The organism is Mesorhizobium sp. M0037 (assembly GCF_040323635.1).
Classification (GTDB): Bacteria; Pseudomonadota; Alphaproteobacteria; order Rhizobiales; family Rhizobiaceae; genus Mesorhizobium.
Window position 1 is genome coordinate 56,146 of the sequence record NZ_JAMYVB010000012.1, and the last position, 53,723, is coordinate 109,868.

A 53,723-nucleotide genomic window follows, 5' to 3' on the forward strand; every position below is an offset into this window, starting at 1 on the left:
CAGTTGGTGTTGGTCGCGTCAGGCTCCGTGGGGTCCGGCTGTTCGGCGGCCGGAGCAGCGGCGGGCTTTGGCTTGGACGTGTCGACCTTGGGCGTCTCGGCATTGGCCGCGTCGGGCGGCGGCACATCCGACTTCTGCTTGCAGCCCTTTAGCCAGACGTCATAGACGGCGTGCTCGACGGCGTTTAGGCCGGGGCTCTCGGCGAACATCCAGCCGGTGAAGATGCGGCGGATCTTGCGGTCGAGCGTGATTTCGTCGACTTCGACGAAGGAATCGGTCTTCGGCTCTTCATTCTCCGGCCGCGAATAGCAGATGCGCGGCGTCACCTGCAAAGCGCCGAACTGCACGGTTTCGTCGATGTAGACATCGAAGGTGATGATACGGCCGGTGATCTTGTCGATGCCGGCAAATTCGGCGACCGGATTGGTGATGCGATCGGAGATTGCGGGTGCTGCCGCAGGCGCCTGCGCCGCGGCAAACGCTGTCGGGAACATGGCGATAGCGCCAATTGCCGCCAGTCCGGCCATCGATGTCAGGCTGAAAATGTTCATGCGGAGATACCGGTGGTTTGGGCCCGGGTGATTCTGTCACGCCCAAGGCTATTCGCCGTTGTCATATCAGCAAGCAGCTAAACGCCAATTGTGGCGACAAAGGACCGGCCGGCGGTCAAGAACCAGGCGTCCACGCATCGTAGTCGCCCGTCACCTGCGGACGGTGCTGATTGGTGAGCACGGAACCCTTTGGGCGATAAGCCGCCGGTGTTCCCGTGAGGTTCGGCTCATGCGCCTTTTCCCATTCGCGCGGCTGATAGTCGTCGCTTGGCGGCGCCACATCGACGCGGTGATGCATCCAGCCGTGCCAGCCCGGAGGGATCGCCGACGCCTCCGAATAATTGGCGTAGATGACCCAGCGGCGGGTGCGGCCTTCCGAATCGACGCCGCCTTCGTAGTAGACATTGCCGGCCCCATCCTGGCCGACCTTGTTGCCGTGGCGCCAGGTGTGAAAACGGGTTCCCAGCGTCTGGCGGTTCCACCAGGTGAAAAACTGCAGAAGGAAAGTTTTCATTCAGATCCTCGCGGGCGCGCGGCGGTGGCTGTCCCTGCTTATGGCGTCAGGCCTTGGCGAAGGCAAGGGTTTTGCGGCGCCTGCGGCACTGACGGCATGCCGAAACGCTCGGTCATTGGCCGATCCATTTCGCACCTGCGAACCGACGCTTGCCAAGCCGGCTGCGTCTTCCTAAAGCTCTCATCGCCCGGCGCTGCCGCATGACCCCGAAAATCGAAATCGATTTTCGGAAAGGATCATGCCCAAACCCAAGTGCTACAGCGTCCTTTGCGCGTCCACGGGACGCGCGGCGCTGTAGTCAACGCCGGCTGCGGGAGGTGAGGAATGGCCTTAGCTGCCGCCAGGATCAGTGCGGAGACAATACGCGCCAGCAAGGGCGGCGTGCCGGTCGTATGCCTTGCCGCTTACACCTATCCCGTCGCCCGCCTGCTCGACGATCATGTCGACCTTCTGCTGGTCGGCGACAGCGTTGCCATGGTGCTGCATGGCCACAAGACCACGCTCGGCGCCTCGCTGGAGATGATGATCGCCCATGGCCAGGCCGTGATGCGCGGTTCGGCAAAGGCCTGCGTGGTGGTCGACATGCCGGCCGGCAGCTACGAGACTTCGGCCGCGCAAGCCCTTGCCTCGGCCCGCCGCATCTCTGAGGAAACCGGCTGCCAGGCGGTGAAGCTGGAAGGCGGCGTCGAAGTCGCCCTCCAGATCGCGGCAATCGTCGCGGCCGGCATTCCAGTGATGGGCCATATCGGCTTGCAGCCGCAATCGGTGGAAAAGGACGGTGGCTACAAGATCAAGGGCCGCACGCCGGAGAATGTGGCCGCGCTCATGCGCGACGCCGACGCGGTCGAGAAAGCCGGCGCGTTTTCGCTGGTCATCGAGGGCACGGTCGAGACCGTTGCCGCCGACCTCACCCGGCGGATTGCCATTCCCACCATCGGCATCGGCGCCAGCCGCGATTGCGACGGCCAGATCCTGGTCATCGACGACATGGTCGGCCTAACGGTCGACCGGGTGCCGAAATTCGTCAAGGAATACGCCGATTTGCGCAGCGTGGTCGCCAATGCCGCCGCGCGCTACGCGGCGGAGGTGCGCAGCCGCACCTTCCCCGGGCCGGGCCACGTCTTTTCAGCCGCGAGCGACAAGGACAAGGCATGAACCGGCCCCCCATCAGCCAGCCGCTCGTCGTCGACACCGTGCCCGGCCTTCGCGCGCAGATCCGCGAATGGCGGCGCGAAGGCCTGAGCGTCGCCATGGTGCCGACCATGGGCGCTTTGCATGACGGCCATATCTCGCTGGTCAGGGCCGCGCTCGCAACCGCCAATCGCTGCGTCGTCTCGATCTTCGTCAACCCGGCCCAGTTCGCCCCCACTGAAGATCTCGACAAGTATCCGCGGCAGCTGGCCCGCGACCTCGACCGGCTGACCGAGGCCGGCGCACAGCTTGCCTTCACGCCTACGGTTTCCGAAATGTATCCGGCAGGCTTTGCGACGAAGATTTCGGTCGGCGGCCCGTCTTCTGGCCTGGAATCGGATTTCAGGCCGACCTTCTTCGAGGGCGTCGCCACGGTGGTGGCCAAGCTCTTTCTGCAAGCCCTGCCCGACTACGCCGTCTTCGGAGAGAAGGACTACCAGCAGCTTTGCGTCGTCCGAAAGCTCTGCCGCGATCTCGACTTGCCGGTGGACATCGTCGGCGCGCCAACCGTGCGCGATGCGCATGGCCTGGCAATGTCGTCGCGCAACGCCTATCTCAACGCCGCCGAGCTCGACGTCGCGCGACAGCTCAATGTCATCTTGCGCCAGACGGCGGCAGCGCTCGCGGCCGGTGCCGATGAAAACGGCGTGACCGGTAAAGCCACTGCCGCGCTTCTCGAGGCAGGCTTCGACAGCGTCGACTATGTCGCCGCGCGCGAGAGCCTGACGCTCACCTCGTGGCGGCGTGACGGCAATGGCCGCCTGCTTGCCGCGGCGTGGCTTGGCAGAACCAGGTTGATCGACAATGTGGAAGTTTCCTCATTTATTCCCTGAAAAATTCCAATTCCGTTCACTTTGATTTGTATCGCAGAGCGGCCCGAGTGCTCTTAGACGACGGCTCATCAGGTACGTTCTGGCCAGCCCGTAAGCGCTCACGATACACCGAACGCCGCTGTGAGACGTTTCACAGACGTAACCAAGCCGGCTATGTTGTGTGCGACCCCAGGCAGAGACAGTGTGTGACCTGCCACTACGCTGCAATCCTTACGAGGCTCTACGTGTCTGTCCAGGCCAACATATTCGGTCGCGCCCTGCCGCAGATCGTCGAGGCAATCTACGATTCGATTGTCGATGTCGGCCGTTGGCCATCGACGCTTGAATCAATCTGCAAATTGGCGCTCGGCCGGCTTGCCATGCTGGCGGTCGTCGATACGGCGAGAAACTCGGCCCGGTTTTCGACTTCCTGCGGCGATCCGGTTCTGCTTGAGCCGCTGCAGCGCGACTACGCCTGCGAGGTGCCCTTCTTCAAGGCGGTGCCGAAGATGGAAATCGACATGCCGTTCACCGTCGATAGCGTCTACGCCCTGCAAGGCCCTGACGCTCGCCAGAACTGGCTCGAAAGCCGCATCGTGCGCGAGTGGGTGGAACCCAACCGTCTCGACGATTTCTTCTGGGTGGCGCTGATGAAGCAGCCGGCGCGCACCGGCACGCTGATGGTGGTTACCGACAAGGACAGGCCCCAGATTTCAGCCAGGGATATCGACCTGATGTCCAGGCTCGCCCCCCATGTCCGGCGTGCGGTGACCATCGGCGACCTGTTCGAGGCCGAGCGGCGCAAGGCCGACGTCTTTCGCTCGATCCTTGAGAGCCTCGACCATCCAGTGCTGATCGTCGCCGACGATATGCAGATCATTTTCGCCAATCCGGCAGCCGAAGCCCTGCTCACCGAAACCGCCTCAGTGTCCTCGGTGCGCGGCCAGCTGTCCTTCGCTTATGCCAACGCCAACACCGCCATCGGTCGCGCCGTCCAGCTCGGCACGCGCGACGAATTCGCGCTCGGACCGTCCGGCATCAACATTCCGCTGGTGAAGGCCATGTCTCCGGCGGTGGCGCATGTCATGCCTCTGGCGCGACGCGACATTTCGGCCCGCATATCGCCGCGCGCCGCCGCGGCCATCTTCATTGCCGCCGCCGGCGCCGCATCAGTGCCGGCGCTGGAAGCGATCGCTGCGCTGTTCGGACTGACCGCAGCGGAAAAGCGTGTCGCCGGCCATGTCGCCGCCGGGCTGACACGGCGTGAAATCGCGGCTGCCAGCGGCGTCTCGGACGGCACCGTCAAATCACAGCTGGCAACCATCTTCGACAAGACCGCCACCGGCGACCAGCGAGAGCTGGAACTCCTGATGCGCGAATTGACGCCGCCGCTGCGCTCGGCCTGAAGCCATACTCTGAGCCAATCGTCAAATTTTTCAACTATTTGCCGGTACGCAGGCGTAATCCACAATACCAAGCCGGCATCGTTGCAATTCGGCCAAAATCATGGTGCGGTTCTGCTCCGGTCCGGAGACGGTGCATCGTGCACGACCGGACGTGGAAACCATTTCCTGGGCGGTCCCCGAACTTGATACCGACACGAATTGAACGGCTGCTGCCTTACCTCTTCCTGCTGGCCCTGCTTTGCATCGCGCTCGCTTTTCGTCCGCTACTGCCGGTCGATGAGACGCGCTATCTCAGCGTCGCCTGGGAGATGTATCTCGGTGGACATGTCTTCGTACCGACGATGAACTTTGCGCCCTATCTGCAGAAGCCGCCGCTGTTGTTCTGGCTCATCGATCTCTCTTGGAACATCTTCGGTGTGAGCCGCGCGGCGGCGATGCTCGTCATCTTCGCCGCCTCGTCGCTGGTCATCTGGCTGACGACGCTTCTGGCCAAAACCCTGTTTCCCGAGCGCCAGGACATCGCCAGCCGCATCCCCTGGCTGGTGGCCGGCAGCACCGTCTTTGTCATCTATTCGACCCTGATCCTGTTCGACATGCTTTTGACGGCCTGCGTGGTCGCCGCACTGCTGGCGTTGCTGGGCTTCGCCAGGACCGGCAACCGCCGGCAGGCGGTGCTGGCGGGTCTCTTCATCGGGCTCGGCGTGCTGGCCAAAGGCCCGGTCGTGCTCATTCACATCGGCGCGCCCGTCCTGCTCTATCCCCTCTGGCGTGACCGGCGAGCCGGCCTTGTTGCCCCTTTGCAGTTCTTTGCCGGAGCCGGCCTGGCAATTCTCGCCGCCCTTGTCCCGGTCGCCATATGGCTGGCGCCCGCGACCATCCTGACCAAGGGCAGTTTCGTCTACGACCTCGTCTGGAACCAGTCGGCGGGTCGGGTTACCGGAAGCCTGCACAATTCGCATGGCCGGCCGTTTTACTTTTACCTGATGCTGTTGCCGCTCATGTTCGTGCCCTGGGCCTTTATCCCCCCGGTGTGGCGGCTGAGGCCGGTTGCCCGGATACGCAGCCTGATCGACACCAAATCCCCGGATCTGCGTGCCCTGCGCCTGCTGTCGTTCTCGTTCATTGCGGTGCTGCTGGTCTTCAGCGCCATATCCGGCAAGCAGCCGCACTATGTCGTGCCGGCACTACCATTCGCGACCATTCTGCTGGGCTACTTCATGGCCGAGATTTCAGTCGCCAGGCTGAGGGCGACGGCCTTTGTCATGCTTGCCCTTTTCGCCATCGGCCACGCCGCCGCCTCGGCGACCGTGTTCAAACGCTACGATCTCACGCCGCTGGCGAGCTTCATCGACGAACGAAAGGACGCGGACTGGGCCGTCGCTTACGACTATCAGGGCGAGGTCGGTTTCCTTGGGCGAATAGAGAAGCCATTCGAGAACGCCGACAAGCCCGAGGAATGGCTCAAGTCTCACCCCGGCGGCTACGTCATCGAAAAGCAATCGAAAGATCCGGGCACATCCGAACAGATCGCCTTCCGGCAGCCGGTGGAACGCGGCTATCTGGTCGTGCTGAAAGGACAGCACTGAGCGTTTCGTCGGACGCCTATCCCAGCGGCTTCTCGAAGATCAGCGCCGGCAACCCCGAACCGCCGCCGCAATCGGCGGTGCTGCCGACCGGCAAAAATCCCTTCGAACGGTAGAAGGCGATGGCCGGCACGTTGGCCTCTTCCACCTCGACGCGCAACCTGTTCGCCTCGGGAAAGCTGGCTTCGACCTCGTCCAGCAAGGCCTGGCCGATGCCTTGCCGCTGGCAGGCCGGCAGTACATAGAGCTGGTTCAGCAACACGATCTTCGCATCCGCCGTTGCGGCGGCAAAAGCCATGCCGCCGATACGCTTGCCGTCATCGGCGACCAGGAATTCCGAGTTCGGCCTTGTCAGCCGCGCCTTGAGCGAGGCGATCGAATGCCAGTCGTCGGTAATTTCGATCACCCGCTGGGCGCCATAGATCGCGTCGTAGGTTGCGTGCCAGGTTTCGACCAGCAGCGCGCGGACAGCGGCAAGGTCACGTTCGCTGGCGGTGCGGACGAACATTGTTCTATTCGATACCGAGCTTGGCCTTGACCAGATCGTTGACCGCCTGCGGGTTGGCCTTGCCGCCGGTGGCTTTCATCACCTGGCCGACGAACCAGCCGGCCATGGTCGGCTTGGCGCGAGCCTGCTCGACCTTGTCGGGGTTGGCGGCGATCACTTCGTCGACCGCCTTCTCGATGGCGCCGGTGTCCGTGACCTGCTTCATGCCGCGGCTTTCGACCAGCTGGCGCGGATCGCCGCCCTCGTTCCAAACGATCTCGAACAGATCCTTGGCGATCTTGCCGGAGATGGTGCCTTCCTTGATCAGGTCGATCACGGCACCGAGCTGCTCCGGTGTTACAGGAGCATTTTCAATGTCCTTGCCGGCCTTGTTAAGCTGGCCGAGCAGGTCATTGATGACCCAGTTGGCGGCAAGCTTGCCGTCGCGGCCCGAGGCCACCTGCTCGAAATAGTCGGCGATCGGCTTTTCCGACACCAGGATCGAGGCGTCGTAGGTCGACAGGCCAAGTGAAGAGATCAGCCGCGCCTTCTTGTCGTCGGGCAGTTCCGGCAACTCCTTGGCCAGCGCGTCGACATAGGCCTGATCGAATTCCAGCGGCAAAAGGTCGGGATCGGGGAAGTAGCGGTAGTCATGCGCCTCTTCCTTGCTGCGCATCGAGCGCGTCTCGCCTTTGACGGCGTCGAACAGCCTGGTTTCCTGGTCGATCTTGCCGCCATCCTCGAGGATGGCGATCTGGCGGCGCGCCTCGAACTCGATGGCCTGGCCGATGAAGCGGATCGAGTTGACGTTCTTGATCTCACAGCGCGTACCGAATTCGCCGCCGGGCTTGCGAACGGAGACGTTGACGTCGGCGCGCATCGAGCCTTCGTCCATGTTGCCGTCGCAAGTGCCGAGATAGCGCACGATGGTGCGCAGCTTGGTGACATACGCCTTGGCCTCGTCGGCGGAGCGCATGTCCGGCTTGGAGACAATCTCCATCAGCGCCACGCCGGAGCGGTTGAGATCGACATAGGACATGGTCGGATGCTGGTCGTGCATCGACTTGCCGGCGTCCTGCTCCAGGTGCAGGCGCTCGATGCCGATCTCGATGTCCTCGAACTCGCCCTGCCGGTCGGGACCGACCGAAATGACGATCGTGCCTTCGCCAACGATCGGCTGCTTGAACTGCGATATCTGGTAGCCCTGCGGCAGGTCGGGATAGAAATAGTTTTTCCGGTCGAACACCGACTTGTGGTTGATCTGCGCCTTCAATCCGAGGCCGGTGCGGATCGCCTGCTTGACGCATTCCTCATTGATGACCGGCAGCATGCCGGGCATGGCCGCGTCGACGAGGCTGACATTGGCGTTGGGCGCCGCGCCGAAAGTCGTCGACGCCCCGGAAAACAGCTTTGCTTCCGAGGTCACCTGCGCATGAACCTCGAGGCCGATGATGATCTCCCAATCGCCGGTAGCGCCGGGAATCAAACGTTTGGCATCGGGCGTGCGGGTATCGATAAGGGTCATGGTGGCCTGCGCTTTTGGCTCGCGAAAACTGCGATTTTCGCGAATTTGGGTATCGGTCTTCGCTAGTGCAAACCGCTTCGCGAGACAAGCGCCCAAAGCAGCGCAGAGCAGCGGGCTGGCCTTTTCAGCCCTTTTCGGCCGCTCGGCAACCGATGAATGAACGCCGCCGGCCGGTATTCGGTCGGCGGTCTCTTCGTCAGGTCAGGCCGTTGCGATATAGGCCCTGATCTCGTCGGCCTCGCGCTCGACATCCTCGATGCGGCGCTTGACCACGTCGCCGATCGACACGATACCGTCGAGCAGCCCGTCCTTTTCCACCGGCAGATGGCGGAAACGGCCTTTGGTCATGATCTCCATCACCTCGTTGACCGTGTGGTTCTCGTTGCAGATCTTCACTTTCGGAGTCATCGCCGAGCGTACCGCTATATCAAGTGCGGCAGCGCCTTCCCTGGCAACGACCCGCACGATGTCACGCTCGGAAAGGATGCCGACGATCTTGCGATCGCCATTGGTGATGACCAGTGCACCGATCTTGTGGTCGGCCAGGATTCGAATGGCTTCGCTGAGCTTTACATTCGGCCCGAGCGTGAACACGTCATGGCCTTTTCTCTCGAGAATTGCCTTAACCGTCATGGCGTCCTCCTCCTCCTGCTTGGCTAGCCAGCTCCCGCCCTGACCGGCTTCACATAAGAGTGAACATCGTGCGCCGTGATCGGTTGCTTTTCAAGTGTGCCAGTGGGGTGTGCCAGTGGGGTGCGCCAATAGAGTGCGCTAGTCGGGGGTGCGCTGGTCGTCGGGGATCTCCCATTCAGGCGCCCGCCAGCGCCGGTCGAACCAGCGCAACCCGAAGAAGCCTGCGACGAGGCCGCCAATGTGCGCTTCCCAGGCGATCTGGCCGGGCTCTCCGAGCCCGAGACCGTAAAGGCCGGTGGCGAGATTGATGACCATCCAGGCGCCGAGAAAATTGACGACGCCGCGCATGCGCAAAACGATTGCGATCGGCAGCACGGGACCGGCAAAGGCCGCCCTGCCGGAGGAGCGGTCGGTACGGAACCCGAAGCGAGCCGCCGCACCCATCATGCCCGATATCGCCCCGGAAGCGCCGACCAGCGGTGCTTCGCCGTATGGATGGACCGCCCAGAACAGCACCACCGCGGCCAGCCCGGTGGCGGCGAAAAACAAGGCGAACAAGAACCAGCCGAGACGGTTGGCCAGCGGCGACCCGAAGGCGGCCAGCGCAACCATGTTGATGGCAATGTGGGCAACGCCGCCATGCATGAAGGCATAGGTGAAAGGACGGGTGAAGAGGAACCAGTCGAAACCGTATTGGCCGGTGTAGAGGACCGGAATGAAGGCGCCATCGGTGAGCAATGTTATCTGCTGCTCTTCGGTCAGCACATATTGCTGCAGCAGGAAGACGGCGACGCAGATGCCGATCACCGCCAGCACCACCGGTGGCAGGTTGAACACCGGCTCGCGGCGCGGCGGCGGCGCCTCCGCGGTCTGTTCGGTCTCCAGGGGGCCGGCCGGTTCGCTCATATGCTCTGATCCAGGGATTTGCGTGTCGCGAGCATCTAGGCCATGCCCGGACAAATCACAAACTACGAATCACAAAGCGCGAATCACAAACCGCGAATCAAAAAGAAGCCGTCCAAGGTTTCCCTTGAACGGCTGGTCGAGCCCCCTGCTCCCCTAAAACTATTGACCGAAGTGCTGTTGGTCGTCGCGAAACGACCGCTTCTGGCGTGGTTTTGGTGTGCCATGGCGAGCCTGTGCGCGCAACGTAAACCATTTGTTAACCTTAACGTCCCCGACCCGTGAACAAGTCTTAACGACGCTGGCACGCATCCTGCTCCGGAACGCATGTAGGTCATCGGAGGGCGCCCTTTCTGTTCACCGATGGGACCATCAGACGGCAGAATGCGCGGAGTTTCATAGCATGAACCAGAACGGATCAATCGCGCTGTTCCATTATTGGAATCGCCTGCGTGGTGGACGTCCTGCCCCAAAGCGTTCGGAAGTCGAACCGGCCGATATCAAGGCGCTTTTGGCCGACACCTTCATCCTGGAAAGGGATACGCGCGGCGAAGCGGTGTTCCGGCTTGCCGGCACCAGGCTTTGCGCCGGCTACGGCCGCGAGCTCAAGGGGTTTTCGTTCCCCTCGCTATGGCGCGAGAAGGACCAGCGGCTGGTGTCGCGCCTCATTCACGGCGTTTTCGAGCAGAAATCCGTGGTGCTGATCACTTATGAGGGGTTCAGCCGCAGCGGCCGGTCCAACCACTTCGAGTTGCTTGCGCTGCCGCTCGACGGCGGCGTCGAGAACCCGCGCTGCCTCGGCGTCATCAGCGCCGTGGAAAAGCCGTTCTGGCTGGGCGCCGACCCGATCACCGACGCGCTGATCGACGCCATCCGCGTCATCGATCCCGACAAGGAACCGATGTTCCTGAAAAACCGGCCGGAAATATCCGTTCCGTCGTTGGCTCCCGAACTCGAAGCGCCGGAGACCATCTCGGCGCTCGGTCGGTCGCGCCGTATCCGCCACCTCGTCGTGTTCGACGGCGGGCGCGAGCAATAGTCTCCAAGCCGGCGCTAATCTTAACTATCGGGGGCCCACTTTTCCCTTTGTTAACCTGCTTGGCTGTAGTTTTTGCCGAGATTCCACGCACGACGCGGGAATGCCAACGGGGTGTAGGCAGTCATGAGGTCAGCGGCGGTCGAATACGCACCGTCCCGCGCCGAAAGGCGTAATTTTCAGCGCGTCCGGGTCAAGATCTACGGGCGCTTCATGCTGGAGGACCGCACCGAACACCCTTGCCAGGTCGTCGATATGTCACCGGGCAATGTCGCGTTGCGCACCGAGCGCGTCGGCATGCCGGGCGAAAAAATCATTGCCTATATCGATCATATCGGCCGCATCGAGGGCGTGGTGACGCGCACTTCGCAGGACGGCTTTGCCATGACCGTCATTGCCTCGGATCGCAAGAAGGACAAACTGGCCGCGCAGTTGACCTGGCTCGCCAACAAGCATGAACTCGACCTGCCGGAAGACCGCCGCCACGAACGCGTGGCGCCGCGCAACCCGACAAGCGTGCTGCAGCTCACCGACGGGCGCCAGTATCAGTGCCGCATCATCGACCTGTCGCTGTCGGGCGCGGCGGTCGAGATCGACGTCAAGCCGGCGCTCGGCATCCAGGTCATGCTGGGCACCATGCGTGGCCAGGTGGTGCGTCATTTCGAGGATGGCGTCGCCATCGAATTCGCCGTCATCCAGCGCCCGGAAACGCTCGATTCCGAGTTCAACGCCCCGCGCGCCTGAACGATCGGCAACAGGCAGCAAAAACGAACCGGCCCTGCGCGGCCGGTTTTTGTTGCCGGCGTTCCGCCTGCCTCTCCAGCTTGTAGCGGCACGCAGCAAATCCACGGCTCCACCCGGAAATCCGCGCCCCGACACCGCGGTTTTACGCCGAGACCTGAACGATTTTATATTAAAATAGGTCAAATTTTACGCGTATTCTATTGAGCTTTTACTCAATGTCTACTTCGGGTTTTTGCGTCAAATAAATCCAACGCTGTCATTGTCTCCTCAAACGGGGAGACTGACGAATGGCAAAGACGTGGGGCAAGCTGTTGCTCTTGGCAATGGCGATGCAGCTTTCCGCTTGGGGAACGGCGCAAGCAGCAGGACCGGCCTACATGCACACTGGCGGCCGCACGACACAGCCGGTCGGTCACTACGAATTCTGCCAGAAGCTGCCGCAGGAGTGCGCTCAGCGCACGCCGAAGCAGGCACCGGTCGAACTGACCCGCAAGCTGTGGGCGGCGATCGTCGACGTCAACAATTCGGTCAACACCCGGATCGTGCCGCGCACCGACATGGAAATGTGGGGTAAGGAAGAGGTCTGGTCCTATCCCGACAGCGGCTTCGGCGACTGCGAGGACTATGCGCTGGAGAAGCGCCGCGAATTGATGGCGCTCGGCGTTCCCGCCGGCAATCTCTTGATGACCGTGGCGCGCCAACAAAATGGCGACGGCCACGCGGTGCTGACCGTGCGCACCAGCCTCGGCGAGTTCATCCTCGACAATCTGGAGTCCAAGGTGCTGTCCTGGACCGACACCGACTACACCTACCTGAAGCGCCAGTCCGACCAGAATTCCGGCGTGTGGGTGACGATCAATGACGGTCGCGCCGACGCGGTTGCCAGCGTCCGCTAGGACGCCATCACAGAGGTCAAGCACATCGAATAATGCGACGTGCCTAACGAGAAAGCCCGGTCGAGTCCCCCACCCTCCCCGTCCCCAACGACCGGGTTTTAAGGAGCCGGCCCCGTCCCCGGGCCGGCTCCACCATTTCTGGACCATGATCGCGAACCGAAGGACCTCGGCAGCGAAAAGTGAGAACCGGTTTTTGCTGCGCTGACCTGCCGTTCGGAAAAGATCATCGTCAAACAGGATAGAGTTCAGGCCTTCTTCAGCCCCGCCTTGAAGCGCTTGCCGTTCGCGACGTAGTGCGCGGCCGAGGCGCGCAGCCTGGCGACCGCGGCGTCGTCCAGCGTCCTGATAACCCGCGCGGGCGAGCCGACGATCAGGCAATTGTCGGGGAACTCCTTGCCCTCGGTGACCAGCGCGCCCGCGCCGACCAGCGAGTTCTTGCCGATCCTGGCGCCGTTGAGCACGATGGCGCCCATGCCGATCAGGCTGTTGTCGCCGATCGTGCAGCCATGCAGCAAGGCGCGGTGGCCGATCGTGCAGCCCTGCCCGATCGTCAGGGGAAAACCGGGATCGGTGTGCATCACCGTGTGTTCCTGGACATTGCTGTCGGCGCCGATGACGATCGCCTCGTTGTCGCCGCGGATGACCACGCCAAACCAGAAGCCGGCATTGCGACCGACGCTGATGTCGCCGATCAACGTCGCATCGGGCGCGATCCAGTTGCTGTCGGCATCCTCGAAACGGGGCGATTTTCCGTCGATTACATAGGTCGGCATTTCCAGTCTCCGATTCGTCGCAGGCCGGGACAAACCCTAGAACAATCCTGGGAAAACCGCGTAGCGGTTTCCCCAGCAATTGCCTCAAGGCAAATACCGCGCCAGCGATTCCACCAACAGCTGAAGCGCACCAGGAGAGCCAATGCCCCAGGAGGCAATGGCGATCAGCACGATGCCCAGCGCCAGCGCCCAGGCGATCACCGTGCAGCCGCAGGACACCAGCATCAGCATCGAAATGCGGCCGTCGCGCCGCGCATCGAGCGCATCGTTGGCGAGCATGAACGGACCGGCGCAAGCGGTCGCGGCCAGCGAGCGCAGGATGTACGCCGGCGACACATAAGGTTCGGCAAAGGCAAGCCGGCGGCCCGCCGCCAGTTCCATCACGGACCCGGTAAGCCCGCAGGCTGTGAGCCCGACGGCAAAAGCGAAGAGAACGGGCAGCAGCAGGCTCATCTTTACCTTCCGTTTACCATGAGATCGCACAGTCGCGTCCAGCGCAGCAAGAGCCGTGCCGCGGCATGTGTGCAGCCCAGGGACAGACGGCGGCGACTATGGGGATTGCGATGAAGCAGGCAGCGACCGCCGAAGAATTCAACGTCGTCGATTCCGTGCTGATGAAGCGGGTGTTCTATGCCTTTGCCGCACTGGCGCTGCTGTCGCTGGCGATCAGCCTTGGCGGAAAATGGTTCGGCCGCTCGATCGCCATGGCCGGCTACACCGACGACACCACAGTCCACAAGGTGGTGATCGGCAACAATGTCATTGCCGTGCCGGCCAACGCCATCCGCTTCCTGCAGGCGCGGCGCGACGGCATCGCTTCGCGCCTCGACCTTTATCTGCGCTATCCCCAGATGGACGGCTACAGCGAAGCCGCACGCGACGATTTCAACCACACGGGCACGGCCAAGAACATCATCTTCCTGTCGTTCGAACCGCAGATGATGTCGCGCGACATGAGCGGCCGTTTCGCGCCGATCTATAGCGCGCTGATCAGCCAGCCCGGCGCGCCCGGCCCCGGCGGCACGACGATTTACGGCTTTAGCGAAAAATCAGGCTATCTCAACGAGGTGCTTGCGGTCGCCGACCGGGCCGGCAAGGACCCGTTCGTCGCCCGCTGCCTGAGCGGACCGAGCGCCGAGGAATCGCTGGCGCCCTGCGAGCGCGACATCCAGGTCGGCGACAGCCTCAGCCTGACCTACCGCTTTCCCCGGGAGTTGCTGGGCAACTGGCCAGCGCTTGACGCCGCTATCGTCGCCGAGGCCACGCGCGTCTTAAAGACCGCACGGTAGCGGCCCTCTGCTTTTGTCATACATGGGCGCGAAGCCGCGCGGACCCGAGGATCCGTTCCATGCCCTTAAGGCAGCGAAGCGGTGCAGAATTACTGTTGGGAAGCAGCAGAGGCAGTTCTGGACCGCCACATTCCTGAGCCGAGGCCTGGAATATATCCCAGGGTCTCAGCGACGCCGCTGTGCGGCTGCTTCTCCCCGGGATGACGATGGCGCAGCTGGCTGCCGCCAATCGCCGAAGTCCGTAGCCGTCTGGGCTCAGGCCAGATCGATGTCGAGGATCGCCATCGAGAAATTATAGTCGCCGTCGTCCTCGTCCTTGAAGACGATGCCGAGGAACTCGTCGCCGACATAGACCTCGGCCGAATCTTCCTTGCGCGGCCGCGCCTTCACCTCGAGTTTGGGATTCTGGAAGACGCGCTTGAAATAGGCGTCCAGCTTTCTGATTTCGTCCGGCTTCAAAAGTCTTCTCCGATCGTCGGGCTTGCTCGTTGGAACGCGCTTCTGGCACGTCGACAATGGCGATGTAAAGGCAAGCCGGCTGGATAGAACGCGAACCCTGGGGCCGGATGATTTCAGGTCGAATCCAAATCCGCCTCTAAATCAAGGAGGTAGAGCATGATGTCGTCCGAAAACCGCCTCACACTTTTCGGCATCATGCTTCAGAGGCAACGGCGCCGGCAACCGGACTTCAGTCCGGCGCGCCGGGTGTTGCAAATCAGATGTCGAAGCTGACGACCTGGTCCATCGATTGCGACGGCAAAAGCTGGTCCATCTGGCGCGAAGGCTGGTCGCAGCCGGTCTCGCCGACGACGCGGGCCGGTACGCCGGCAACCGTCTTGTTGTGCGGCACCGGCGACAGCACGACCGAGCCTGCCGCGATCTTCGAGCAATGGCCGATCTCGATATTGCCGAGAATCTTGGCGCCGGCGCCGATCAGTACGCCGTAACGGATCTTGGGGTGGCGGTCGCCGCCGGCCTTGCCCGTGCCGCCCAGCGTCACGCCGTGCAGGATCGACACATCGTCCTCGATCACCGCCGTCTCGCCGACGACGAGGCCGGTGGCGTGGTCGATGAAGATGCCCTTGCCGATGCGGGCGGCCGGGTTGATGTCGGTCTGGAACACCGAGGACGAGCGGCTCTGCAGATAGAGCGCGAAATCCTTGCGGCCCTGATTCCACAGCCAATGTGCCAGCCTGTGCGTCTGGATGGCATGGAAACCCTTGAAATAGAGCACCGGCATGATGAAGCGGTCGCAGGCCGGATCGCGGTCGTAATAGGCCTGGATGTCGACACGCACGATCGACGACCATTCCTTGTCGTCGGCCAGCATCGACTTGAACGTCTGGCGGATGAGGTCGGAGCCGATGTCCTGATGCGCGAGCCGCTCGGCGAGCCGATGGATGACAGCTTCCTCCAGGCTCTCCTGGTTGAGGATGGTCGAATAGAGGAACGCCGCCAGAAGCGGGTCGCGGTTGACCGCTTCCATCGCCTCGTCGCGGACCGAACGCCAGATCGGATCGACCGGCTGGACCATTGTGGGGCGGGAAATGCTGATGCTGTTCATCGACGTCTTGTCCTGCGTCCTGGCCGCTTGCCTATTCTCCGGCGGCACATATAAGCCAGATCATAGCACGATTGAACTCAATTTTCCTTAGTGCTCGGTGAAATGGATTTGGTTCACGGAAATTCAAGCCGCCATGGAAAACGAACCCTTGATCGACGCTCCGCTGAAACGCGCGCTCTCCGCGCTCTATCAAGCTCCGGATCGCCACTATCACAACCTCGCCCATATCGAGGCGTTGCTGGCGCTGGCGGACGAATATCGAGCATCGCTGCATGATTCCGGCGCCGTCGAAGCCGCAATCTGGTTCCATGACGCCATATATGACAGCCGCGCCAAGGACAACGAGGCCAGGAGTGCAGCACTTGCGCAGGACAAACTTGCCGCCCGCACCGATCCGGAGCGCCTCGGCCGCATCGCGGCGATGATCGTCGCCACTGCCACGCATGAACTGCCCAGCCTTCAACCACGGGGCCTTGCCGATCAGAACGCCCTCCGCGACGCAGCGCTTTTCCTCGACATGGACCTGGCGATCCTGGGTGCGTCAGCCGACGCTTTCGACGCCTATGAACAAGCGGTCCGCCGCGAATATGGCTGGGTCGAGGAGCCGATGTGGCGCGCCGGTCGCGGCGCGATTCTCAAGACTTTCCTCGCGCGCCAGCATATTTTTCACACGCAGGAATTCCGCCACAGGTTCGAGCCCCAGGCCAGGCAAAACCTGGCGCGGTCTCTAGAAACGCTCAAATCCTAATCCGGAAATGTCTCCATGCGCTGCGCATAGGCTTTGAAACCGGCGCGCCTGTAGACCGATTGCGCGGCCGGATGGTCGTATGTGTCGGTATGAAGCCAGACCCTTTGCGGCGCCCGCGACCAGATGGCGCGAAGCGCCTGGTCGAGCAGGAATGGCCCAAGCCTGCGGCGGTGGAAGACGGGGATCAGCCCGAAATGAACCAGTTCGACCTCAGGCTGGCCGACGCCGTTGAATTCGCACAGGCCAGCGGCCACGCCCTCGACGCGCAGCACGTGGATATGTGTCGAGGGCAGCGCCAGCAGGCGCTCGAGGTCTTCCGCCGGCATGCGCAGCCGCTGGTCCCATTGCACGGGCTCGCCGACCGCGTGGTAGAGGCTGATATAGTCGGCCACATCAAGTGTTTCACGCGCCACCGTGGCGCCCGATAGCGGGCAGTCGAAAGCCGGCGCCGAATTCGGTTCGCGCATGTCCATATAGGTGACGAGAAGGTCAACCAAAGCGGCACCGCCTCCGGCTGCAAGCCAGACGAAGATCGATCACCTGAAGGCGCCAACGGACTTGGTGGCCGCCCAAACAAAGAACAGGCCGATCACCAACGACAGCCCGTTGAGGATGATACCGACGATGCCGAGGACACGATTGTCGTTTGAACGTCCCAGTGCCATCAAGCCAAAAACCACGCCGGTGATGTGCGCCAGCGGCGCCGCAACGAGAAACACCAGCAGAAAAACCCCGCCGAGGACGTTTTGAGCGGCCAGCGACGCCTCGCCTGGCATCAACGCCAGCGTGACCACCGCCGCAAAATCCATTGCGAACGCCAGCAGGGCCAGGATCACCGAGCGTTTGCCCAAGCTGCTCCGCCCCGCCACGCCGGGCATTGCTATCGTGCTTCTTCCCCATCCGGCCATTACTCGTCCCCGATCAGGTGAAAGCGCCGATCGTCGATGCCATTGCCACAAGCAGCAGGAAGCCAACCGCCAGGGAGCCGCCGTTGAGCAGGATGCCGACGACCCCAAGCACGCGGCTATCGTTCGAACGCACCAGCGCCATCAGCCCGAAAATCAATCCGGCAATATGCGCCAACGGCCCTGCCAGCAGGAAAACCGCCATGAAGAAACCCGTGGCGATGTTCTGGGCACGCTCGGATGCGTGGGTCGGAAGCGCCACCATTGTGGTCAGCGCCATCACACCGGCACCGAAGGCGAGCAGCGCCAGGATGACGGAACGCTTGCCGAACTTGCTTGTCACGACGGCGCCCGGCAGAGCTCGGCGCTTCTTCCCCATTGTGCCATTGTTTGCCACCCCTCGCCGGCCGCCCAATCCATATCGCCCGAAAATCGCTTACCGGTTAAAGCGGATTTTCGGCATAAAACTCCAAAACCCGCTGCTTGAAGGTCTTGTCGCCCACAGCCAGCATATGGTCGCGGCCGTCTATGTGAAACACCTTGGCGTTCGGCATCAGCGCGGCGAGCTCGTCGGGCGAGCCGCCGATATCGTCTGTCGTCCCGACCGCAATCAGCGTTGGTTGGGCGATGCGCGTCATGTCGTCTTCGCTGAGCAGTTCGCGCGACGTGGCGATGCAGGCGGCCAGCGCGCGGCGGTCGCTGCGCGTCTGATCGGCAAAGGCGCGAAACGAGCGACCGCGCGGATGGCTGGTGGCGGCCGGATCGTTGGCCAGCAGCGCCTCGGCGATCGGATCCCAGTCGCCGACGCCGTCGACCATGCCGATCCCGAGCCCGCCGAAGACAAGCGTCGCCACCTTGTCGGGATCCGACAGTGCCAGGAACGCCGCGATGCGCGCGCCCATCGAATAGCCCATGACATGCGCGCGGCCGATGCCAAGATGGTCGAGCAGGGCCGCCGCGTCCGAGCCCATCTTGGCCGGGGTGTAGTCGGCCTCGTCATAGCTTTTCGACGACGAGCCGTGGCCGCGATTGTCGAAGGCGATGGCGCGATAGCCGGCATCGTTCAGCGTCTTGAACCAGCCGGGCGATACCCAGTTGACATAGTGGCTGGAGGCAAAGCCGTGGATCATCAGCACCGGATCGCCCGCCCCCGACGCCGGCTGGCGGTCGAGGAAGGCGAAGTCGAACCCGTCATGGGAGAAGAATTGCATCGGGAGCGGCTCAGCCGGCGCCGGGCGTGGGCGCGTTGCCCTTGTCCGATGGCGGCATGCCGGGGCCGGACACCGTGCCGACGGCCGGATGGCGCAGCAGATCGCCATAGTCGATGCCGTTTTTGGCGGCGGTGCCGGCCTTGAGCTCCAGCACGAAGCGCACTGGCACACCCGGCGAGATGACTGCATCGGACAATGGAGTGCCGTGCTTGACGGCCCGGACCTTGCCGTCCTGTCCAACAAAGATCAGGTCGAGCGGCATCGGCGTGTTGTGCATCCAGAAGCCGACCTGCTTCTGCATCTCGAAGACGAACAGCATGCCATGATTGTCGGCCATATCCTGGCGATACATCAGGCCGGCCTCGCGTTCCGAGTCGGTGTCGGCGACTTCGATCGAAAAGGATTTATCGCCCCCTTTCGTCGCCACGACCAAGGGTGTCGGATCGACGGGAAGGATCATCGCCTGACCGCCGGCGATCGTCTGCTGGGATGCGGTCGGCTGCCCGGAATAGAAGTAAGCGCCTGCGGCTACCGCAACGATGACGCAGAGCGCGCCCGCTGTCAGCCAGTTCCTGTACGCCATTGGAAATCCTCGACCAAAGACCATGATCCCTAAAAGTGGTCTCAGGTATTCGGATAAGATCGTGGTGAAACCAAGAAAAACGCCGTCCTGACTTCCTCAGGAAGGCTCGCGTCCTAATGCGCGACCGGCAAGGTGCCCATATCAGGGTGAATCTCGGCAGCCATGAGGCCCTTGTCACCGCGTCCGAAACGCACCAGCACGACCTGTCCGGGCCTGAGCTCGGTGATGCCATAGCGGCGCAGCGTCTCCATATGGACGAAGATATCCTCGGTGCCCTCGCCGCGCGTCAGAAAGCCGAAGCCCTTGGTGCGGTTGAACCACTTAACCAGCGCCCGCTCGAGCCCGCTTTCCGGCGTCACCGCCACATGGGTGCGCTGTTCCTGCATCTCGGCCGGATGGACCGCGGTCGCGGTGTCCATGGACAGCACCCGGAAAGCCTGCAAACCACGGTCGCCATGCTTGACAAGGCACACGACACGCGCGCCCTCCAATGCCGTCTGAAAACCGTCCTTTCGAAGGCAGGTGACATGGAGGAGGATGTCGCCCGAGGAACCGTCATCGGGTAGTATGAAACCGTAGCCCTTGGCCACGTCGAACCATTTGATGGCGCCGGCGATTTCGACAAGGTCGGCGCTATCGCCGCCACTGTCGCGCTTCAGGGCGTCGTCAAGGTTCTCATCCCGCCTCGTGAAAGAGGCCTTATCCCCCATAAGAACGCCCCCTTTTTTTCAAGAAAACCGCAAGTGATTCTTGACATTAGATTAACACCGCCGCTTCCGGGGTGTGCAAGACCTGCCGTGCCTTTTTTCACGGTTGAATACAGGAATAGCTGACTTGTTGTTTGCCGGCGTCGCTGCCGGCTGCAATGGCGATCCGTCAAGGCCGTCAACCGGTCGGCAATTTGCATCGGATTTTGCCGAAATCGGCAACCACTTGTGGTCGGACGCTTTTGTCAGAGCAACCTGATTTTCCAAAAACCGGTGATCACTTTTCCAGTCCGATGCTCGTTGCCCTCCGGCGGGGTGGACCTTATGTTGCCTCGCAACCCAAACATCCCCGAGGAAATCCCATGCGCTACCTCCACACAATGGTCCGTGTCGCCGACGTCGATGTCTCGCTCGATTTCTACTGCAACAAGCTCGGCCTGAAGGAAGTGCGCCGCTACGAAAACGAGCAGGGCCGCTTCACGCTGATCTTCCTCGCCGCCTCCGAGGATGTAGAAAGCGGCATCACTGAGAAGGCGCCGCTGATCGAACTGACCTACAATTGGGATCCGGAGGAGTACAAGGGCGGCCGCAATTTCGGCCATCTCGCCTATGAGGTCGACGACATCTACGCCACATGTCAGCATCTGATGGACAATGGCGTCATCATCAACCGGCCGCCGCGCGACGGCAACATGGCCTTCGTCAAGTCGCCGGACGGCATCTCCTTCGAACTGCTGCAGAAGGGCCCGGCCAAGCCCAAGGCCGAGCCGTGGGCATCGATGCCGAACACCGGCACCTGGTAGCGATCACGCCATCTTGAGCGAGGCGGCCGCGCCGACAAGCCGGCCGCCTTTGCCATTTCGAGCAACGGCACCTATTTACCTGCCTGTCGCGCCAGCCAAACAGAGCCAGTGCCTCATCCAGGAGAATTCATTTATGCCGACCAGCCGTGCCGATGTCACCACCGCATATGCCAGCCGCTATTTGCAGCAGCTGTGCAAGCACTGGGCGCACAAATTTCCCGTCGAGTTCGATCCAAACCACGGCACCATCGATCTGTCGCTCGGCCGCACGGTTCTCGATGCCGATGCGGCAGCGCTGCATATCACGGTGTCGACGGATGAAAGTGGATCGCTGGAGCGCATGGAGAGCGTCGTTGCCGATCACATCAAGCGCTTCGCCTTCCGCGAGGAGCTGACTTTCGAGTGGAAGCAGGCTCCGGCGACCTGATCTGCTGTCAGCCGCAACGCCGAACGCCGGAAGCTGCCAGCCCCGGACAACGTTATGGCGTCACTTGGTTGCGACGCCATCTGAATTGTCGGAACGACGGATCGATCAGAACTTGTGGTTCAGGCCGATCTTGATCGTATGGGCGTCGATCTTCACCCTTGCGTCGTTGCCCTCGATATCTGTCAAACGGACCTTGCCGAAGTCGAAGTACTGGTATTCCAGCTTCGTGGTCCATTTGTCGGCGAAGGCCCATTCGACACCGCCACCGATCGTATAGCCGAAGCGGCCTCCGCTCCTCGATGCGCTGCTGTCCGGGTCGGGCACCCCGTCAAAATCGAAAGTATCGCCATAACTCAATTTGTAGTGAGTCGCCGCCGCGCCGCCCTTGGCGTAGATCAGCAGCCTGTCGGTGGCGTAGCCCAGACGTGCCGTCAGATCGCCATAGACGCCCAGTTTCGCCGATCCGAAATTGTCCGGCTCTTCGACGATAGTCCTGTCGCCCTCGATGCCGAGATAGCCCAGATCGGCTTCGACGCCATAGACGAATGCTCCGGACTGCCAGTTGTAACCGGCCTGAACGCCGCCGAGGAAGCCGTCGGTATCGACGTCATGGGTCTGACCAAGCTCCTCGTCGAAGAAGGAATCCGTCTGGTCGACCGCGTCACCGCGTCCCCAGCCATAGCCGGCGTTGATGCCGACATAGCCACCCGACCAGACAAACCCTGCCGGTACGGTCTCAATCACGTCGGCGGCGAACGCCGCGCCGCAAGCCGAAATCAGGAAAGTAGATGCGAGAAGCAGACGTTTCATGAAACTCCCCAATGCGTCGGAAAGAGCATAGCACAGACATGCAGTATTCATTAAGCTGCCTAGGCCGGATAATCGAAAATTGTTGCAGAAAAACAACTGTTTAGCCGAGGCTTAATTAGCATCGTGACCGCAACGTAGAAGCGGTTCAAAGCGAACGCGCTATCTGCAGCAGCGCCAGCACCGACCGCCAGTTGCGCGCGGTGCCCGGCACTTTCAGCATGCGCGGGATCAGCCCGGCGAACACCGATTTGCCGAGCCCGTCCGGCGCCTTGAGGTAAAGCACGTCGCCCTGGACCTCAAAGCTTTCCGGGCCGGTGCATTTTTCGGCAAGCCTGGCGATCTCGTCCGCCGTCGGCTGGCGCTCCAGCGTGTAGACGTGAAGCTTGGTCGGATCGCCGGCGACTTCCGGATACGGATTCTCCTTCACCAACCGTTCGAACCAGGAGAGATCGCGCACCTTGATGCGCGAATGAAAGCCCCATTTCTTCTTGAAAGCGGCTTCGATCTGTTTCGTCAGCGTGGCGGCGTCGCCCTTCCTGGCCCGGAACACGACATTGCCGCTCTGTACATAGCTGGCGACGTCCGAGAAACCGAACTCTTCGAAAAACGCTCGCAACTCCGCCATCTTGACGATGCGGTTGCCGCCGACGTTGATGCCGGAAAACAGCGCGACGAAGACCACCCTTCGCTCTTCGAGCTTCGGGTGGCAGGCTGTACCGCTCATATGATGAACCCGGCCAGGGTCTCGTTGTCGGTGATGTCCTGATAGTGCACGCCCTCGGCCTCGAAATTTGCCCTCAGCAGATCGAAGTTACGCCGGTCTTTGGTTTCGATGCCGATAAGCACAGAGCCGAAATTGCGTGCCGATTTCTTCAGATATTCGAAGCGGGCGATATCATCGTCGGGACCGAGCAGTTCGAGGAAGTCGCGCAGCGCGCCCGGCCGCTGCGGAAAGCGGATGATGAAGTATTTCTTCAGCCCCTCGAAGCGCAGCGCCCGCTCCTTCACGTCGGGCAGCCGCTCGAAATCGAAATTGCCGCCCGACACCACCGCGACGATGGTCTTGCCGCGGATTTCCTTGCGCGAAAAATCCTTCAACGCGTCGATCGCCAAGGCACCGGCCGGCTCCAGCACCACACCTTCGATGTTGAGCATCTCGATCATGGTGGCGCAGAGCCGGTTCTCAGGGATCAGCCGCACCGCCTGAGCGGCGAACTCCTTGAGGTGGCGCAACGGCTCGCGGCCGATCTCGGCCACCGCCGCGCCGTCGACGAAATTGTCGACATTGGCGAGCCGGACGCGCTTGCCGCTGGCGAGGCTCTGATGCAGGCTCGGCGCACCGGCCGGTTCGCAAAAGACGTAGCGCGCGTCACGTTGCTGATCGGCGAAATAGTGCGTCACCCCCGCGGCCAGGCCACCGCCGCCGACCGGCAGCATGATGATGTCGGGCATGCGCGCGCCCGGCATCTGGCCGGCGATCTCATAGGCGACCGTCGCCTGCCCCTCGATAATGTCCTTGTGGTCGAAGGGCGGCACCATATGCGCGCCGGAACTTTCGGTGAATTCGAAGGCGGCGCGGTAGCAGTCGTCGAAGAAGTCGCCGACCAGCCTGATCTCGACGAAATCGCCGCCGAACAGCCGCGTCTTGTCGATCTTTTGCTGCGGCGTCGTCACCGGCATGAAGACCACGCCCTTCTTGCCGAAATGGCGGCAGACGAAGGCAAAGCCCTGCGCATGGTTGCCGGCCGAGGCGCAGACGAACAGCTCGGCCTCGTTGCCGGCGGCAAGCGCCTTGCGGAAAAAGTTGAAGGCGCCGCGGATCTTGTAGGAGCGCACCGGTGAAAGGTCCTCGCGCTTCAACAGCACCCGAGCCCCCGTCTTCTTCGACAAATAGTCGTTTTCCTGCAGCGGCGTTTCGGGAAAGATCTCGCGGATCGCGGCTGCGGCGGTGGCGACACGGAAGGAGAAACTGTTCATGGCGCCGTCACCTCTGGATCGAATGGTTCGAAGGCGAAGCCTATTGCACAATTCGCCGTTTGCAGCCACCGATGCGGCGCGGCCGCTTTGGCGCGCCAGCAGGAAATCCACTGGAGCCATCCTCATGCCTGTTTCGGCTGTCGCCCTGAAGACCGTAGACCTTCCTGAATTCGGCGAGCCAACAGTGATGCCGCTAGTTCAGCGGCGGACCTACGAAGCGCGCATCGAGGCTCTGCTGGCGCGCGGCGCCGAGGCCGGGCTCGACGCCTTCGCCGTCTATGGCGACCGCGAGCACGCGGCCAATGTCGCCTATCTCAGTGGTTACGATCCGCGTTTCGAGGAGACGCTGCTGGTCATCGTTCCCGGCAGCCAGCCAAAGCTTCTCGTCGGCAATGAGGGTTGGGGCTATGCCGAAATCTGCGACGGGCCTTACGAGCGCGTCCTTTACCAGACCTTCTCGCTGCCGGCGCAGCCACGCGACCGCTCCGCCTCACTTGCCGACACTCTTGCCGCCTGCGGCCTGAAAGCCGGCCAGAAGATCGGCGCCATCGGCTGGAAGCCGTTCGGGCCCGGCGATGGCGGCCTTGGCGAGACGACGCTCGACCTGCCGTCCTTCATCGCCGATACGCTGCGCACACTGGCCGGCGACAGAGGCGCGGTGGTCAACGCCGCCAACCTGTTGATGAACCCATCCGACGGCCTACGCGCCATCAACGAGGCAGACCAATTGGCGTCCTTCGAATTCGCCGCGACCTTTTCCTCGCAGGGCCTGCGCAACGTGCTTGGGAATATTGAGCCCGGCATGAGCGAATTGCAGGCCGCGCGGCTGATGGGGATCAACGGCCTGCCCCTGTGCTGCCACCCGATGCTGTCCGCCGGCAGGCGTGCGCCCTACGGCTTGCCTAGCCCGCGCCTCGACATCATCAAGCGCGGCGATCCCGTCACCATGGCCTATGGCATCCAGGGCTCGCTCAACGCCCGCGCCGGCTTCCTGGTCGAGAGCGCCGCGGAACTGCCGCGCGAGATCGACGACTATATCGACAAGCTGGTAGCGCCCTATTTCGCCGCCGTCGTCGACTGGTACGAGACCATCGGCATAGGCGTTGCCGGCGGAGCGCTTTGGAAAGCCGTGCATGACCGCATAGGCGACCCGTTCTTCGGCGTCTCGCTCAATCCCGGCCATCTCGTCCATATGGACGAATGGATGCATTCGCCGGTGTTTTCCGGCTCGGACATCAAGCTGCAATCGGGCATGGCGCTGCAGGTCGACATCATTCCGGCGACCGGAACCAGCTATTTCACCACCAACATCGAAGACGGTATCGCGCTTGCCGATGAGTCCCTGCGCGAGGAGATCGCGGCCCGCTATCCCGAGGCATGGCGCCGCATCGAGGCGCGCCGCGCCTTCATGCGCGACGTGCTGGGCATCAGGCTCAAACCCGAGGTATTGCCCTTCTCCAACATTCCGGCGTTCCTGCCGCCATTCTGGCTTTCGCGCAACAGTGCGATGGCTGTGACCCGACGCTGACCACATTTCGGCTGGACACGACTTACTTCTGCCGCACTCTCACTGTCCGGGAGGTGTCGCGGAGGGTAGACGGGCCGAGGGTAGACAGGCCTTTGGGCCTCAAAGTGAATTCTATGTGAATTCATCTTTCGATTGGAATTTTTGACGTGCGTTTGAAGACGATTTGCATTCTTGCACTTGCCCTGTTGATCGCCGGCTGCGGCGGCCGCAAAACCGAGGAACTGCTCGGCAGCGCCGTCATGTCCACGCCGGTGACCGAAATCTCGGGCAATCACTCGATCTTCATTGCCACCACACGTAAGAAATCCGACGATCCCAACAAAGTTTTCGACGGCGAACGCTCGGCGACGCTGAACTACGCCCGCGTCACCGTCACCGTTCCCGGCACCCACCAGGCCGGCCAGATCGAGCGCCGCTCGCGCGGCAAGTCGAACGACCCGGCGAAATACTTCATGGCTTCCGAGGTCGTCGGCTACGATGCGCAGCCTCAATTCTCAAGCGCGCTCAATGCCGACATTGCCGCGCGCGGCGGCCGCGTCATGGTCTTCGTGCATGGCTACAACACCGGCTTCGACGACGCGGTCTACCGCCTGACCCAGATCGTCCACGATTCCGGCTATCCCGGCACGCCGGTGCTGTTTTCCTGGGCATCCGGCGCCAGAACCACCGACTATGTCTATGACAAGGAAAGCGCCAGCGCCGCCCGCGATCAGCTGGAGGTGACATTGCGCATGCTGCAGCAGTCCGGCGCGCGGCGCATCGACATCGTCGCCCACTCGCTCGGAACCTGGGTGACCATGGAAACGCTGCGCCAGATGGCCATCACCGGCGACCGCGATCTCGGCGGCAAGCTCGGCGATGTCGTGCTGGCCTCTCCCGACATCGACGTCGACGTCTTCAAGAGCCAGATGCGCCGCTACGGCAAGCCGGACAAGCCGTTCATCCTGCTGCTCTCCGACGACGACCGTGCGCTGCGGCTCTCAGGCCTGATTGCCGGCTCGCGGCCACGCGTCGGCGACTACAAGGATGCCGCCGACCTCGCCGCTTATGGCGTCACCGTGGTCGACCTCTCCAAGGTCAAGGGAGGCGACAGCTTCAACCACACCAAGTTCGCCGACAATCCCGAACTGGTGAAGATGATCGGCCAGCGGCTGCGCGAGGATGACGGCTTTGCCAGCGACCAGACGGTGACCGACCGCATCAGCGCGCTCGGACAATAAGGCTGTTGCCTTGCGGCGACCGTCGCCGCGTGAGGTCGCGAATGCCGCTCGGCCCGATCACTTTCAACTGGACCGGGCCGGTCTCTGCCTCTACGACATTGAAATCGGCGCCAATGCGCCAGCGGGAGCCCGCGTGAACGAGCGTTGGAAGACTGTCCTGGTCCTTGCGTTCGCGCTCGGTGCCGCCGGCTGCGCCGGCCCGAACACCCATGACCTGTTGAACGAGACGACGGTTTCGGTGCCTGCCTCCGACATCGCGGCCACCCACGAAATCTTCGTCGCCACCACCCGCAAGCAGGCGACCAAGGACCCACGCCAGGTGTTCGATGGCGATCGCTCGCTGACCACCAGCTACGCCCGCGTCGACGTCACCGTGCCGAAGGTCCACCAGGTCGGCGCCATCGAGCGCGCCAAGGGCTCGGCCAATTCGAACCCGGCCAAGCAATTCACCGCCACCGACGTCGTCCACTATGGCGACGCCTCGCAATTCGCCAAGGCCGTCGGCGCCAACATCACCATGAATGGCGACCGCGCGCTGGTCTTCGTCCACGGCTTCAACAACGGCTTCGACGATGGGGTCTACCGGCTGACGCAGATCGCCCACGACACCGAATATCCCGGTACGCCGATCTTGTTTTCGTGGGCTTCGAGCGGCAAGACCACGGGCTATATCTACGACAAGGACAGCGCCAACGCCGCGCGCGACGACCTCGAGGCGACGCTCAGGATGCTCGCCAAGACAAACGTCAAGAGCATCGACATCATCGCGCATTCGATGGGAACCTGGGTGACGATGGAAGCGCTGCGCCAGCTCGCCCTCACCGGCGACCGCGATCTCGACGGCAAGCTCGGCCGTGTCGTTCTGGCATCGCCCGATATCGATGTCGACGTCTTCAAGAAGCAGATGATCCGCTACGGCAAGCCCGACAGGCCGTTCGTCATCCTGCTTTCCGCCGACGACCGTGCTCTGCGATTGTCCAGCCTGCTATCCGGCGACAAGCCGCGCGTCGGCGACTACGGCAACGCCGCCGACATTGCCAGTTACGGCGTCGTTGTGGCCGACCTCAGCCAGATCAAGGGCGGCGACCGCCTGAACCACGCCAAATTCGCCGACAACCCGTTCCTGGTGCAATTGCTCGGCGACCGTCTGCGCGCTCCAGCCGGCCTGGCATCGGACGAACCCACGCAGGGCCAGATCGACAATCTCGGCCAAGGCATCGGCAAGGCCGTCGGCTCCGTCGCCGAGATCATCATCACCACGCCATTCAAGGTGCTGACCATCGCCACCGGCGGATGAGAGCCAAGCACCGGGCTAATCTCAGATAAAAAGATCGACCTTCTGGAACGTCGTCACGTCGATCAGGCCGACATCGGAAATCCTGAGCTCCGGAATGACGACCAGCGCCAGCAGCGAGTGCTGCATGTAGGCGTTGTTGAGCGAGCAGCCCATCCTGCGCATCGCCTCGGTCAGTTTCTCCGCCTTGGCCGCCACGATTTCCGCCCGCTCGTCCGACATCAGCCCGGCGATCGGCATTTCGACCAGCGCAAGCTCCTTGGCCTTCGAAAACAGCACCACGCCCCCGCCGATCTCGCCCAGCCGGTTGACGGCCAGCGCCATGTCTTCCTTGTTGGTGCCGACGCAGATGATGTGGTGGGCATCATGTGCGACGCTCGACGCCATGGCGCAGTCGCCCATATAGCCGAAGCCTGAGACGAAGGCATTGGTGACGCCGCCGGTGCCGCGGTGGCGCTCGACCAGCGCGATCTGGCAGATGTCGTTGCGGCGGTCCATGGCGACCAGCCCGTCCTCGACCGGCAGGTCGGCCTCCAGCGCCCGCGTCGGCGCCTGGTTTTCGATCACGCCGATGACCCGCACCCGCACCTCGTTGGCGCCCTTGGGCGCCGCAATGTCGAAGTCGCCTGGCTTCAGCTTCTTGCCGAGCTTGACGGTGTTCTTCGCCGATTTGGGGTAATCATAGGCCGGAATGTCGATCTCGAGCTTGCCGCCCTTGGCCAGCCTGATACCGCGGCCATAGACCTCGTCGATGGTCATGGCGGCAAGATCGGAGACGATCAGCAGATCGGCCAGCCGTCCCGGCGCGATCGAGCCCAGTTCGCGCTCCAGCTTGAAATGCTGGGCGGTATTCAGCGTCGCCATCTGGATCGCCGTCACCGGCTTCAATCCCTGTTGGATGGCGTGGCGCACCACCCGGTCCATATGGCCTTCATGCACCAGCGTGCCGGAATGGCTGTCGTCGGTGCACAGGATGAAGTTGCGCGGGTCGAGACCGCTCTCGGTCACCGCCTTGATCTGCGAGGCAACATCGTACCAGGCCGAGCCCAGCCGCAGCATTGCCTTCATACCCTGGCGCACACGGGCGATTGCGTCCTCGGCGCGTGTGCCTTCATGGTCGTCCTCCGGCCCGCCGGCGACATAGCCATGGAACGGCAGGCCGAGATCGCGCGACGCATAGTGGCCGCCGACCGTCTTGCCCGCTCGCACCGTGGCGGCGATCTCGCCCGACATCACCGGATCGTTGGCCACGACACCGGGAAAATTCATCACTTCGCCGAGCCCGATGATGTTTTCCCAGGTCATCGCTTCCGCGACATCGGCGACCGTCAGTTCTGCCCCGGAATGCTCCAGCCCCGGCGCGGACGGCACGCAGGACGGCATCTGGACATGGATGTTGATCGGCATGGCGACGGCCTCGTCATGCATCAGCCGCACGCCGGGCAGACCCAGCACATTGGCGATCTCGTGCGGATCGATGAACATGGAGGTGGTGCCGTGCGGGATGACGGCGCGGCAGAACTCGGTCACCGTCACCATGCCGCTCTCGACATGCATATGCGCGTCGCACAGGCCGGGCACCAGATAGCGACCGCCGGCGTCGACCACCTTGGTGCCCTGGCCGATGGCATGGCTGGCATTCGGCCCGCAATAGGCGAAGCGGCCGCCTGATATGGCGATGTCGGTGCCGGCTATGATCTCACCCGAATGCACGTTCACCCAGCGGCCGTTGCGGATGACGAGATCGGCGGGCTTGCGCCCCGTCGCGACATCGACCAGATGCGTCGCCATCTCGGTCCAGGGCTTGGGTTTCGTCGCCGACGGCTGCTTGGCCATGAAAGACTCCTGTTTGCCAGACTGTGCCAAGCCGGCAAGGTTTTGGCCAGCGATCACGGACGAAATCCGCTCGATGAGATTCGCCCGGGCGGATGCGCCGCACCTGCTCACCCCGATGGCAGGCATCAACGGTGCGGTCATTCAGTTTGGCTTGTGCCGGCACTTATGTTACCATTCTGGCCATGGTGCTGATTTGCGCCGACGACCCGCCGCGAGGCGGGTTTTTGTTATGATGAGGCCGAGACCTCCTGAGGTGAAGTCATGATCCGGTTCCTGAATGCATTCGCCTTCGTCACCCTGTTCCTGATCTCGTCCGGCTTTGCATCCGCCGAGGAGCGTTGGCAGACCTTGCCGGAGCCGGCGGCGATGCCCAAACCGGATCAGAGCGGGTATGCGCCGGTCAACGGCATTCAGATGTACTATGCCGTTTTCGGCGCCGGTGATCCGATTCTCCTGATTCATGGCGGCCTTGGCCACGGCGACATCTGGGCAAGCCAGGTGGCGACGATGTCCAAGACGCACAAGGTTATCATCGCCGACAGCCGCGGCCATGGCCGCTCTACCCGCACCGAGCAGGCTTACGGCTATGACCTCATGGCGTCGGACTATCTTGCGCTGCTCGACTATCTCAAGATCGACAAGACCGCTCTTGTCGGCTGGAGCGACGGCGGCATTATCGGCATCGACATCGCGCTGCATCATCCGGAGCGGCTGACACGGCTCTTTGCGCAGGCCGCCAACGTCACCACCGATGGCGTCGATCCGGGTGTGCTGACCAACAAGACCTTTGCCGCCTATATCGACCGCTCGGGCCGCGACTACAAGAAACTGTCGAAGACTCCCGACCAGTACGATGCCTTCGTGGCGCAGATCAGCCACATGTGGGAGTCGGAGCCGGCCTGGACCAAGGAGCAGCTCGGCAAGATAACCACGCCGACCGCGATCGTTGCCGGCGACCATGACGAGGCGATCAAGCGCGAACACACCGAATACATGGCCTCCGTCATTCCGGGCGCCAAGCTCATCATCCTGCCCAACGCCAGTCATTTCGCCATGCTGCAGGCGCCGAACGAATATAGCCAGGCGGCGCTGGACTTCATCGACGCCAAATAGCGCCCCCAAAATAGAGCACCCCAGCACAGCAACGGGTGCTTCCGATTGTTGAACAATGGGTTCCGTTTTGCGGCGAATAGGATTACCTTCCGGCAAGGCGCCTTCTTAACCGCCTTTTCGGAGAACTCGATGCGCTGTCTGACCATTGCCAGTGCCGGATTTCTGATTGCTCTGGCCGGGCCGGCATTCGCCGCCGACCCGATGGCGGTGCCGATGACCCAACCAGGCTTCGACTGGACCGGCTACTATGCCGGCCTGCAGGCCGGCTACGGCTGGGGCCAGTCCGACATATCAGTGACGGAAGGCGCGCCGTTTTCCATCTCGCCCGATATTGACGGCGGTTTCGTCGGGGGCCATGTCGCCGGGCTGTGGCAGTTCGACCAGGCAGTGCTCGGCGCCGAGGCGGAGCTCAATTATTCCGCCGTCGACGGTACGGCGGTATCAGGCCTTGGAAGCACATTCCGCACGGACATCAAGTGGTTCGGATCTGTAAACGCCAAAGCGGGCTTCGCCATGGACCGCGTGCTGGTCTACGGCGTCGGCGGCGTCGCCTTTGCCGGCATCGAAACTTCGCAAGTCGCGGGCGCGTCGTTCGCCGGCACACGCACGAATGTCGGCTGGACCTTGGGCGCCGGCGTCGACTATGCGCTGACCGACAAATTCATCGTCGGCGCGCAATATCGCTATTATGATTTCGGCTCCGAGCACTATGACGTAGCGGAACCCTTCAACGATCGCGATCAGGATGTGAAGCTGAACGCGGTTAGTATTAATCTCAGCTACAAATTCTGAGCCTTCTCGGCGACTGAGATTTTCGCCACAACCAATTGTTTTGAAATCGCGAACCACCTTTCATGAGTCCGACACTCGGCAAAAGATGGCTTGACGGGTTTTCGCTGGCGTCTGAAAAGGGCTGGCCTGCGGACGTGGCGGAATTGGTAGACGCAAGGGACTTAAAATCCCTCGATCTCTGATCGTACGGGTTCGATTCCCGTCGTCCGCACCAATTGAAATGCTTAGTTTTAGGATTCGTTCTGTACGAACTCACTGGCTACCATAGAAAAGGCTGACGCAGGTAGCCGCAGGGGCAGCCGGGATACAAAGCCGGGAACTGCCATGCTGGATTTTCAAGACTTGGTCGCTCATAGGGAAGCTCTGCTAAATGAGCAGTTGAGGAAAGCCTAGCTAGACTTCAAGACACCTGCGGTTGGAAAACAGGGGCCCGCTTTCACACCTCACGAACAACCAACTAAGGATGGTCGGGCGGCGTTGGCAAAAGCACTGTCAGCCTTCATCAATTCGGCCGGTGGTGTTTTGGTGTTCGGTATTGGCTGCCGTAAGAACAGTGACGGGCCGACTGCGCAACTGCGCTTGAGCCAATCCCGAACTGGAAAGTAGCCCCTTCGGTCGTAAGCTCGGCAGTTGGGGATTTACTGCATCCGAAAAACGACGATATCCGCGTCGCTGGATTTGCATCGAATGCCGACCAAAACGCCGAGCTCATGGTCATCGACGTGCCACGGTCGGAAACGTCGACCACACCGCAGCGTCAAAAGCTATATTACAAGCGTGCTGGTAGCTCTTCATACGCTATGGAGCATGTCGACATCGAGGGTGCCTTTCGAAGGATCTCCGTACCGGAACTTACAATGAAGGCCGACATGAGAAATACGCGTCGTCCGGCCTTGACGGTCATTATGAGATCAGGATGTGGCCGCAGAACGGGAGCCGGCTGGGGCCGCAGCGGCCTCAACCCGGTGGGCATGCTCCGTCGCGATTTTAAGAAGAGTTGCAGCCGTTTCCTGTGGCGTCCAACCTTGCGCTTCTGACGCAGTCACCAAGGCCGCAAACGCGGCTTCTAATGCGACTTCACAGTTCACCTCACGGTCTGGGCTATCCTCTGGCAATATCGGGGGTTCGACGGATTGGGACATCGTGACTTCTTTCAAAGGGGAAAAACCCGCCGCCCCAGCCTTTTGCCACTCAAACATTTCAGCAAAGGATCATTCCAGCTATCAGCAGCGTGATTAGAACTGACAACGGCACGGCCAGAAGACCGACCAACTCAACATTTCTTGTGTTTTGTCGCTTGTCCATCTTCGTCGCCCGCATGTCGTTGGCTTTGGCATCTTGCCGTCAACGTGCAGCTGTTGGAACCAACCACAAGTGCCGCTGATCGGAGATTCAGTCGGTGCTGCATATTAGCAACACATTGTGGAACGATCGGGCGGCATCAGCCAATTGCTTTTGAATGCGCTTGCACTTGCTTCGTACGATTCCGTACAGTTTCCCCCATAGGGGAGGCGGCCGATGGACCATGACGAGGAAGGCTACAGCATTGACGCCTTCGATTTCGATGTGGTGTGCGAGACCTTCAGGAGATCCGTTCGGGAGTTGAACCTGGCTGAAGAGCATTGGGTAGACCACGCGAAGGCGCTGCTACGGGAATTCACCGACAGCGCACCTGATGACGACATGATTAGCCGGATCGTCGGGCGCTAGTGGCCTATACAGCGGTAGTTGGTTAGAATCGTACCCCGGTCCTGCCACGGAAACCTTTTCCAAGGTTTGCCGCGTCATAGAGGCATCACAGAAGCTCCTGGAACAGATTGCCCAGCGCGGAGGGCCCTATAACGAAAAAGCTCGCCACCGTGAGGCAGCGGGCAGTTTTGGGAGAAACAGAAATGGGAACAATGGACCCCCGAATTGCCAACGGGCCAACGCCAATGCCGTCAGAGAGCCCTGCCTGGACGTGTGGCGTCCTGTCCGGCCCTCGCCATTGATTTCGTCGGCAAGCTTGTCTTTGGCCTCGTGATAGGTCTTGAAGTTGGCATCGGGATGGCAATCGCCGGCTGCCAAGGAGGCCGGCCGCTGGCCGACCCATCAGTTAGGCGTCCGTAGCCAGAGCGTTATAAAGCAGCAAACACGCCAGGATAGGAACGGCGCTGCCTAGCAGCTGGTCTGCCGTGAGGCCGGAAAAATAGACAAGATGAAACGTCACCATCGCTCTACCAATCACGGTTCGGAACACTGCCGAATTAACCGTTAGCCGACGCTAATGTTCCGCTCTGGACTCACTACCGCTTTGGAAGAATCCTGCATCAGCGCCCCGCCGACCTTGATCTCAACGTCCGTGCCACAAGGCTTTCCTTCGTTCGCATGGTTCGCAGAGATTAGCACGATCGCATACTCTCATCTCATCCGGCGTCGTCTCCCTCACAAAGCAGCGCCGGTAAGGCTCGGCGACCTTCTTGTTTGTCCGTGTGCCAAAGGAGGTCGCCGGGCCTGCCGTTGCTCATCTTTGCTGGTGGTTGCTCCTGATGGCTGCGCTTGGCGCCGTCGCCCTACTGCTACCTGCGGGGTAAGGCCGGCGAGCCCTCTTGTCAGGCAGTCCGGCATGTAGGATTATAGTCCTCGTTGCGGCGACCCCTCAATGGAGAGCGCCAATGGCCAGAACCAAACCTTCGGAACAACTTTCCCGGGCTGAAATCGAGTGCTTCCTGGCGGCAGCCGAAGCGCTGCACAAGAGCATCGTCGGGCCGCTCCTGGCGTACCACGGCGAGCACTACCAAGCTCTACGTAAGGTCCATGGACCCCTGTTGAAGTCGATCGAGACCATCACCGGCCAGAGGGCGAAGTTCATCCAGTGGAACGGGACAGGACCGGCACAGCCCCGGGACAAGCCTCCGGGCTAAGTCTCCTCCCGGAAATCCAGCAGCTTGGCATGGCGAAGCTTCTCCTCGCCCTTCAGGAACCGCACGCGGCCGACCAGGCCCGGCTTTAGCCATTCGGCCTTGTCACTCTTGAGCCCTTTCGGCGCCGGCCCGCCAATCTTGCCTTGCACGCGGTCCCATAGGCGCTGGCGCTTGTCCGCCTTGAAGGTGACGAAGGCGCCGCCGGCATAGTGGCCTTTGTCGGCCATCAGCACCATGGCAGGCTTGCCGGCCTCGCGCTGCACGCCGATGATGTCCATCTCCTTTTCGGCATAGCACTTGATCTTGCGCCAGTTCGTCGTCGGACCCGACCGATACTTGCTGCCCTTCCGCTTTGAAACGATACCTTCAAGCCCAGCCTGGTCGACCAGGTGAAAGACGGCGTCGCCAGTGCCCGGCATCGCTTCGCTGAACTGAATTCGGCCGCCTTCCGGGATCAACGCCCGGAGTATCTCGCGACGGTCTTCCACCGGCGTGTTCCGCAAGTCATGCCCGTTCAGGTGCAAGAGGTCGAATGCTAGCAGATACAGATCGCGCGAAGGCTTGCGGCTGGTCGCGGCTGATTGATGCGCATGGAAGTCGGATAGGCCAGCCTCATTGATCGTAATGGTCTCGCCGTCGATGATGAAGTCTTTCGCCTCGATCGCTTCCGCCTCACCGGCAAGTTGGATGTAGCGGCCCGTCCAATCATAACCGTTCTTGGTGATCAGCCGAATCCCGTCATCATCCTTGATGACCTGGGTGCGGTAGCCATCGAATTTGATCTCATGAATCCAATCATCGCCCATCGGCGGCGTGTCGACCAGTTCGGGTTCCATAGGCTTGATGAATTTCAGACGCATGCACTGACTCTCAGAACTGCGACTTCAATTAGCAATCGCTAAATTAGTTCCGGAACATTTTAGACGAATTGGATGTTTGAAGGGCTATGAAGATCGAAGCCGACCAATGCCGGGCAGCGCTGACGCTCATCCGGCGCACAATGGAAGAGCACTGTCCTCCTGGCGTGCTGCCGAGCGAAGAGATGGTCAATGGGCTCTATGGTCCGGAACTGATCCATGAGGCGGAAGCCATTGCCGCCGGCATCGTCGCAACCATTGACCAGCTGCAATTGCCCGTGATGAAACCGCCGTCCCCTAGTATCAAATAGAGAGCGACACAGGGAAGGTCGCTTGGCCGCGCGATCGTGGGCTCGCAACGACCGGCGAGGCGATGCCGGCCTCACCAAGGGTTACAGCCCCTCGACCAGCAGCGAAGGCGGCTCGCGGCAGTGCAACGCCCGAAGTGTTTCGAGACGACGATGTCCACCGAGCGTAGCCAGCGCGCGTTGTGCTGCACAAGGACCGAGGCAGCGGCACGGCCGCCCGGGCTACTCCAAAGGCGGCTCTTCGCTCTGTGGAGCCAAAACGGTGATATCCATCCTGGCGATTGTCGATGCGGCGCGCCCCTGGGCGCCAGAATCCGTGTCGCCACTTTCTGCCGCCATTGCCTTGGCGCGATGTCCTACGCTGTCTGCGCTTTTGCCTGGCGCAAATCCTTCGCCCGGTTCTGTCTTTGCGGGTTTCGGTCGAGTTTCAGCTGCCTGCCGATGTTGGTTTCCAATCGCCGAGACCATTGATACCTCCCCTTGATGAGGCCGCGACTGTACCTGTCAAGGCTGTAGCGAGGCTGATCACTTAAGTGGTCGGGTTGCGCCCGCTCGTAGTGGCCCTCCGATCACTGGGCTGTCGATGCCTTGGCGCTCGCGGACGTCTGGTCGGGTGGGAAGTTCAAACTCAGCCGCCCTTTGCGGCACCGGCTTCGCCCGACAATTAGGAACGATTTCGCCCGCCATGTGTTACGCAATCATGAATCTCGCGGATCCCGGATCAACAATGGCAACCGATCTTTTCACGATGCAACTCGCTGATGCTCAGCAGCGCATCAAACAGACCGAGTTCGCGCTGGTACTCAGCGAGAAAATGGTGGCTGAGAACCTCGCTTTATCCAGCAGGATACGATCGGCGAGGCGCCGAGTCCTGAAGACCGGAGGGCCTCTGGCGACAGTCGACTCAACAAGCTGAAAGAGTTCTTCAAATGATCTCGACCCAGTCCGGACGTGGGAGAGCTTGCCGGTAACCTTAGCGGTAATCGGCCGGGTCGCAGCAGGAGGCGCGCTGAAAACTTGCTCCATGAAGACTGCGGCGTCGCTATGAATCTCGCCTTGTGTTGCCGAATCCGATCTGCGCAAAGGCGCGTGGTCGAGACCAGGCAGCGGCTCACGAAGATTGATCCCAGCAGGGCAAATTGACCGCTACGGCTCAGTTGAGGCAGCACTTCGAAATCACGGCTATTGACCTGCTGAGCTATCAGTTTCCCTCGATCTCTAATCGTATGGGTTCTCCGCACCACCCTTCGCTCTTCGAGCTTCGGGGTGGCAGGCCACCGAGTAGCCGTCAAACGTCGAGATAGCCGGCGGCGACCAGCGTTGCCTTATATCGCCGGGCAAATCGGCTGGGCAAACGACTGAGGTAAGCTGACGCGCCAATATCCCAATGCGCGCCCAGTTCGCGGTCGAAGGCAGCCGGGTCGAATTGCAGCAAGCCGCTGCGTGGGTAGACCGTGAATTCTCCGAAGATCGGCTCCCCCTCCTCCTCGTAGAAATCGACACGCACCATGTCGAACTCGCTGCCAAGCGCCTCGGCTGCCTCGATCATCCGCGCCAGGCTCTTGGGACGGGGAATTTCCAGGCTCGAGTCGATCGCGCCCTGGGCAATGTTCAGCGGGCGCCAATCGCGATCCAGGTGGGCGGTATTCTTGACCGTGGAACGGAAGGCGACGACGACAATGTAGGCGACGCGGCCAGCCAGCACACAGAATTTGTAGTCGACCGGGTCATAATCCTGGTCCTTGCCGACAAGCGCTTCGACGAAAACGCGCCGCTCTATGTGCGCATAGCTGCGCTCCAGCTTGCGGGCGCCATAGGTTTGGCCAAGGTATTCCGTCATCTCGGCAATGATCGCCTTCCGGTCGGCGTTGGCCGGATCGCGAACGATGACATTCATGGCGCAACCGTGGTTGCATTTGACGGCGTAGGGGATTTTCAGGTCATCGAAGGGGATCTGGCGCGGATCGTCGCCCTGCCACAGCACCTCAGGGATGGCGAGCCCGGGAAGCCGCTCCCTGACGATTTCCTTGGACTTGAGCTTGTCGAGAAGACCGGCAAAGCGAGGATCGTCATCGAAAATCTTGCGCCAGTGGATCTTTTCCGTGAACGTCACCGGGGCTGCAAAATTCGGCAGATGCCGCATCCGCTCCAGGAAACGCTGGGTCAACCGGCGGTAGCGGACAAGCAGCGCGGCGTTCAGCAACAGGAGAGATGCCCGCGCGCTGTTTCGCTTCAGCCATGCCTTTGCGCCACGCGCCATTCCGGTGTCCTTGCAACCTGCGCAACTTCATCCGCGAAGTGGACGTGCCACCCTGCCCGCAGCAGTGAGGCACGTCGAGCTTCGCCGAGCTAGCCCTTCATCGGGTACAGTTTCAAATGCTGGATCAGGATGATCGTCTTGGCGTCGATGATGCGGCCGTCTGAAATGCCGGCCAGCGCTTCATCAAGAGGCATTTCCAGAACCTCGATGTCCTCGCCCTCGTCGGCCGCGCCGCCGCCGGCCGAGATGCGGTCGGCGGGTGAATAGCGCGCCACGAAGAACCACAGCCGTTCGGTGACGCTGCCCGGGCTCATATAGGGGGAAAACAGCCGCTCGATGTTCTGTAGGCGATAGCCGAGCTCTTCCTCGGCCTCCTTGAGGATGGCGGTTTCGGGATCGTTTTTGTCGAGCAGGCCGGCGCAGGCCTCGATCAGCGGTTCGCGGTGGCCGGTGACGTAGGCGGGGTAGCGGAACTGCCGCACCAGAAGCACCGTCTGACGCTCGGGATCGAAAGGCAGGATCACCGCGCCGTCGCCACGATCGTAGGTCTGGCGAATCTGCGTCTCCCACTGCCCGTCACGCCGGCGATAATCGAGGACGGTCTTCTTCAGGACCGCCCAGTCGTCGGACAGGACTTCCTCCGAGCGGATGCGGATACGATCTTCCATGATGAGCTCCAAGCTGTCGGCGCCATGGCGTAACCGCGAACGGTTTTGCGCGCAACCGAAACGGCGAAGCTTTCACCGCCTCGTGTCTGGTGCCGGCAACTGCCATCGCCTAAATAGCTGCAGTCCCTCTCCGGAGTTTTTTGATGACCGCAGCGCTTTTCCAGCCGATCGCCCTCGACGGCCTGACCTTTCCGAACCGTATCGCGGTGGCGCCGATGTGCCAGTATTCCGCCGAAGACGGCTCGGCCAGCGACTGGCATCTCTATCACTGGATGAACCTGGCGATGTCGGGCGCCGGCATGGTCACCGTCGAGATGACCGACGTCGAACGGCGCGGCCGCATCACCCATGGCTGCCTCGGCCTCTATTCCGACGACAACGAGGCGGCCGCCCGGCGCACGCTGGATGCAGCGAGGCGCGTCGCCGCGCCGGAAACGAAATTCGGTATTCAGCTTGCCCATGCCGGCCGCAAGGCATCCAACCGAAAGCCCTGGGAAGGCGGCGGCCCATTGCAGCCGGGCGAGGATCCCTGGCAGACCGTCTCGGCCTCGGCCATCGCCTATGACACCGGCTGGAATGTGCCGCATGCGCTGGAGGAAGATGAAATCCTGCAGCTTGTCGAGCGCTTCACTCAAGCCGCGAGGCGGGCCGCGCGCGCCGGCTTCGACTTCCTCGAGCTGCACGCCGCGCACGGCTATCTGATCTTCCAGTTCCTGTCGCCGCTTTCCAACCAGCGCACCGACCGCTGGGGCGGCTCGCTGGAAAACCGCATGCGTTTCCTCATCGAGATCGCCAAATCGGTGAGGAAGGCAGTTCCAAACCTGATGCTTGGCGCCCGCCTGTCGGTGAAGGACTGGGTCGATGGCGGCTTCGAGGTCGACGAGGCGATCGAGGTGGCCAAAGCCTTGAAGGCGCTTGATGTTGCCTATATCTGCTGTTCGAGCGGCGGCAATTCGCCGTTGCAGAAGCTGCCGACCGGCGCCGGCTATCAGGTGCATCTGGCCGAAGCGGTGCGCAAGGGCGCCGGCATCCCGACACGGGCTGTCGGCCTGATCGACGATCCCTCGCAGGCAGAGGCGATCGTCGCCGACGGCCGCGCCGACATGGTCGCGCTGGCCCGCGCCTTCCTCGCCGATCCGCGCTGGGGCTGGCGCGCCGCCGCCACCTTCAGCGAGAAAATCCATCCCGCGCCACAGCTCGCCCGCTCGGTGACCACGATGCAGCACTGGACGAAGGGCTGAACAGGCTGCGCCGACGGTGGTCGCGCTGTCGTTCGCCGCGTCGTCTCCGGTCGGCGCGCAATATTGCGAAGGCACGGTGCACGGCCTGTCCAGGCACTACGATCTCGATACCGGCAGCGGGTTTCTCGCCGTGCGCGCACGGCCGAACTCGTCGTCGCGCATGATCGGGCAATTGTTCAACGGCGACCACACGGAATTTTCGACCGCCGGGGCAACTGGTACCAGGTCGAAATCGGCGGACGGACCGGCTGGGCCAACGCCCACTGGCTGCGCAACGACTGCGGTTACTGAGACGAACGATTGCGGTTGCTGAGACGCCAATGCATGTCGCCCAAAAGTGGGACCCGGTTTTGGGACAACGACATGCATTAAACAGAAATCAAAAGCGCGTCGCAAACGCGACGCGACTTTTGGGCGCAGGCTGACGGCCATTTTTGCAACCATATTGGCTGCTTTGCGTTGCGGCCATCATGGATAACAAACCTTTTGAAACCCCGGTCGTGGTCGAACTCGGCCATGTCGGCAAATATCGCCAGATCCGCAGCACCCAGGAAGCGGCGGAGTGCCTGATGACGGTGTGGCCGCTCAATCGCGGCCCGCGCCATCGTGATGCTCTCGACACTTGCCTCAAAGTGCTGGAAGGTTATCGTTCGACGGCCGATGCACGCAGGGCTTTGATCGAAGCGGCCAAGGAATCGGAAGTGCTGGTTCCCGAAGACCGGCTGCCAGACGCCAAACTGCATTGAAGCCCAGATAGCATTGAATAACGGGCCGCATTGAGCGGACGGACGAACCGGAGGATTTCATGGCGAAGCTGACTTACAAGATCGTCGAGCATGACGGGGGCTGGGCCTACAAGGTCGGTTCGACATTCTCGGAGACATTCCCGACCCACCAGGATGCGCTGCGCGCCGCCGAGATCGCCTCGGCCGAACAGCAGATCGCCGGCGCCACGGACGGCATCCAGTATGAGGATGCCGAAGGCAAGTGGCACGACGAACTGGCCGACGGCCGCGACCGGCCGCAGACCGAAGTTTCCGACTGATCTTTGCCCCTCAGCTTTCGCTGCCGGCCGTGGATGCTCGCCTAAGCAATTCCCTAGGGAATTGCGTCAAAACAAACAGGCGGGACATCCTGCCGGTCAGTCGAAGCCGCGGCTTGATCACTTGCCGCAATATTGATCGTTCACGTTGGGCCTCACATTTCCGTAGGGTCCTGACGGGTCGGAGGCGCACGGCCCCGTAGCGCCGCCATAGCCTTGGCTATCGTCGGCATTGATGCTGCCGGTGGTGCTCTGGTCGACCGTCGATGACTGCTCGTTGCCGAACGGCCACCAGCTGTGATGGTTGGAATACGTGCCGTCCGATGACTGCGCCATCGCCGATGTGGCAAGACCGATCGTCAGCACGGATGCTGCAAAAACTTTCCTGTACATTGAATTACTCCGTATCCGCCGCCTTGGGTGCGACACGGGGTAAACCGGATATCAGCCGAATGGTTCAGTGAAATTGTTGTGAGGCTGTGGTGAGGTCTTGGCCGGCGAATGCCCGCTCGGCAATGCGCTTGATGAAGGCGATGACGCGGTCCGGCTCGACGAATTGCGGCATGTGGCCGAGGCCTTCGACCGTCTCGAAATCGAGCCCTTCGATCCTGTCCTTCATCGGCTCCCCATGTATGCGCATGGCGATGACGCGATCGGCTGTCCCGAAGAAAATCCCGGCCGGCATGGCGATCTCTCCATAGCGCTCTTCGATGCGGCCAAGATCCTCTTCGACCGCCACGAAATCGGTGGAGGTCGCATGGAAATGGACAGGCCTCAGCCCGAGCCATCCGCCGCCATCGATCATGTAGTCGGCGGGAACGGCCTGCGGCGAGAAGATGAACTCCAGTGTCTGCCGCGCATATCTGAGGCTTGTCGGTATCGCGACGGTGTAGGCCATGATCCAGCGCCAAAGCCGCGAACGGATATAGAGCAGGCCCGCTTTCTCGCGGACGCCGGCTTCCAGATGGGTCAGCGGCGCCAGCAAGGCCATGCCGGAAATCGCGTCGGGATGTTCCACGGCCAGGGTCAGCGCGACAGCGCCGCCCAGGGAATGCCCGACCACAAGCGGCCTTTCCATCGCGAGCGTTTCAATGAAGCGCCTTATGATATCGGCCTGCTCAGGCAAGCGGCCGGTGGCTCCTTTGGCCCGCACCGAATAGCCCGATCCCGGCCGGTCGAGCGCGATCAGCCGGTAACCGGGGCCGAAGCGGTTGAACAGCGTGTGCCGGAACTGATGAAGCTGGGCGCCAAGTCCGTGCACGAACAGGATCGGCCGTCCCTCGCCCGTTTCGATATAATGGACGCGGCTGCCGTCGATCTCGACGAAGTTTCCGCCGGCCGGCACCAGCCTTTCGGCCTTGGCGGCAATCCAGAGCGTTGCCGCGACCAGGCAGGCTACGATGACGAGAGCCAGCACGGACAGGCTGGCAACAAGCCACAGCAGAATTGATACCAGCATGTTTTCACCCGGGAGCGGACCGGCGCGCACCATCACCCACTGACGAACGCTCGGCAAGGCAGATGGCGGCTTGTGTCGGCATTGCCGCCAGTTCGATGTCGCGCTATCTCAGGCGACCTTCTTTCTGCCTCAGGCGACCTTGTCTGCCAACGGGCCTGTTTGCCGGAGCCTTCCATGCCTGAAATCGTCACTGCCGCCATGCTTGTCATCGGCGACGAGATTCTGTCCGGCCGCACCAAGGATAAAAATATCGGCCACCTCGCCGACATCATGACGGCCATCGGCATCGACCTGAAGGAAGTGCGGATCGTTCCCGACGAGGAGGACGAGATTGTCGCTGCGGTGAATGCCGTGCGCGCCCGCTACACCTATGTCTTCACCACCGGCGGCATTGGCCCAACGCATGACGACATCACCGCCGATTCGATTTCCAAGGCTTTTGGGGTGCCGTGCGAATACGACGCCAAGGCCTATGCCATGCTGGGCGAGAGCTATGCCGCGCGCGGCATCGAATATACCGAGGCCCGCAAGCGCATGTCGCGCATGCCGCGCGGCGCCGACCATATCGACAATCCGGTCTCCGTCGCGCCCGGCTTTCGCATCGGCAACGTCCATGTCATGGCCGGCGTGCCGGCGATTTTCCAGGCCATGCTCGACAATGTCGTGCCGACGCTGAAGGCCGGCACCAAGATGCTGTCGGCCACCGTCCATTGCCCGTTCGGCGAAGGCTTGATCGGCGGTCCCCTGGGCGACATCCAGAAGGCGCATCCCGACACCGTCATCGGCTCCTATCCGAAATATGGCGACGGCAAGTTCTGGACGGAGCTGGTGGTCCGCGCCCGCAGCCAGGAGGCGCTGGATTCGGCACGCAAGGACGTCGAGGCGATGGTGGCCGGCTTCACCGCCGCCAAGTGACCCTGGGTTCGCGGACCATCGCCGGGCCGGAACCAAGCACCGCACTCCCACGTTTTCCCTCGGGCGCAGCACGCGCTGGCAGATTTGAGGGATTTCGCATGCGCTTCAAGACCATCGTCGCCATATTGCAGAACGAACAGGACGCCGAACGCGTGCTCGACTGCGCCATCCCGCTTGCCGACCGGTTCGAGAGCCATCTCATCGGCATCCATGCCGAAGCGCTGCCCGTTCCCTACACCTCGGCAACCGGCTTCCCCGACACCGAGTTCCTGCAGGTCTCCGCCGACATGAACCGCGAGCGCGCCGAGAAATTGCAGGCGCTTTTCGTTCGGCAGATCGAGAATTCCGGCCTTTCCTTCGAATGGCGCAGCCTCGAGAGCTTTTCCGGCGACAGCGCGCTGACGGGTATTTCCAGCGTGCGCGCCGCCGACCTGATCATCGCCGCGCAGCGCGAGACCGGCGGCGACCAGAGCGCCGATGTCGACGCGCTGGTTTACGATGCCGGCCGGCCGGTGCTGGTGGTGCCGCATGAGGGGCCGTTGGTCACCACATTCAAACATGTGCTGCTGGCCTGGAACGGCAGCAAGGAGGCGGCGCGTGCCGCCTTCGACGCGCTGCCCTTCATCATCGAGGCCGAGAAAACCGACATTCTGGTCATCGATCCGCCGGATACGCTGGATGACAACCCGGAAGCCGCCGGCGCCGAGATCGCCGCGGCACTCTCCAGGCATGGCGCAACGGTCAGCGTGTCGGTGCAGAAATCGGGTAATGCTTCGGTCGATGACGTCATCCAGACCCGGATCGCCGAGACCGGAGCCGACCTTCTGGTGCTCGGCGCCTACAGCCATTCCTGGCTGCGTCAGCTTTTGTTCGGCGGCGTCACGCGCACCGTGTTGCGCAGCGTGCCGGTGGCGGCCTTTTTGTCGCGGTAACTCCACAGACTGGCCCCGCCCTTGCCAATGCCCTGACTTTCCAGTTAATTCCGCGCGCATTCCACAATGGTGCGCGCGGAGTGCAGAATGTCCCTTCCCGAAAAAGCCTTTCCGGTCTCCTGGGACCAGTTCCACCGCGATGCCCGGGCGCTCGCCTGGCGGCTTGCCGGCGCCAACAAGGGACAGTGGAAGGCCATCGTCTGCATCACCCGTGGCGGCCTGGTTCCCGCCGCCATCATCTCGCGCGAACTCGGAATACGCGTGATCGAGACGGTCTGCGTCGCCTCTTATCACGACTACACCAGCCAGGGGCAGTTGCAGGTGCTGAAGGAGATCACCCCGGCGCTGCTCGCCGATGATGGCGCGGGCGTGCTGATCATCGACGACCTCACCGACACCGGCAAGACGGCAGGCATCGTGCGCGCCATGATGCCCAAGGCGCATTTCGCCACCGTCTACGCCAAGCCGAAAGGCAGGCCGCTGGTCGACACCTTTATCACCGAAGTCAGTCAGGACACCTGGATCTACTTTCCCTGGGACATGGGTTTTACCTACCAGAAGCCGATCGCCGACGATCACGCAGGCTGATTCGCGCCAGCCCCATTTCTGCCCAGACGGCCAAACCCGCCCCGTTTGCTATGAAAACAGGCACTGGAAGGGACAATATTCTGTCGAATCGACAGCTGTTGGCGCAGTTTGACGGGTCGGTGTGATGTTTTTTACTTTTAAGACTTACACTTGTCGGTAAGATTCATACGGCGGCTAACGATTCTGAGGGCTGGGGTAGCTTTCACTGATGCTGACGACACCGGCGACACACGACCATCTGGCTGAAAGGGTCCGCAAGCTCTTCGGCACTTCGCCTTGTCGCCTGCAGGTTGCCGCTTTGCCATGGCGCAATAACGAAGACGGCGTCGAGATCATGCTGATCACCAGCCGAGACACCGGGCGTTGGGTGCTGCCGAAGGGCTGGCCCGAGGCCAGGGAGCCGCTCTGCGAGGCAGCGGCGCGCGAGGCGGGCGAGGAAGCCGGATTGCGTGGCAAGATTTCGCTTTTCGAGGCCGGTCGTTACTTCTACGCCAAGGCCCTCGCGTCCGGCGAGGAAGTCCCTTGCGAAGTGCTGGTGTTTCCGCTGCAGGTCGAGCACGTTGCCGACCGCTGGAAGGAAAAGCGCGCGCGCACCCGCAAATGGGTCAATGGGGCCGAGGCCGTACGCATGGTCAACGAGCCGGACCTCTGCCAGATCATCGCCCATTTCTGCGCCGATCCCGACAAGTTCGTCGTTAGAGCCTAGCTCACAGCCACCGCTGCATAGTCCTGCGCGCCCGCACCGGTTCTTGCCCCGATTCCGGGCTCGGTGCTTCGCTCCGCGCGCCAGCAATCCGACACTATAAATCCCTCCCCTTCAGGCCAAGCTTAGCCACAGCTTGACATGCAGGCATTTACCTGCATATTGTGTCTTCAAGATGAGTGAGACCGATGGACGCCGACAAGGTTTTCAAAGCGCTGGGCGACCCGACCCGCAGAATGCTGCTCGATCTTCTGTGTGAGAAGAACGGCCAGACGCTCGGCGAGCTTTGCGAAAATCTCGACATGGCGAGGCAATCCGCCACGCAGCACATCGATCTTCTGGAAGCGGCCAATCTGATCAGCACGGTCAAGCGTGGCCGCGAGAAGCTGCATTTCATCAACCCCGTGCCGCTGCACGAAGTCTACGAGCGGTGGGTGCGAAAATTCGAACGGCAGCGGCTGAGCCTGCTGCACGACCTGAAACAAGAACTCGAAGGAGACGACCAATGACCCGGGAAACCACCAGTTTTGTCTACGTGACCTACATCAGATCGACGCCACAAAAGGTGTTCGAAGCCATCACCAGGCCCGATATCGCCAAGCGCTACTGGGGCCACGAAAACGTCTCCGACTGGAAGCCCGGCTCGAAATGGGAACACATCCGCGCCAATGACGAACGGACCGTCGAACTCGTTGGCAAGGTCGTCGAAATCTCGCCGCCAACCCGGCTGGTCATGAGCTGGGCCAACGCCTCGCAGGCCGACGATCCGACCAAGCACAGCCAGGTGACGTTCGCCATCGAGGAATACGACACCATGGTCAAGCTGACCGTCAGCCATGACGAGCTCGAAGCCGGCAGCGGCATGGCCAAGGGCATCAGCCAGGGTTGGCCGGCCGTGCTGTCCAGCATGAAATCCTTCCTCGAAACCGGCACAGGCATCGACCTGTTCGCCAAGCCGAAATCGGCCTGAAGCAACCGCGGAGAACGATGATGACCAAGCACTTTACCGGCGGCTGCGCCTGCGGCGCGATCCGCTATGAGGCTAGCGGCGAACCGATCTTTCAGAACCACTGCCAATGCCTCGATTGCCAAAAGCGCAGCGGTACTGGCCATTGTTCCTATGTGACCTTCGGCCGGCGCGCTGACGTAAAGATCACCGGCGAGCCGAGCACGTGGCGGATGATCGCCGACAGCGGCAATGAAAAAGCCCAGGCCTTTTGCCCGACCTGCGGCACGCCGGTCTACGTAACGTTCGTCGCCATGCCGGAGGTGACGGCTATCCAGGCCACGAGCCTCGATGATCCCGGCCAGTTCGACCCGCAGGCGGTCACCTACACCGTGCGCGGCCACGCCTGGGACACGATCGACCCAGCGCTTCAGCCATTCGAGCGAATGCCTGGATGAACCAGGCAGAGCCCTATCCCTCGGATAGGGCTCTGCGTTCAGCTCAGATCACCAGGCCCTTGGTCAGTTCCAGCGCCTGCCGCTCGAACAGGCGGCGGTAGATGCCGCCCTTCAGCCGGATCAGCTCGTCATGCGAGCCTTCCTCGACGATCTTGCCACGGTCGAACACGAGCAGCCTGTCCAGCGCCCGCACCGTCGACAGACGGTGCGCGATGACCAGCGTCGTGCGGCCAACCATCAGCCGCTCCATCGCCTGCTGGATCAGCACTTCCGATTCCGAATCGAGGCTCGATGTCGCCTCGTCCAGGATCAGGATGCGCGCATCCGCCAGGAAGGCGCGCGCGATCGCCACCCGCTGGCGCTCGCCGCCCGACAGTTTCACGCCGCGTTCACCGACCAGCGTGCCGTAGCCCTTCGGCAGGCCGGTGATGAAGTCGTGCGCGCTGGCGAGCTTGGCGGCATGCTCGATCTCGGCCTGCGTGGCGTCCGGACGGGCATAGGCGATGTTTTCCGCCAGCGAGCGGTGGAACAGGATGGGCTCCTGCTGGACGATGGCAATCTGCGCGCGCAGCGACGCCTGTGCAACCTGGGAGATGTCTTGGCCATCGATCAGGATCCTGCCGCCGCTGACATCATAGAGACGCTGGATCAGCTTCACGAAGGTCGTCTTGCCCGAGCCGGAATGGCCGACCAGTCCGACCCGCTCGCCCGCCGCTATCTCCACCGAAAAGTCGCGGTAGAGCGGCAAGCGATGGCTACCATAGTGGAAGGTGACGTTATCGAAGGCGATGTGGCCATGCGTGATCCGGATCGGCTTGGCGCCGGGCCGGTCCTCGACGCCGAGCGGTTGCGACTGGAAATCGACCAGTTCCTCCATGTCGTTGACCGAACGCTGCAAATTGCGGATATGCGTGCCGATGTCCCTGAGGTAGCCCTGCAGCACGAAGAACGAGGTCAGCACGAAGGCGACATCGCCCGCACTTGCCTGGCCCCAGGCCCACAGCATCAGCGACAGGCCGATTACTGCCGTCCGCAGCACCAGCAGCATGGCGCCTTGCGTCGTGCCGTTGATGGTGCCGCGCACCCAGGTGCGGCTGGTCCGCGCGCGCCATTTGGCGACGACCTTGGCAAGCCGCGTTTCCTCGCGCGTCTCGGCGCCGAAACCCTTGACCACGGCATTGCAGCTCACGGCATCGGCAAGCGAGCCGCCAAGCCGCGTATCCCAGCTGTTGGCGAGCCGTGCCGCGGGCGCGACATAGCCGAGCGACAGCAGCGCCGTCACGGTGATGAACAGCAGCGAGCCGACTGCCACGACCAGCCCCATCAGCGGCCAGAACCAGCCGAGCAGCAACGTCGAGCCGACCAGCATGGCGACCGACGGCAGCAACGCAATCAGGATGGTGTCGTTGAGCAGGTCGAGAGCCCACATGCCGCGCGTGACCTTGCGCACCGTCGATCCGGCAAAGCTATTGGCGTGCCAGTCGGTTGAGAAGCGCTGCACGCGATGGAACGCGTCGGCGGCGACGTCGGCCATCATCTTCAGCGTCAGCTCGACAATACCCATGAAAGCCAGGTTGCGCAGCACCACGCCGGTCAGCGCCAAAGCGATGAGCGCGGAGAACGCCGCCATTGCCGCATTCCACGCGACATCGTCAGCCAACGCACTGCTGGCGACGGCGTCGACCAGCCGGCCGGAATAGAGCGGCGTCAAGACGTCGGCCAGGGTCGACAGCAGGAAGCTGCCCATGATCAGCGAAAGCCGCCACGGCTGGCGCCGCCAGTGGCTGAGCGTGAAGCCAAGAACGCTGCGAAAGGCGCTTGCACGCAGATCGATTCGGAAACGAGCCATGTTGTCATCCGGGCGCAAATCTGCCCGGTCCCGGTAAGGTCTGAAATTGAAAACCGCGCTGGGCAATTCGCCCGGGGCTGCGGAGGTTCGGCATAGGTGGCGGCGCGCCCGATTTGCCGGGTGGCGACCGGCATCGGCAGAAGCCTGTGCTCGACCCGGCATCGGTGCGAAGGACAAACCTTCGCCGGACGCCAGGTGAGACCTAGGCTTCGCGGCCTCGCATTACCATGTGAAATACTGCCATTCGGACCTCCCGCAAGGCACTTGCGGAGCGGTCCTTATAGAGACGCCATGAAGGATCGCCAAGGCCGGGCACGTGGCAAAGCGTAACTGGTCCAACCAGTGAGGTTATCTTGCAACAACAGCCGGTCAACCCCCTCGCTATGCCTCATTCCGGGTTGCGATCGAGGCGCATGTAGCGGCCGTCGATCGATGCCTTGAAGCCCAGCTTCTCGTAAAGGCCATGCGCGTCACTGGTCGACAGGCTCCAGTGCGAGACCGTGCTGAGTTCAGGGTGGTTGATGAGCGCCCGCACCAGTTGCGTGCCAATGCCTTGGCCGCGATGCTGCGGCCAGATGATGATGTCGGCGAGATAGGCAAACACCGTACGGTCGGTGATGGCCCGGCCAAAACCGACTTGGTTCCCATCGATATAGGCCGCGGTGCAGAACGAGTTGGCAAAAGCGCGGCGATGAAACTCATCGCTGCGGCCGGCGCCCCAATAACTCGCCATCAACAGGTCGGAGGTCGCCCGGAAGTCGATCCGTGACATGTCGAAGCTGATCTCAGAGTCGGGCATGGTGCCTCGCAAAGAATGAGGGCGGCCGAATTTCGGTCCGGCCCGTGGTTTGGTTACCGACCTGGCGCGCTTACGGCACCACGAGATAGGCCTTCTGGTCGGCGATCGCGATGGTCACGTCGGTGCCGGAATTGAACTCGACGAAATCGAGCTCCATCCCGTCGCTGAAGATGACGCCGCCCCTGCTCTGCCGCGAAGAAACCACCAGCGGCCGGTCGCGGGTGATGACGCCATGCACAAGCGACACGCCGGTCGTGTTGCTCGGAAACGGTTCGCGCACCGAAAAGAACAGCTGTTCGCCTTCGCGGTCATAGCCTTGCGGCGGCACGGTCGGCACGGAGTTGTCACCATAGGCCGCAGCCAGTCCCGCGGCGCCCGCCATCACCGAGCGTAGCCAGCCGGTAGAGCCGGCGCCCGTGGAGATGATAATGCCGCTCGACGACTGGCGCTCGGTCCTGCCGCCATAGGTCAACTCGTAGCGCGCCGAGACATGCGTCGAGGCGCCGACGAACAGATCGTTGAAAGCGATCAGCCGGCGTCCGTCATTGGAGCGCGCTTCGGCCATCACCACCGCCTGGCGCTTCGCCTTGCCGGCGATCGTCAGGCCGAGGACCTTTTCGGTATCGTCGGCATTCCACGGCAGCAACACGCCGTCGAAAAGCGCCGGGTTCGGGTTGATGCCGATCAGCGGCTGGTACGGGAGGTACTTCGCGGTGTTGGACACCAGCCCGTCCTGACCGAGCGCGATCACCGCGTCGGAGCCGAATTCGAACTGCGGGACCAGTTCGCGGTCGAGCCGCAACTGTTTGAGGCCTTGGGGAAGCGAACCCATCACCCGGTCGAGCGCCTGGTGATAGACGTCATGCGCCGCCTTGACCGGGTCGAAATTCATGCCGGCCTGCCGGAGATAAAAGCGCGCCTGTCCCTGCGTGTTGAAGCGCGTCGTCAGCTCCTCCAGCTCGGTCTTGCGGGTGACGACGATCACCCGGTCGATCGGCCTGCCGCTCTGGTCGCTTGCCACCCGAGCTTGCCTTTCAGGACCCGGCTTTCGGAGTGGAAAGCTGGCTGAGCGCGCTGGTGAGCATATCAGGCGTGATCGACAGATTGCCGACCGAACCGCCCTTTTCCGCCCAGGCCTTGAAGGCCATCGCCGTGAGCACGTGCGCCGGCGCCGACGAATAGACGGTGAGTTCGAGCTGTTGGGCCTTGGCTTCCGCCTCGGCAAGCGTCAGCTTGTTGCGCGCCTCGGTATCGACCAGCAGCTTGTTGCGTTCGGCAAGCTCGATTTCGGTCGCCAGCTCGCTCTGCTTGATCTCGCGCTCCTTCTCCACGCCCCAGGCACGGCGCCCATAGATCGCGGCATCGGCCTGGCGCTGCAGCGCCTCGCGATATTCGGTCTGGAGCGCCTTGCGGATCTCCGGCGTCGGCTGGACCGAGGTGATGTGAACCTCCTCGATCGACAGGCCGGCGGTCGCGGCAATCGGATCGTTGCGCAGGAGTTCGGCGAGATTGCCACCGAGCTTGGTCACCTCGGCCAGCGCCTGTTCCAGCGTCATGCTCGAAACCACCGCGCGGGCGCGGCTCTGTATCGCCAGCACCAGGCGCTCGGCGATCTTCTCCCGGCCGTCGCCGACGACGTCGGCACGGCTGAGCTTGGCGCTGAAATCAAAACCTTCGGCTGCCTTGAGTGGATCGATGATGCGGTAGCTGACCGACCCCTGGATTGCCAGATCCTGGAAATTCGCCGTCGTCTCGGTGAAGATGAAGGGGTTATCGAGCGACGTCACCGGCACCATCGCTATCGTGGTGCCGAACGTGCCGTACCAGAAGGAGATGCCGCGCCCCTGCTCCCTGATCTTGCCGTTCTTGAAGCGCAGGATGTGATACTCAGGTGTTTCCTTGAAATAGCTGATAAACATGCGTCCCCCCAAGGTTCTTCAATTTAATCAGAGGTTTAGCCGCGATCCCTGAAACGGTTGGTGATGGGATAGCGGCGGTCGCGGCCAAAATTCTTCCGGGTGATCTTCACACCCGGCGCCGCTTGCCGGCGTTTGTACTCGGCAATGTAGAGCAAATGTTCGACGCGCGTCACCGTCGCCCGGTCGTGGCCGCGCGCGACGATGTCGTCGACGCCCATTTCGTTCTCGACCAGGCATTCCAGAATGTCGTCCAGCACCGGATAGGGCGGCAGCGAATCCTGGTCGGTCTGGTTCTCGCGCAATTCCGCCGACGGCGCCTTGTCGATGATATTCCTGGGGATCACCTCGCCTGAGGGACCGAGCGCGCCCGGCGGCACATGGCTGTTGCGCCAGCGCGACAGCGCATAGACCTGCATCTTGTAGAGGTCTTTTATCGGGTTGAAGCCGCCATTCATGTCGCCATAAAGCGTGGCGTAGCCCACCGACATCTCGCTCTTGTTGCCCGTGGTGACGACCATCGAGCCGAACTTGTTGGAAATCGCCATCAGGATCGTGCCGCGCGCGCGGCTCTGTAGATTCTCTTCGGTGATGCCTTCCTTGGTGCCTTCAAAAAGCTGCGCCAGCGTGTGTAGGAAACCCTCGACCGGTTCGAAGATCGGCACGATGTCATAGCGGCAGCCAAGCGCACGGGCGCAATCCTCGGCATCCTTCAGCGAATCCTCCGAGGTATAGCGGTAGGGCATCATCACCGCCCGCAGCCGCTCCTCGCCGAGCGCATCGACGGCCAATGCGGCGCAGATCGCCGAATCGATGCCGCCGGAGAGACCCAGCACGACGTTCTTGAAGCCGTTCTTGTTGACGTAGTCGCGCAGGCCGAGCATGCAGGCGCGGTAGTCCGCCTCCTCGCGCTCGGGGATTTTCGACATCGGCCCTTCCGAGCAGACCCAGCCGTCGAACTCTTCTGCGTTTTGCGCGCCTGCGGCGACGCGGTTGCGCTTCCAGGTGGTGACGTCGACAGTTTCCTCGAACTGGCTCATCTGGAAGGCGAGCGTCTTGTCGGCGCCGATGGCAAAAGAGGCGCCGTCGAAGATCAGCTCGTCCTGGCCGCCGATCTGATTGGCATAGATCATCGGCAAACCGGTCTCGATGACCTGGCGGATAACGACCTGATGGCGCACGTCCATCTTGGCGCGGTAGTAGGGCGAGCCGTTCGGCACCAGCAGGATTTCCGCGCCGCTCTCGGCCAGGGTTTCACAGATGCCGACGTCGCCCCAGATGTCCTCGCAGATCGGAATTCCGATGCGCACACCACGGAAGTTGACGGGTCCCTGAGCCTCGGGCCCGGCCTGGAAGACGCGCTTCTCGTCGAACTCGCCATAGTTTGGCAAATCGAGCTTGTAGCGCTCGGCGAGGATCTTGCCGCCATCGGCGACGATGATCGAATTGTGGGTGCCGCTCTTGCGCTTCAGCGGCGTGCCGATGATGACGCCCGGCCCGCCATCGGAGGTATCCGCGGCAAAATCCTGAGCGGCCTTCTCGCAAACCTTGAGGAAGGCCGGCTTCAGCACCAGATCCTCCGGCGGATAACCGGCAAGGAAAAGCTCGGTGTAGAGCACGATGTCGGCGCCCTGGCGGGCGGCATCCGCCCTCGCCTCGCGCGCCTTGGCAAGGTTGCCGGCGACATCGCCGACCGTCGGGTTGAGCTGGGCAACGGCGATGCGCAGAATATCGGGTGCGGTCTTCTGGGTCATCTGTGCGGTTTAGCGCGGCAAATTTGCCCGAGCAATGGCGTTCGTTTGGACCAATTCGGTGATCAGTCGTCGCCCATATATTCGCGCAGCGATTGCGGCGAATGGTTCTCTCCGATCGACATCGCCAGAATGCGCGAAATGTGCCGGCGCGGCAGGCCGGTTTCCTGCGCCCATTTGTTGATCTGCGCCTGAATCCTGTCGAGATCCCTCTTCGACGTCGGACTTTCGGCGATGTCGAGGCCGGCGTCACGCAAAACCGCGACC

At 62.2% G+C, this 53,723-nt stretch carries 61 protein-coding genes and 1 tRNA gene (2 of these 62 only partly in view); 31 read left to right on the forward strand and 31 right to left on the reverse strand.

What is annotated here, in order from left to right:
• Together NKJ78_RS18855 and NKJ78_RS18860 are read right to left on the reverse strand one after the other, a co-directional pair.
• Nucleotides 1-551 carry the 5' portion of a DUF2155 domain-containing protein gene (locus NKJ78_RS18855; protein WP_023667490.1) on the reverse strand. It extends 1 nt beyond the left edge of the window, so 551 of the gene's 552 nt are visible here — the first part of the coding sequence; it begins with the start codon at nucleotides 549-551; only part of the stop codon is in view: it crosses the left edge, with 2 bases visible at nucleotides 1-2.
• A gap of 115 nt (nucleotides 552-666) precedes the next feature.
• Nucleotides 667-1,065, reverse strand: a complete 399-nt coding sequence (locus NKJ78_RS18860) for an NADH:ubiquinone oxidoreductase subunit NDUFA12 (protein ID WP_352459060.1) — start codon at nucleotides 1,063-1,065, stop codon at nucleotides 667-669.
• A gap of 324 nt (nucleotides 1,066-1,389) precedes the next feature.
• On the opposite strand from NKJ78_RS18860, the gene panB reads away from it, so the two are divergent.
• From panB to NKJ78_RS18880, 4 genes are all read left to right on the forward strand, one after another.
• Nucleotides 1,390-2,220 (forward strand): 3-methyl-2-oxobutanoate hydroxymethyltransferase, encoded by an 831-nt coding sequence (gene panB, locus NKJ78_RS18865; RefSeq protein WP_352459061.1) that lies wholly within the window; start codon nucleotides 1,390-1,392, stop codon nucleotides 2,218-2,220.
• Between the two features lie 11 nt (nucleotides 2,221-2,231).
• Nucleotides 2,232-3,089: a pantoate--beta-alanine ligase gene (gene panC, locus NKJ78_RS18870; RefSeq protein ID WP_352459157.1), complete on the forward strand. Its 858-nt coding sequence runs from the start codon at nucleotides 2,232-2,234 to the stop codon at nucleotides 3,087-3,089.
• 224 nt (nucleotides 3,090-3,313) lie between these two features.
• Nucleotides 3,314-4,474 (forward strand): helix-turn-helix transcriptional regulator, encoded by a 1,161-nt coding sequence (locus tag NKJ78_RS18875; RefSeq protein WP_352459062.1) that lies wholly within the window; start codon nucleotides 3,314-3,316, stop codon nucleotides 4,472-4,474.
• Nucleotides 4,475-4,656: 182 nt separating this feature from the next.
• Complete coding sequence (locus NKJ78_RS18880; RefSeq protein WP_352459063.1) at nucleotides 4,657-6,060, forward strand: ArnT family glycosyltransferase; 1,404 nt, start codon at nucleotides 4,657-4,659, stop codon at nucleotides 6,058-6,060.
• Between the two features lie 16 nt (nucleotides 6,061-6,076).
• Here the strand turns inward: NKJ78_RS18880 and NKJ78_RS18885 are convergent, their stop codons facing one another.
• The 4 genes from NKJ78_RS18885 to NKJ78_RS18900 form a co-directional block, all read right to left on the reverse strand.
• Nucleotides 6,077-6,565 carry a GNAT family N-acetyltransferase gene (locus tag NKJ78_RS18885; protein ID WP_023729808.1) on the reverse strand — a complete coding sequence of 163 codons (489 nt, stop codon included), beginning with the start codon at nucleotides 6,563-6,565 and terminating at the stop codon, nucleotides 6,077-6,079.
• Nucleotides 6,566-6,569: 4 nt separating this feature from the next.
• On the reverse strand, nucleotides 6,570-8,069 hold the full coding sequence (gatB, locus tag NKJ78_RS18890) for an Asp-tRNA(Asn)/Glu-tRNA(Gln) amidotransferase subunit GatB (protein ID WP_352459065.1): 1,500 nt from the start codon (nucleotides 8,067-8,069) through the stop codon (nucleotides 6,570-6,572).
• A gap of 201 nt (nucleotides 8,070-8,270) precedes the next feature.
• Nucleotides 8,271-8,702: a CBS domain-containing protein gene (locus NKJ78_RS18895; RefSeq protein WP_352459066.1), complete on the reverse strand. Its 432-nt coding sequence runs from the start codon at nucleotides 8,700-8,702 to the stop codon at nucleotides 8,271-8,273.
• Between the two features lie 138 nt (nucleotides 8,703-8,840).
• Nucleotides 8,841-9,608: a rhomboid family intramembrane serine protease gene (locus tag NKJ78_RS18900; protein WP_352459067.1), complete on the reverse strand. Its 768-nt coding sequence runs from the start codon at nucleotides 9,606-9,608 to the stop codon at nucleotides 8,841-8,843.
• Between the two features lie 400 nt (nucleotides 9,609-10,008).
• On the opposite strand from NKJ78_RS18900, the gene NKJ78_RS18905 reads away from it, so the two are divergent.
• From NKJ78_RS18905 to NKJ78_RS18915, 3 genes are all read left to right on the forward strand, one after another.
• Nucleotides 10,009-10,644: a PAS domain-containing protein gene (locus NKJ78_RS18905; protein WP_023734413.1), complete on the forward strand. Its 636-nt coding sequence runs from the start codon at nucleotides 10,009-10,011 to the stop codon at nucleotides 10,642-10,644.
• A 123-nt stretch (nucleotides 10,645-10,767) separates the two neighbouring features.
• Nucleotides 10,768-11,385: a PilZ domain-containing protein gene (locus NKJ78_RS18910; RefSeq protein WP_023667501.1), complete on the forward strand. Its 618-nt coding sequence runs from the start codon at nucleotides 10,768-10,770 to the stop codon at nucleotides 11,383-11,385.
• A 287-nt stretch (nucleotides 11,386-11,672) separates the two neighbouring features.
• The gene (locus NKJ78_RS18915; RefSeq protein ID WP_023695381.1) at nucleotides 11,673-12,281 is read left to right on the forward strand and encodes a transglutaminase-like cysteine peptidase; all 609 of its coding nucleotides are present in this window, start codon (nucleotides 11,673-11,675) and stop codon (nucleotides 12,279-12,281) included.
• Nucleotides 12,282-12,526: 245 nt separating this feature from the next.
• Here the strand turns inward: NKJ78_RS18915 and NKJ78_RS18920 are convergent, their stop codons facing one another.
• Together NKJ78_RS18920 and NKJ78_RS18925 are read right to left on the reverse strand one after the other, a co-directional pair.
• On the reverse strand, nucleotides 12,527-13,054 hold the full coding sequence (locus tag NKJ78_RS18920; RefSeq protein WP_023734414.1) for a gamma carbonic anhydrase family protein: 528 nt from the start codon (nucleotides 13,052-13,054) through the stop codon (nucleotides 12,527-12,529).
• 84 nt (nucleotides 13,055-13,138) lie between these two features.
• Nucleotides 13,139-13,507: a DUF6949 family protein gene (locus tag NKJ78_RS18925; protein ID WP_023734415.1), complete on the reverse strand. Its 369-nt coding sequence runs from the start codon at nucleotides 13,505-13,507 to the stop codon at nucleotides 13,139-13,141.
• A gap of 110 nt (nucleotides 13,508-13,617) precedes the next feature.
• Here NKJ78_RS18925 and NKJ78_RS18930 point away from each other — a divergent pair, with 110 nt between their 5' ends.
• On the forward strand, nucleotides 13,618-14,343 hold the full coding sequence (locus NKJ78_RS18930) for a hypothetical protein (RefSeq protein ID WP_023734416.1): 726 nt from the start codon (nucleotides 13,618-13,620) through the stop codon (nucleotides 14,341-14,343).
• Between the two features lie 255 nt (nucleotides 14,344-14,598).
• Here the strand turns inward: NKJ78_RS18930 and NKJ78_RS18935 are convergent, their stop codons facing one another.
• Both NKJ78_RS18935 and cysE read right to left on the reverse strand, forming a co-directional pair.
• Nucleotides 14,599-14,802 carry a DUF3126 family protein gene (locus NKJ78_RS18935; RefSeq protein WP_006200852.1) on the reverse strand — a complete coding sequence of 68 codons (204 nt, stop codon included), beginning with the start codon at nucleotides 14,800-14,802 and terminating at the stop codon, nucleotides 14,599-14,601.
• 256 nt (nucleotides 14,803-15,058) lie between these two features.
• Nucleotides 15,059-15,907 (reverse strand): serine O-acetyltransferase, encoded by an 849-nt coding sequence (gene cysE, locus NKJ78_RS18940; protein WP_023667506.1) that lies wholly within the window; start codon nucleotides 15,905-15,907, stop codon nucleotides 15,059-15,061.
• 133 nt (nucleotides 15,908-16,040) lie between these two features.
• Between cysE and NKJ78_RS18945 the strand changes: the two genes are divergently transcribed.
• A complete protein-coding gene (locus tag NKJ78_RS18945; protein ID WP_023734417.1) occupies nucleotides 16,041-16,655 on the forward strand; it encodes an HD domain-containing protein in 615 nt (204 codons plus the stop codon).
• Here the strand turns inward: NKJ78_RS18945 and NKJ78_RS18950 are convergent.
• From NKJ78_RS18950 to NKJ78_RS18975, 6 genes are all read right to left on the reverse strand, one after another.
• A complete protein-coding gene (locus NKJ78_RS18950) occupies nucleotides 16,652-17,152 on the reverse strand; it encodes a GNAT family N-acetyltransferase (protein WP_023734418.1) in 501 nt (166 codons plus the stop codon). The two genes, NKJ78_RS18945 and NKJ78_RS18950, sit on opposite strands and share 4 nt — an antisense overlap.
• Nucleotides 17,153-17,191: 39 nt before the next feature.
• On the reverse strand, nucleotides 17,192-17,506 hold the full coding sequence (locus NKJ78_RS18955) for a hypothetical protein (protein WP_023667509.1): 315 nt from the start codon (nucleotides 17,504-17,506) through the stop codon (nucleotides 17,192-17,194).
• A 70-nt stretch (nucleotides 17,507-17,576) separates the two neighbouring features.
• A complete protein-coding gene (locus NKJ78_RS18960) occupies nucleotides 17,577-17,903 on the reverse strand; it encodes a hypothetical protein (protein ID WP_156933922.1) in 327 nt (108 codons plus the stop codon).
• Between the two features lie 100 nt (nucleotides 17,904-18,003).
• The gene (locus NKJ78_RS18965) at nucleotides 18,004-18,771 is read right to left on the reverse strand and encodes an alpha/beta fold hydrolase (RefSeq protein WP_023681517.1); all 768 of its coding nucleotides are present in this window, start codon (nucleotides 18,769-18,771) and stop codon (nucleotides 18,004-18,006) included.
• A gap of 10 nt (nucleotides 18,772-18,781) precedes the next feature.
• Complete coding sequence (locus NKJ78_RS18970; protein WP_023681518.1) at nucleotides 18,782-19,354, reverse strand: DUF192 domain-containing protein; 573 nt, start codon at nucleotides 19,352-19,354, stop codon at nucleotides 18,782-18,784.
• Nucleotides 19,355-19,467: 113 nt separating this feature from the next.
• The gene (locus NKJ78_RS18975; protein ID WP_027050415.1) at nucleotides 19,468-20,064 is read right to left on the reverse strand and encodes a cold-shock protein; all 597 of its coding nucleotides are present in this window, start codon (nucleotides 20,062-20,064) and stop codon (nucleotides 19,468-19,470) included.
• A gap of 359 nt (nucleotides 20,065-20,423) precedes the next feature.
• Here NKJ78_RS18975 and NKJ78_RS18980 point away from each other — a divergent pair, with 359 nt between their 5' ends.
• Both NKJ78_RS18980 and NKJ78_RS18985 read left to right on the forward strand, forming a co-directional pair.
• Nucleotides 20,424-20,864, forward strand: coding sequence for a VOC family protein (locus NKJ78_RS18980; RefSeq protein WP_023667513.1), 441 nt, complete (start codon nucleotides 20,424-20,426; stop codon nucleotides 20,862-20,864).
• A 133-nt stretch (nucleotides 20,865-20,997) separates the two neighbouring features.
• Nucleotides 20,998-21,291 (forward strand): DUF2218 domain-containing protein, encoded by a 294-nt coding sequence (locus NKJ78_RS18985; protein ID WP_023681521.1) that lies wholly within the window; start codon nucleotides 20,998-21,000, stop codon nucleotides 21,289-21,291.
• 105 nt (nucleotides 21,292-21,396) lie between these two features.
• Here NKJ78_RS18985 and NKJ78_RS18990 read toward each other — a convergent pair whose 3' ends face one another.
• From NKJ78_RS18990 to ilvA, 3 genes are all read right to left on the reverse strand, one after another.
• Nucleotides 21,397-22,101 carry an outer membrane protein gene (locus tag NKJ78_RS18990; protein WP_023734420.1) on the reverse strand — a complete coding sequence of 235 codons (705 nt, stop codon included), beginning with the start codon at nucleotides 22,099-22,101 and terminating at the stop codon, nucleotides 21,397-21,399.
• 145 nt (nucleotides 22,102-22,246) lie between these two features.
• A complete protein-coding gene (locus NKJ78_RS18995) occupies nucleotides 22,247-22,825 on the reverse strand; it encodes a DUF1697 domain-containing protein (protein WP_352459069.1) in 579 nt (192 codons plus the stop codon).
• The gene (ilvA, locus tag NKJ78_RS19000; RefSeq protein ID WP_023734422.1) at nucleotides 22,822-24,078 is read right to left on the reverse strand and encodes a threonine ammonia-lyase IlvA; all 1,257 of its coding nucleotides are present in this window, start codon (nucleotides 24,076-24,078) and stop codon (nucleotides 22,822-22,824) included. Before ilvA ends, NKJ78_RS18995 begins: the two co-directional genes overlap by 4 nt.
• Nucleotides 24,079-24,202: 124 nt before the next feature.
• On the opposite strand from ilvA, the gene NKJ78_RS19005 reads away from it, so the two are divergent.
• From NKJ78_RS19005 to NKJ78_RS19015, 3 genes are all read left to right on the forward strand, one after another.
• Entirely contained in the window at nucleotides 24,203-25,606 is a 1,404-nt protein-coding gene (locus NKJ78_RS19005) for an aminopeptidase P family N-terminal domain-containing protein (RefSeq protein WP_352459070.1), read from the forward strand.
• A 146-nt stretch (nucleotides 25,607-25,752) separates the two neighbouring features.
• Complete coding sequence (locus NKJ78_RS19010; RefSeq protein ID WP_352459071.1) at nucleotides 25,753-26,826, forward strand: alpha/beta hydrolase; 1,074 nt, start codon at nucleotides 25,753-25,755, stop codon at nucleotides 26,824-26,826.
• A gap of 133 nt (nucleotides 26,827-26,959) precedes the next feature.
• A complete protein-coding gene (locus NKJ78_RS19015; protein ID WP_352562606.1) occupies nucleotides 26,960-28,123 on the forward strand; it encodes an alpha/beta hydrolase in 1,164 nt (387 codons plus the stop codon).
• Between the two features lie 21 nt (nucleotides 28,124-28,144).
• Here the strand turns inward: NKJ78_RS19015 and ade are convergent, their stop codons facing one another.
• The gene (ade, locus tag NKJ78_RS19020) at nucleotides 28,145-29,956 is read right to left on the reverse strand and encodes an adenine deaminase (protein WP_352459073.1); all 1,812 of its coding nucleotides are present in this window, start codon (nucleotides 29,954-29,956) and stop codon (nucleotides 28,145-28,147) included.
• A gap of 261 nt (nucleotides 29,957-30,217) precedes the next feature.
• Between ade and NKJ78_RS19025 the strand changes: the two genes are divergently transcribed.
• The 5 genes from NKJ78_RS19025 to NKJ78_RS19045 all read left to right on the forward strand — a co-directional run bounded on the left by NKJ78_RS19025 (nucleotide 30,218) and on the right by NKJ78_RS19045 (nucleotide 34,764).
• Nucleotides 30,218-31,069 carry an alpha/beta fold hydrolase gene (locus tag NKJ78_RS19025; protein ID WP_352459074.1) on the forward strand — a complete coding sequence of 284 codons (852 nt, stop codon included), beginning with the start codon at nucleotides 30,218-30,220 and terminating at the stop codon, nucleotides 31,067-31,069.
• 129 nt (nucleotides 31,070-31,198) lie between these two features.
• On the forward strand, nucleotides 31,199-31,861 hold the full coding sequence (locus tag NKJ78_RS19030) for an outer membrane protein (protein WP_027050407.1): 663 nt from the start codon (nucleotides 31,199-31,201) through the stop codon (nucleotides 31,859-31,861).
• A 128-nt stretch (nucleotides 31,862-31,989) separates the two neighbouring features.
• Nucleotides 31,990-32,075: transfer RNA gene (locus NKJ78_RS19035), tRNA-Leu, on the forward strand.
• Nucleotides 32,076-33,379: 1,304 nt separating this feature from the next.
• Entirely contained in the window at nucleotides 33,380-33,571 is a 192-nt protein-coding gene (locus NKJ78_RS19040; RefSeq protein WP_023667524.1) for a hypothetical protein, read from the forward strand.
• Between the two features lie 944 nt (nucleotides 33,572-34,515).
• Entirely contained in the window at nucleotides 34,516-34,764 is a 249-nt protein-coding gene (locus NKJ78_RS19045; RefSeq protein WP_352562607.1) for a hypothetical protein, read from the forward strand.
• Here NKJ78_RS19045 and NKJ78_RS19050 read toward each other — a convergent pair.
• Nucleotides 34,761-35,624 (reverse strand): ATP-dependent DNA ligase, encoded by an 864-nt coding sequence (locus NKJ78_RS19050; protein ID WP_023738947.1) that lies wholly within the window; start codon nucleotides 35,622-35,624, stop codon nucleotides 34,761-34,763. The two genes, NKJ78_RS19045 and NKJ78_RS19050, sit on opposite strands and share 4 nt — an antisense overlap.
• A gap of 86 nt (nucleotides 35,625-35,710) precedes the next feature.
• Here NKJ78_RS19050 and NKJ78_RS19055 point away from each other — a divergent pair, with 86 nt between their 5' ends.
• Complete coding sequence (locus tag NKJ78_RS19055; protein WP_023681532.1) at nucleotides 35,711-35,932, forward strand: hypothetical protein; 222 nt, start codon at nucleotides 35,711-35,713, stop codon at nucleotides 35,930-35,932.
• Between the two features lie 1,285 nt (nucleotides 35,933-37,217).
• Here the strand turns inward: NKJ78_RS19055 and NKJ78_RS19060 are convergent.
• Nucleotides 37,218-38,189, reverse strand: coding sequence for an ATP-grasp fold amidoligase family protein (locus NKJ78_RS19060; protein WP_023738949.1), 972 nt, complete (start codon nucleotides 38,187-38,189; stop codon nucleotides 37,218-37,220).
• 89 nt (nucleotides 38,190-38,278) lie between these two features.
• Entirely contained in the window at nucleotides 38,279-38,857 is a 579-nt protein-coding gene (locus NKJ78_RS19065) for an NUDIX domain-containing protein (protein WP_023667531.1), read from the reverse strand.
• Nucleotides 38,858-39,000: 143 nt separating this feature from the next.
• Here NKJ78_RS19065 and NKJ78_RS19070 point away from each other — a divergent pair, with 143 nt between their 5' ends.
• The 4 genes from NKJ78_RS19070 (at nucleotide 39,001) to NKJ78_RS19085 (ending at nucleotide 41,143) form a co-directional block, all read left to right on the forward strand.
• Nucleotides 39,001-40,098 (forward strand): NADH:flavin oxidoreductase/NADH oxidase, encoded by a 1,098-nt coding sequence (locus tag NKJ78_RS19070; protein WP_023738950.1) that lies wholly within the window; start codon nucleotides 39,001-39,003, stop codon nucleotides 40,096-40,098.
• 16 nt (nucleotides 40,099-40,114) lie between these two features.
• On the forward strand, nucleotides 40,115-40,411 hold the full coding sequence (locus NKJ78_RS19075) for a hypothetical protein (RefSeq protein WP_352459077.1): 297 nt from the start codon (nucleotides 40,115-40,117) through the stop codon (nucleotides 40,409-40,411).
• Nucleotides 40,412-40,565: 154 nt separating this feature from the next.
• A complete protein-coding gene (locus NKJ78_RS19080; RefSeq protein WP_032891817.1) occupies nucleotides 40,566-40,844 on the forward strand; it encodes a DUF982 domain-containing protein in 279 nt (92 codons plus the stop codon).
• Between the two features lie 59 nt (nucleotides 40,845-40,903).
• Nucleotides 40,904-41,143: a DUF2188 domain-containing protein gene (locus NKJ78_RS19085; RefSeq protein ID WP_023667535.1), complete on the forward strand. Its 240-nt coding sequence runs from the start codon at nucleotides 40,904-40,906 to the stop codon at nucleotides 41,141-41,143.
• 117 nt (nucleotides 41,144-41,260) lie between these two features.
• Here the strand turns inward: NKJ78_RS19085 and NKJ78_RS19090 are convergent, their stop codons facing one another.
• Nucleotides 41,261-41,533: a hypothetical protein gene (locus tag NKJ78_RS19090; protein WP_023738951.1), complete on the reverse strand. Its 273-nt coding sequence runs from the start codon at nucleotides 41,531-41,533 to the stop codon at nucleotides 41,261-41,263.
• Nucleotides 41,534-41,597: 64 nt separating this feature from the next.
• Nucleotides 41,598-42,599, reverse strand: coding sequence for an alpha/beta fold hydrolase (locus tag NKJ78_RS19095; RefSeq protein WP_050593136.1), 1,002 nt, complete (start codon nucleotides 42,597-42,599; stop codon nucleotides 41,598-41,600).
• 174 nt (nucleotides 42,600-42,773) lie between these two features.
• On the opposite strand from NKJ78_RS19095, the gene NKJ78_RS19100 reads away from it, so the two are divergent.
• The 7 genes from NKJ78_RS19100 (at nucleotide 42,774) to NKJ78_RS19130 (ending at nucleotide 47,141) form a co-directional block, all read left to right on the forward strand.
• Complete coding sequence (locus NKJ78_RS19100; RefSeq protein WP_023738953.1) at nucleotides 42,774-43,514, forward strand: competence/damage-inducible protein A; 741 nt, start codon at nucleotides 42,774-42,776, stop codon at nucleotides 43,512-43,514.
• A gap of 98 nt (nucleotides 43,515-43,612) precedes the next feature.
• The gene (locus tag NKJ78_RS19105) at nucleotides 43,613-44,446 is read left to right on the forward strand and encodes a universal stress protein (protein WP_023738954.1); all 834 of its coding nucleotides are present in this window, start codon (nucleotides 43,613-43,615) and stop codon (nucleotides 44,444-44,446) included.
• Between the two features lie 87 nt (nucleotides 44,447-44,533).
• Nucleotides 44,534-45,034: a xanthine phosphoribosyltransferase gene (gpt, locus tag NKJ78_RS19110; protein WP_023667540.1), complete on the forward strand. Its 501-nt coding sequence runs from the start codon at nucleotides 44,534-44,536 to the stop codon at nucleotides 45,032-45,034.
• Between the two features lie 208 nt (nucleotides 45,035-45,242).
• Entirely contained in the window at nucleotides 45,243-45,740 is a 498-nt protein-coding gene (locus tag NKJ78_RS19115; RefSeq protein WP_023667541.1) for an NUDIX hydrolase, read from the forward strand.
• 185 nt (nucleotides 45,741-45,925) lie between these two features.
• Nucleotides 45,926-46,246: an ArsR/SmtB family transcription factor gene (locus tag NKJ78_RS19120; RefSeq protein ID WP_023681541.1), complete on the forward strand. Its 321-nt coding sequence runs from the start codon at nucleotides 45,926-45,928 to the stop codon at nucleotides 46,244-46,246.
• Nucleotides 46,243-46,707 carry an SRPBCC family protein gene (locus tag NKJ78_RS19125; RefSeq protein ID WP_023688339.1) on the forward strand — a complete coding sequence of 155 codons (465 nt, stop codon included), beginning with the start codon at nucleotides 46,243-46,245 and terminating at the stop codon, nucleotides 46,705-46,707. Before NKJ78_RS19120 ends, NKJ78_RS19125 begins: the two co-directional genes overlap by 4 nt.
• A gap of 20 nt (nucleotides 46,708-46,727) precedes the next feature.
• Entirely contained in the window at nucleotides 46,728-47,141 is a 414-nt protein-coding gene (locus tag NKJ78_RS19130) for a GFA family protein (protein ID WP_023725741.1), read from the forward strand.
• Between the two features lie 43 nt (nucleotides 47,142-47,184).
• Here NKJ78_RS19130 and NKJ78_RS19135 read toward each other — a convergent pair whose 3' ends face one another.
• From NKJ78_RS19135 to NKJ78_RS19160, 6 genes are all read right to left on the reverse strand, one after another.
• Nucleotides 47,185-48,990: an ABC transporter ATP-binding protein gene (locus NKJ78_RS19135; RefSeq protein ID WP_352459080.1), complete on the reverse strand. Its 1,806-nt coding sequence runs from the start codon at nucleotides 48,988-48,990 to the stop codon at nucleotides 47,185-47,187.
• A gap of 388 nt (nucleotides 48,991-49,378) precedes the next feature.
• Nucleotides 49,379-49,789 carry a GNAT family N-acetyltransferase gene (locus NKJ78_RS19140; protein WP_023710609.1) on the reverse strand — a complete coding sequence of 137 codons (411 nt, stop codon included), beginning with the start codon at nucleotides 49,787-49,789 and terminating at the stop codon, nucleotides 49,379-49,381.
• A 70-nt stretch (nucleotides 49,790-49,859) separates the two neighbouring features.
• On the reverse strand, nucleotides 49,860-50,810 hold the full coding sequence (locus tag NKJ78_RS19145; protein ID WP_027050400.1) for a diacylglycerol kinase catalytic domain-containing protein: 951 nt from the start codon (nucleotides 50,808-50,810) through the stop codon (nucleotides 49,860-49,862).
• A 13-nt stretch (nucleotides 50,811-50,823) separates the two neighbouring features.
• Nucleotides 50,824-51,708, reverse strand: a complete 885-nt coding sequence (locus tag NKJ78_RS19150) for an SPFH domain-containing protein (protein WP_352459082.1) — start codon at nucleotides 51,706-51,708, stop codon at nucleotides 50,824-50,826.
• Between the two features lie 35 nt (nucleotides 51,709-51,743).
• A complete protein-coding gene (locus tag NKJ78_RS19155; protein WP_023681548.1) occupies nucleotides 51,744-53,459 on the reverse strand; it encodes an NAD+ synthase in 1,716 nt (571 codons plus the stop codon).
• A gap of 62 nt (nucleotides 53,460-53,521) precedes the next feature.
• Nucleotides 53,522-53,723 carry the 3' end of a DNA-3-methyladenine glycosylase I gene (locus NKJ78_RS19160; RefSeq protein ID WP_023738956.1) on the reverse strand. Its footprint extends 515 nt past the window's final position, so only the last 202 of its 717 coding nucleotides appear in the window; the start codon falls outside the window, past its right edge — the gene reads right to left on this strand; it ends in the stop codon at nucleotides 53,522-53,524.

Excerpts from the sequence above, each read along its gene's own strand:
- NKJ78_RS18860 (WP_352459060.1), bottom strand. The coding sequence starts at position 1,065 with ATGAAAACTTTCCTTCTGCAGTTTTTCACCTGGTGGAACCGCCAGACG.
- panB (WP_352459061.1), top strand. The coding sequence starts at position 1,390 with ATGGCCTTAGCTGCCGCCAGGATCAGTGCGGAGACAATACGCGCCAGC.
- NKJ78_RS18885 (WP_023729808.1), bottom strand. The coding sequence starts at position 6,565 with ATGTTCGTCCGCACCGCCAGCGAACGTGACCTTGCCGCTGTCCGCGCG.
- gatB (WP_352459065.1), bottom strand. The coding sequence starts at position 8,069 with ATGACCCTTATCGATACCCGCACGCCCGATGCCAAACGTTTGATTCCC.
- NKJ78_RS18895 (WP_352459066.1), bottom strand. The coding sequence starts at position 8,702 with ATGACGGTTAAGGCAATTCTCGAGAGAAAAGGCCATGACGTGTTCACG.
- NKJ78_RS18900 (WP_352459067.1), bottom strand. The coding sequence starts at position 9,608 with ATGAGCGAACCGGCCGGCCCCCTGGAGACCGAACAGACCGCGGAGGCG.
- NKJ78_RS18905 (WP_023734413.1), top strand. The coding sequence starts at position 10,009 with ATGAACCAGAACGGATCAATCGCGCTGTTCCATTATTGGAATCGCCTG.
- NKJ78_RS18910 (WP_023667501.1), top strand. The coding sequence starts at position 10,768 with ATGAGGTCAGCGGCGGTCGAATACGCACCGTCCCGCGCCGAAAGGCGT.
- NKJ78_RS18915 (WP_023695381.1), top strand. The coding sequence starts at position 11,673 with ATGGCAAAGACGTGGGGCAAGCTGTTGCTCTTGGCAATGGCGATGCAG.
- NKJ78_RS18920 (WP_023734414.1), bottom strand. The coding sequence starts at position 13,054 with ATGCCGACCTATGTAATCGACGGAAAATCGCCCCGTTTCGAGGATGCC.
- NKJ78_RS18925 (WP_023734415.1), bottom strand. The coding sequence starts at position 13,507 with ATGAGCCTGCTGCTGCCCGTTCTCTTCGCTTTTGCCGTCGGGCTCACA.
- NKJ78_RS18930 (WP_023734416.1), top strand. The coding sequence starts at position 13,618 with ATGAAGCAGGCAGCGACCGCCGAAGAATTCAACGTCGTCGATTCCGTG.
- cysE (WP_023667506.1), bottom strand. The coding sequence starts at position 15,907 with ATGAACAGCATCAGCATTTCCCGCCCCACAATGGTCCAGCCGGTCGAT.
- NKJ78_RS18945 (WP_023734417.1), top strand. The coding sequence starts at position 16,041 with ATGGAAAACGAACCCTTGATCGACGCTCCGCTGAAACGCGCGCTCTCC.
- NKJ78_RS18965 (WP_023681517.1), bottom strand. The coding sequence starts at position 18,771 with ATGCAATTCTTCTCCCATGACGGGTTCGACTTCGCCTTCCTCGACCGC.
- NKJ78_RS18970 (WP_023681518.1), bottom strand. The coding sequence starts at position 19,354 with ATGGCGTACAGGAACTGGCTGACAGCGGGCGCGCTCTGCGTCATCGTT.
- NKJ78_RS18975 (WP_027050415.1), bottom strand. The coding sequence starts at position 20,064 with ATGGGGGATAAGGCCTCTTTCACGAGGCGGGATGAGAACCTTGACGAC.
- NKJ78_RS18980 (WP_023667513.1), top strand. The coding sequence starts at position 20,424 with ATGCGCTACCTCCACACAATGGTCCGTGTCGCCGACGTCGATGTCTCG.
- NKJ78_RS18985 (WP_023681521.1), top strand. The coding sequence starts at position 20,998 with ATGCCGACCAGCCGTGCCGATGTCACCACCGCATATGCCAGCCGCTAT.
- NKJ78_RS18990 (WP_023734420.1), bottom strand. The coding sequence starts at position 22,101 with ATGAAACGTCTGCTTCTCGCATCTACTTTCCTGATTTCGGCTTGCGGC.
- NKJ78_RS18995 (WP_352459069.1), bottom strand. The coding sequence starts at position 22,825 with ATGAGCGGTACAGCCTGCCACCCGAAGCTCGAAGAGCGAAGGGTGGTC.
- ilvA (WP_023734422.1), bottom strand. The coding sequence starts at position 24,078 with ATGAACAGTTTCTCCTTCCGTGTCGCCACCGCCGCAGCCGCGATCCGC.
- NKJ78_RS19005 (WP_352459070.1), top strand. The coding sequence starts at position 24,203 with ATGCCTGTTTCGGCTGTCGCCCTGAAGACCGTAGACCTTCCTGAATTC.
- ade (WP_352459073.1), bottom strand. The coding sequence starts at position 29,956 with ATGGCCAAGCAGCCGTCGGCGACGAAACCCAAGCCCTGGACCGAGATG.
- NKJ78_RS19025 (WP_352459074.1), top strand. The coding sequence starts at position 30,218 with ATGATCCGGTTCCTGAATGCATTCGCCTTCGTCACCCTGTTCCTGATC.
- NKJ78_RS19030 (WP_027050407.1), top strand. The coding sequence starts at position 31,199 with ATGCGCTGTCTGACCATTGCCAGTGCCGGATTTCTGATTGCTCTGGCC.
- NKJ78_RS19040 (WP_023667524.1), top strand. The coding sequence starts at position 33,380 with ATGGACCATGACGAGGAAGGCTACAGCATTGACGCCTTCGATTTCGAT.
- NKJ78_RS19045 (WP_352562607.1), top strand. The coding sequence starts at position 34,516 with ATGGCCAGAACCAAACCTTCGGAACAACTTTCCCGGGCTGAAATCGAG.
- NKJ78_RS19050 (WP_023738947.1), bottom strand. The coding sequence starts at position 35,624 with ATGCGTCTGAAATTCATCAAGCCTATGGAACCCGAACTGGTCGACACG.
- NKJ78_RS19055 (WP_023681532.1), top strand. The coding sequence starts at position 35,711 with ATGAAGATCGAAGCCGACCAATGCCGGGCAGCGCTGACGCTCATCCGG.
- NKJ78_RS19060 (WP_023738949.1), bottom strand. The coding sequence starts at position 38,189 with ATGGCGCGTGGCGCAAAGGCATGGCTGAAGCGAAACAGCGCGCGGGCA.
- NKJ78_RS19065 (WP_023667531.1), bottom strand. The coding sequence starts at position 38,857 with ATGGAAGATCGTATCCGCATCCGCTCGGAGGAAGTCCTGTCCGACGAC.
- NKJ78_RS19070 (WP_023738950.1), top strand. The coding sequence starts at position 39,001 with ATGACCGCAGCGCTTTTCCAGCCGATCGCCCTCGACGGCCTGACCTTT.
- NKJ78_RS19085 (WP_023667535.1), top strand. The coding sequence starts at position 40,904 with ATGGCGAAGCTGACTTACAAGATCGTCGAGCATGACGGGGGCTGGGCC.
- NKJ78_RS19090 (WP_023738951.1), bottom strand. The coding sequence starts at position 41,533 with ATGTACAGGAAAGTTTTTGCAGCATCCGTGCTGACGATCGGTCTTGCC.
- NKJ78_RS19095 (WP_050593136.1), bottom strand. The coding sequence starts at position 42,599 with ATGCTGGTATCAATTCTGCTGTGGCTTGTTGCCAGCCTGTCCGTGCTG.
- NKJ78_RS19100 (WP_023738953.1), top strand. The coding sequence starts at position 42,774 with ATGCCTGAAATCGTCACTGCCGCCATGCTTGTCATCGGCGACGAGATT.
- NKJ78_RS19105 (WP_023738954.1), top strand. The coding sequence starts at position 43,613 with ATGCGCTTCAAGACCATCGTCGCCATATTGCAGAACGAACAGGACGCC.
- gpt (WP_023667540.1), top strand. The coding sequence starts at position 44,534 with ATGTCCCTTCCCGAAAAAGCCTTTCCGGTCTCCTGGGACCAGTTCCAC.
- NKJ78_RS19115 (WP_023667541.1), top strand. The coding sequence starts at position 45,243 with ATGCTGACGACACCGGCGACACACGACCATCTGGCTGAAAGGGTCCGC.
- NKJ78_RS19120 (WP_023681541.1), top strand. The coding sequence starts at position 45,926 with ATGGACGCCGACAAGGTTTTCAAAGCGCTGGGCGACCCGACCCGCAGA.
- NKJ78_RS19125 (WP_023688339.1), top strand. The coding sequence starts at position 46,243 with ATGACCCGGGAAACCACCAGTTTTGTCTACGTGACCTACATCAGATCG.
- NKJ78_RS19130 (WP_023725741.1), top strand. The coding sequence starts at position 46,728 with ATGACCAAGCACTTTACCGGCGGCTGCGCCTGCGGCGCGATCCGCTAT.
- NKJ78_RS19135 (WP_352459080.1), bottom strand. The coding sequence starts at position 48,990 with ATGGCTCGTTTCCGAATCGATCTGCGTGCAAGCGCCTTTCGCAGCGTT.
- NKJ78_RS19140 (WP_023710609.1), bottom strand. The coding sequence starts at position 49,789 with ATGCCCGACTCTGAGATCAGCTTCGACATGTCACGGATCGACTTCCGG.
- NKJ78_RS19150 (WP_352459082.1), bottom strand. The coding sequence starts at position 51,708 with ATGTTTATCAGCTATTTCAAGGAAACACCTGAGTATCACATCCTGCGC.
- NKJ78_RS19155 (WP_023681548.1), bottom strand. The coding sequence starts at position 53,459 with ATGACCCAGAAGACCGCACCCGATATTCTGCGCATCGCCGTTGCCCAG.